The following is a 57671-nucleotide window of genomic DNA, read 5'->3' on the forward strand; positions in this document are numbered from 1 at the left end:
ATCTTCGCGCCGCTAATATTCAAGTCCGTAATCTGGTTCCGATTGTTGTACAGACCACTTACCGTCAGGTTCACGCTGCTTCCCGGTTGCTTCACCACATAGCCTGTTTTCTTGTTCAGATCGTTGCTGTTTGTAAGCTGGACACCATCTGGGTATTGAATCTCCGTCAAATAACCGGATTGCGGCTGATAGTTATAACTTGTCGTCCCCGTCTGGTCGATCATACTCAAGCGCTTGCCTTCCGTATCATACGTGTACTGCACAACCAGATCCGCTGTTGCAGAACGAAGCAGGTTGTTCATCGCATCAAATTGCTGCGTTGTCGCTGCGCCCGCTTTGTCCATATATTGAACGATGTTGCCATTGGCGTCGTACTGGTATTTCTCTACCTGACCTGTCCCGTTTGTCTCTGTGATCACTCTACCGAGTTCGTCGTAAGCTTTAGTCACCGTCTGACTGCCTGGGAATTGCAGCTTCGTCACGTTGCCAAGCAGATCATAGGTGTATAGGGTCGTCTCTAGGCTGGCATCTGTTACCCCCGTTAACTCTCCTAACAAGTTATACGCATAAGTCGTCCGGTTGCTGTTGCCATCTGTAAGAGCGGTTATTTTACCGATTGAATTATACTCATTACGCAGCTCGGACTTAAAGGTCTGCTCCTTCTTCACCCACACCTCTTCCGCCACAAGGCGCTGCAAGGGATCGTAACGCTTCAGCTTTTGGTTTGCTTCCGCATCTGTGTACAGTTCAGTAAGCTCTGCATCATCATACTGCACCGTCTCCGACGTCTGATCTGCATACGTGGTCTGCTTAAGGCGACCAAACGCATCATAGCTGTACCACGTCCGATTGCCATAGGCATCGTCCTGCCACAGCAGACGACTTGTACGCTCGTCATAGCCATACTTCACTTCGCCCAAGCCTTGGGTCTCTCTCACTTTGCGGCCAAGCGGATCAAACCAAACCTGTTGGACTTCACCTAACGTATTTTTAGCCATGATGTGGTTGGCGCTGTCATTGTACACATAGCTGGCCTGCGCTTGGTTTGGCATTGTGACAGCTGTTGTACGACCTAGGCGATCGTAGGTGTATGACGTGGTCTGATTGAGACCATCCGTGTACGCTAGCAATCGCCCAGTCAACGGATCGTACTGCGCTTTCTCCACTACTACGCTTTTCTGCCCATCAGCATTGGTGACTTCCACATCCTGCTGCGTAAGGAACGCATGCTGATACTCCGGCCCATACTGGTATCGGAATACGGTCGGATTGCCGTTGTTATTGGCAGTCACCTTCGTCACATTGCCAAAGCCATCATATTCAAAGTTCGTGTGCCGCAGCAGCGGTCCACCTTCAGCATTGGCATACGTCTTCGACTCGATCACTGAACCTTGCCCATTCCGTACATAACGGGTTACGGACTGCTGGTTCGCATCGAACTTGGTCGTTACCGTTTGTGGCAAAGCAAAGGTTGGGTCGTAAGTCGTGACGGTGCTGGCCCCCATGCTGTTGGTTTCACTCGTGATGTTGCCATTACGATCATACTGGCGATTGACTGTCAGGGTTGGACTTTCAGCGCCACCGCTCCGCTTCTTGGTCACGATCTGGATCGGGTAAGGATTGCCACTTGCTTCGTCATACGCTTGCTGTGAGATGTGTTGTGAAGCTCCTGCGTCTTGGATCGTTTCCAGGTTAAAGAACTTCGGATTGCCATTGTTCCATAACTTTTTATATCTAAAAGAAGTATTAAGCTCACCATTAGATATGATCATCGTATGTGCTGTGTCTTGGTAATAAGAATATGGATCTGATTCATACCGGAATGTATTGTTATTACTTTCTATCACTCGACCATCTGTATACTCCAATACATCTTTACGCTCTACGATTCTATATTGAATTTGTTTAGTTCCACTACTTAAACTCCGTATTTGTGAATCATATGTAAATTGCGTCTTCGCACCCGTCGGGTGGTGAATTTGGTTGATTAAAGCAAAATCATTACGTACATCAGGCTTTTTAGCGTTAAGAACAGTAAATTTAGACTCTGCAAACTTATATGAATAGTGTGTAGTTCTACCCATCATATCTTTAATAGAATGTAAATATTGCAAGTTTTCCGTACCTGGAACCCATCCTTTCTGATATGTCACCATATCAGTTCCATTTGATACCGTAATATTACTACCGTCACTACTGTAATTAAAATAAAGATAATGACCTGTGCCCGCTACTACTTTCTGTAGTACATATTCCCCTCCATTAAGCCTATAATAATAAAAATCGTAAGAATTACCATACGGGTCTTCTTGTCTTATGAGTCTACCATCAAATGAAAAATAATATTTTATTCCATTTTTGTATTTGAGGATATATTCAGAGTAGACTTCATTTACTACCTTGCTCGTATCCATAGAAAGACTAACATCATGCCAAGGATAATTTACGATCTGATTGTCACTACCCACTAGGTATACCGATCCACCAGGCATTGCAATATACTTGGAATTACCGCCCATGTGCATGTATGGAATATCCCATGTCCACCCTTTTCCTAACGGAATCCTTTTATCCATCACATGACTACTTGTCCAAGAATCATATGTAGTCCCTTGTCTCAACGTTTCAGATATAGAGTAGGATTGTTCTAGTGGAGCATCCATTGGATATACATCTAGTTCGTACTTGTTGCCATCTGCCCATACTTCATACGTATCGATTTTTTTCGTTTTATCTCCATACTCCTGCTCCATGATCTCATGAATTTGGTCATGCCGACCATTTATCCCATTAGCAAACTTTCTAGGGGCCTGTGCTACATACTTATTGCTAAAATAAATATCTTTTGAACTCACAGGATATTCAAATTGATATTTCCGTTCCGTTCCAGGTTGCGCTGCATATACTTTGACAGTTAAATTAGGTGAGAAATAAAAACCCAAAAGCCACGTTTGAGTAAAGTTTTTCTCATAATACTCTGCCGCATTGCTGTTATAGGATCGTGTTAGATTAAAGGAAAAACCGTTGCGACCAGGCAAACTAATATCCGTCACCTTCATATTAAGTGATCCATCTTGCGTCGAAACATGCTCTACACCTGTGCTTACACTATACGGGGCCTGATCCAGCCTCACGTGTTGGTTTTTCAAACCTAACTCGTCGTAACTGCTGCTTGTAAGGCTTCTCTTGGAACGCCCATACACCGAATTTGTTACGGTGTTTTTGCCATCTGTACCGTCATAAATACCATAGACATTTCCTGTTACGTTAGCTAGCATATCCAGGTCAAGCAATGGATTTAATCCTTCAAGTCCGTATGTCACATCCGTCACTGCTGGCGGCTGATAAAGCTTTCCTTTACCAGGGAACAATTTCTCAAGCGTATCGAATAATTTCGTTACGTCTGAATTCTTATCCATTCCTGCAGCTATATCCTTTAAGTTGTAACCAGCATTCAGCATCTCAATAATGCTAGACGGTGACACCTTGTACTTTGCTGCTACGCTGTCAATGGTCAGCAACTTACTTTGTTGCTGCTGTTCCAGTGCCGTGGCTGCTTGTTGAATGCTCAGAATCCCGGGTGATAGGATTTCCAAGCAGAGCGCCACCATAAGGAGCCATGATATCTTTTTCATTTTTAATTTTTCCCTTCGTATCTCGCATATAATTTTTAAAATACATAGTCTGGAATGATCCACTAAGTGGTTACTTTTCCTTGCGCAATAGATTCCCATTTAAATCATAGTAATAATAGATCATTTCCCCCGTTTTACTCTTTATTGTTATAACTTTGCCTTGTGCGTCATAGTTATATTTGATTTTATTATCATTATCTCTCTCCATACTTGGATACAAATTCGCTTGTGAGATTACACTCTTGGTTTCACTTGCACTAGACCATTTCAGAGCCGCCGTAGCATGTCCTGTATTCTCAAAATATTCTACACGGATCTCATAGCGTTGATTTGCCGTTAGACGGATCGGAACACTCGCTAACTCGTTAGCCTGATTCTCCCACTTATCCAATATAAGTTGATTGTTTACCCATATCCTTACTCCATCATCCGATAACATATAAAAGGTATATTCCTCTGTATACCTTGGTACAACATAGCCGCTCCAGCGAACTGAAAAGGTATCTGCTTCTATAGAAGGGTCTGGAGATTCTGCAGCCCACGCGAATTCTACCTGCGCATCTGTTCTCGTTAATTTTAAATTGGTCAAGTCAACATTGTCATAATACTCTCCCTTTAATCCTGTCCCGCTCACGCTGTCAGGTGGAAATAACGCACTTTGGGGGATAACCGTTTTGGTTTCACTTGCACTAGACCATTTCAGAATCGAAGTGGCATTCCCTAAGTTTTCAAAATATTCTACTCGAATCTCATACCGTTGACCTGCGGTAAGTTGAATTGGTATACTGGTCAGCTCGTTTGCCTGATCTTCCCACTTATCCAATATAAGCTGATTGTTCACCCATATCCTTACACCATCATCGGATGACATATAAAAGGTGTATTCCTCTGTATACTTTGGTACAACATACCCACTCCAGCGAACTGAAAAGGTATCTGCTTCTATAGCAGGGTCTGGAGATTCTGCAGCCCACGCGAATTCTACCTGCGCATCTGTTCTCGTTAATTTTAAATTGGTCAAGTCAACATTGTCATAATACTCTCCCTTTAATCCTGTTCCGTTAGCCTTGCTTGGAAGATATAATTGACTCTCTGGAACGACTTCTTTAATCTGACTTTTACTTGACCACTGTAGGGAAGCAACTGCTGCCCCTTGATTCTCATAATACTCCACTCGAATGTCATACTTGGTTCCTGCAGTTAATGCAATCTGTCGGCTAGTCAGTTCAGCAGCATGGTCCATCCAACTGTCTAAAATTAATTGATTGTTGATCCATAACCGAACTCCATCATCAGCCGCCATATAAAATTGATACGATTCGCTATATCTAGGAATGATAGAGCCTGTCCAGCGTACGGAGAACGTATCTGCATCGATTGATGCATCAGGTGAGGCTAGCCCCCAATTGAAATCTATTTGGGAATCATCACGACTCAATTTTAGGTTAGTTAAGTTCGAATTATCAAAATATTCTCCTCGCAGCCCATTCATAGACAGCGTTGAATCTGCATAGCTCTGTTTTTGGTCAATACCCACCAAGAAACAACCTATAAAAATAATTACGATCAGTCTTTTTCCCATGTCATCACCCTTCTACGGTATTACGCACTATAATCATTCCTTAGATTACATATTATTGGAAGTATTGTCCTTGAAAATTATGTAAATATAAGAACGATCTGAAGAATTATCTATTCTTCATTCCGTTCTCCCCTTTAACCATACAAAAAAGAGAGGGAATAACACTCCCTCTCTCCTATTTCTCATGCAAAAATATTTATTTAAGTCCCGCCGAGATAGCTTCCCAGAACTTGTAATCTTCCATCCCCATTGCATAAATCGATACACCAGCCAGCCAATACTTGTGTGTATATTGTGTCTTTTGAAGAATGCTAGTCTCATCTTCGTACCACACCACATGGCTAGACCCATCTGTATCTGTGTAGTTAAAATACATGGAACCAGTCTCTTCGTCTCTTATCGGCATTGCGCCTGTGTCAGCGATCAGATTCGGGATATCCTTCCACATGACTTGAGCGTTGCTTTTATTGGCTGGATCCGATAAATTCCAGTCGTTTCCGTAAGTAGGGATTCCCATCAACACTTTTTCAGAAGGCACATATGTAATCGCAAATTGGAGTGCAGACTCTATCCAAGGCTTGCTGGCAACGGAGCCAGGATTTCTCCATACCCCATGTTCATCGTAAGTCATGACTTGAATCATGTCTGCTGCTTCTCCCAATGCCTCGAAGTCAAACGCCCCCGTCCAATCATCCGCTGGATCGTCATCTGCTTTAGCGGGAACAGATACCATCGTTAGAAATCCTTTGGCTTTCATCTTGCTGGCCACTTCTTCGACGAACGAGGTTAATGCCTTACGATCTTCTGGCAGCACCGCTTCGAAATCAATATTAATACCTTTGTAATGGTTCGTTTCAACAAGTGCAAGCATATTTTTAATCAGCTTTTTCTTGGCTGTGGCATTTGTAAGTACTTGGTGAGCAGCGTTGCTGTCCCAATCTCGGGCTCCATAATTAGATACGAGTGCATAAGGTAATACTTCCACAGCGTTGGCATAAGCAATCGTTTCTTTTGGTACCTCTCCAACAAGGTTACCTTTGGCGTCCGTGTTAAATGTGTCGGTAGACATCTGATTCATGTAGTTGTGAAATTGAGTGAATGAATCGCCTGAGTCGACAGTGTAATAACCAAGGATAATTGGGGAGGGGGCTGCCTCGGTCTTAGCTGTGCTAACGCTGAACGAGGTCGCAATAATAGTTGTTAGCGTTAACATCTTGATCGCTTTTCTGAAGTTCATGTTTATGGTGCCTCCTAAGGATGTTGGATGTGAAATGTAGATAAAGAATATATGAACATATCTAACCTCGTCAATTCATATTTTTGTAAACTAGATTTCCAATAAATTGATCTCTACGAAGAATTAGTTCCGCAGTACTAGTTACATGCTTAATTATAGAAATTAGGCGCCCCAAAAGGGTGATTTGCAAATAATATAATCCCCCTAAATGTACAATATCCTCTCCCTACTTACTACTAATCGTAGGGCGGAATACTTATTTTGTAAGAAACATGATGAAGGAACGTCAGACAACGTGTTCACTTTTTAGAAATTTGACCTCAAAACCAAAGTTATAATTACTCGTTTTTTATATACTTGATATTAAAATGATTGGTATGCTCGAAAAAATATGGTAATATGTAGGTGGTAGATTGGCAAACCGTTTATGAATATAACAATAAGCGAGGTGTACCAGTTGACTGTTATCTCCAATCTAACGATGACACTAGGGGAGCTGATACGACATAAACGACAACAGAAACAAATGACGCTGGCACAAGTTTCAGATCTAACAGGCGTCTCTAAAGGTACAATATCCAAAATTGAAAATAAAGAAATAAAATTACGGGATTACAAAGTCGCCCTGGACCTTGCAACTGTGTTGGATATCCCCATTGAAGATGTAACTGAGCGGTATATAGAGGTAGAAAGGAACCCTGACTATTTGCTAGACGCGCTCGGACTAGCTATCTCTCAATCAGCCTCGACGTTGTTAACGGCTAAGATCGCTGCCCAATTCCTCACTACTAACCGAGAACCGACAGAAGACTCCTTGCAGAAATTATACGAGTTCACCACCTCTTTGCAAGATAATTCACAAAAACTAGCCTTGTATCAAGTCATTAGCAAGATTGCTGATGATCACAGCGTTCGGCCACTTCTAGCCAAATCATTACTCCAAACATACCTCATCCAGAGGGACAACTTTAAGAAGTTACGAGAATCATATACAAGAGGAACAGACCTTTTACACCACGCACGATTCCTTCAAACGGAAGATCAAATTCTCTATTATTATAAGCTTGGCGCCCACGCATACCACTTGGGAAAATACAGAGATTGTATTCGTTTTTTTAAAGAACTAGAATCGCTGGACACGTCTGAAAGTCCGTCTAAAGCACATGCAGTCTGTTGTATGGCCTTTTGTTATTGTTTAACAGGTCAGTATGAGCTGACAGAAGAATATATAAAAGCGGCAAATAAGTTCAACTTTCCCTTTGTCCAAGAACACGTGGCCTTTACGACAGCCAAGCTAAATGTTAAAAAGGGCAATATTGATCTTGCTATTATTCAATTTGAACACTGTTTGGATAGTTACCTCCCTAAAGTGGCTGTTATGGATGATCTACTCGATTTATACTTGCAGCAGCACAATTTAGCGGCAGCCGAACAATTATTTCACCATGAGCATGATTTTGAGGACATGACGCTAGTGGATAACCCCGCCCTTGTTGCTAAATACGCAAACTATTATGCCACTAAGAGCCGATATTATAAATTTATAATGGATCAGAATCAAACGATACACTACCTCCTAAAAAGCATCATGCTGTTTATTTCGGTTGATCGACGTTCTAATGTCTCTGAGGGCGCAGGGTTACTACTAAACGATCTATGTAAAAGTCCCAAAACACTTGATAATATTGAAATTATAGATAAAATTGAGTTGGTAGCATCGTATTTAAAAATACTTGATTACGAAGAAGGAGATGTATCATGAGAAACAAATTTAATGCCCTATTAATGGTCGTTGCTCTCACTCTTTCCATCGCTGCGCCAGTCGTTTCAAATGCATCCTCAAACCATGCTGCAGAACAAGTAATCATCTCTAACATCATTATTCCTTGGTAAACAACAAGACTAGACATAAATCTATAAAAACAGACACTAAAAAAGTGTCTGTTTTTGCTTTTGTCCCATTTTTTTTTGCATTCAAGAAATTTTTGAAACTCGTGATATACTTACCCCGAGGAGAGCAGTACTGACACATAGCTGGTGGGCGAATGGGGGTTCGCCCATCTCCATAAGGGGTGAATATAGTGAATGAGAAGATTGAGGACTTGCGGTCCCTAATGAACGGATCGTATAGAGAAGGCACTAGTTTGACCGATGGTAAAATGCTAAAGCTAAGTCAGCGCCTGGATAAGATTCTGACCAACTATCATCGATCAACACAGAAGCGTGTCCCTACCGGTTAACGATAAAAATGGAACAACAGCATATAGGATTAATAACATGTGAACACGTAATCATTCCAATACAGCGCAAGTTCATGTACCTCTATTAATGGGTAACGCCAATGTATTAAATCCGGTCTCTGAGGAGGCGGGCAAATAAAAAAGTCCTCCTGTGTAAGGAGGACTTTTATTGTAATCGTAAGGTGCCATAGGCTCTTGCGTAGGGAAAGGCGTTCGAATGGAGTGAGACGATACATTGTAGGCTTGAGGCGCCAGAAATTCAAATCGGAGTTTCTATCCAGCACTCGTGTAGAGTGCGACTCGACAAATACGAGAGTTGACAGAGTTGCGTGCGTCTCTGTTTCTATCCACGCACTCGTGTAGAGTGCGACCGTTCCACAGCACAGGAGGATGTCATGGCTGAACTAGTTTCTATCTACGCACTCGTGTAGAGTGCGACAGCGGGCCAAAAGCGCCCTACTCTCACAAGGCTTTTCAGCCCCAAAAGTGCGAATCATCGAAATAGGCGTCAAACTTCACTGACAAAAAGGGTCAAAAAGCCTGAAAATCGTAGCAAGGGGTGCGAATCCCCTAGGGATTTTATGTGCACCTGGGGTTCGCACCTCAATTTCATTTAACCTCAACTCGCATCTAGTATCTCCCATTACTTCCAGAGAAACAAGGCCCCATTTATCAATATCACCTTGCAAAGCTTGCAACCACTACATCAGTATCTCGCCTAAACAACCGTCATAACTATCCCCAACCCAGGTAATTCGTAAGACGCTACACATTTACTTAATTGCATTTAGCCTCGCAATAGCCGCTTCTGCAGCTTCCATAACAATCTCCCCTAGAGTAGGGTGTGCATGTATGGTAAGCGCAACGTCTTCCAAAGTTGCCCCCAGCTCAATAGCAAGCCCCAGTTCTGCAATCAAATTGGAAGCCTCTGTCCCCACGATTTGAGCCCCAATAATACACCTTGTTTCCTTATCAGCTACTATTTTCACGTATCCTTCACCTGCCTTCAACGCCAAAGCCCTTCCATTTATAGCAAAAGAAGATCTCCCCGTAACCACTTCTTTCGATCGTGCTTTCGCTTCGGACTCACTGGGCCCCACACTGGCAACCTCTGGATCAGAAAAGACAACAAGTGGTATGACCTTGTAATCCACCTTAGTACGCCGATTCATTATGGCTTCGACCACTACCTTAGCTTCATAGGACGCCTTGTGTGCTAGTGCGGGACCCGCTATCACATCGCCAATTGCATAAATATGTGGGATATTCGTACGACACTGCTCATCAACCTGAATCAAACCTCGATCCGCCAGTTCGATCCCTGCACGATCAAGTCCTAATTTTCCATCCGTATTTGGCCGCCGCCCCACCGTTACCAGCACGTATTGTGCGGTGACCTGCCGTAAGTTTTCTTGCTCCTTAAAATAAACAGTAATCTGCTCATGAGTCGGTTCCATTCGATCGGCTACTGCGCGCGTATAAATATCGACGTGTTTTTCTTGCAGCTTACGTACAACAGGACGAATCAACTCTGACTCGAACCCAGGAAGAATCTGCTCCGCACCTTCCAATATCGTTACCTTCGTGCCAAATTTAGCAAAGGTTTGACTCAATTCGACTCCGATATATCCCCCACCAATAACAATCAGGCTGTCGGGTACTTGATCCAATGCTAATGCATCTGTAGAAGACAAGATCCTATCCCCAAAAGGAAAAGCTCCTAGTTCAATGGGCCGAGAACCAGCAGCAATAATACAATGTTTAAACTCAATCCGGGCGTTTGATTCAACACCTTTAACCAGTACCTCATGCTCATTTATAAAGCTTGCATCTCCATGGAATGTTGATATTAATTTGTTGTTTAACAAGAAGGCCACGCCATTTGACTGTTTATCTACGATAGACTTCTTAAAAGATTGTACTTGTGAAAAATCAACCTTGGCTTCTGCTCTTATTTCAAATCGATGGGCTTCTGCAATTAAAACTTTGGAGGGAATACATCCCACATTGGTACAAACGCCCCCTATACGATCTCGTTCAACAATTGCTACATGCAGTCCATGGTCCGAAGCGCGTTTTGCAGCTGTATAGCCCCCCGGGCCAGAGCCAATAATCAATACGTCAACCTGTGTTGCTGCGTTTTCCACTGTCAAATCGTTCCCCTCGCTCTCGCTGAATGTTTGCTTTGTTTGTCAAGTCATGTACCAATCTCCGTCATAACCACGGCAAGGCCTCTGCTCCTTGTCGTTAAAACCCCAATTCTACAGATTAAGATTGACAGTAAGCCAGCTTATTCGTAAAATTGATAGAGACAGGTCTGTATCATTATGGATATGATCATACAGACAGATCTGTACCATGTCAATTGTTTTTGAAGGAGGATTCTTTTAAAGTGACTATCATAGATAAAAAAGAAACGGCTAAAACAAGGATTTTGCGAGTGGCATCCCATTTATTCTATCGCGAGGGTGTACGTGCTGTGGGGATTGATCGGATTATAGCTGAATCCGGCGTTGCCAAAGCAAGCTTTTACCGAAATTACGCAACTAAAGATGATCTGGTTGTGGCCTATTTGGAACAATTTTATGATGCTTTTATGAAACCGTTCGATGAAGCTAAGGCACACAATCCTGAAGATCCCATCAAACAGCTTTATGACTTGGTCGAGTGCCTTGGGGCCCGAATCGAGAAGCCTGGTTACCGCGGATGTCCGTTTGCCAATACGGCAGTTGAATTTCCTAATCCAGATCACCCAACCTGTGAAATAGTTAAAAGGTATCATAGAGATACACGGCATAACCTTGCGCTTGCTGCCAAGCGAGCCCATGCAACAGAGCCGGACATTCTATCTGACCAATTGTTGATGTTATTTAATGGCGCGCTGATAACGGCATACTTGGATCGGGCTTCCTACAACGCTGAACATTTTCTTCATGCGGCTAAACTGCTGATTCAGCAGCAGCTTTTATAGCTATATCTGTTGGCGCTGCCTGACCTCATTACATGTAGAAAGGGTTGTGTCTTATGAACAAGCGGCACGTACGTTATCAGCACGTGATATGAAATGAAATACAGGCATCGCGGCCTATTGAGCAAATGCTAGGAATATAGCAATATATCCTGTAGAAGTTACCCTGGGCATGTACGACTTGCAACAGAGACAGTCCTGACAGAAGGTAAGGTTATCAAAAAGGCGCAGCCATAAGCCACGCCTTCCTATCTGTATCTACTGGACACCTCTCTGACAGGGGCAGTGTGCAAACACCTCGTTTAACGTCCTCATTAGTTTTACGTACGCTGCCTTTTATTTTGTAATTGTTTTAAACAACACCGTCTGTTCTGTAATGCCCTTCTCAGCCGCAAATCGTTCAATACTGGATGCACCAAAGAATCCATCTATCCCTTCCGTTCTTGCCATGACGTACGCTGCATCTTCGGGCTCGGCAATCGGACCTCCATGACATATGACCATAATATCTGGATTAACGGCTTTCCCTGCTTTAATAATTGCTTCAATCTTCGCTACACAATCATCCAACGTAAGTGCTGTCTTGGCTCCAATCGTACCCTTGGTTGTTAACCCCATATGTGCGACTAGTATATCTGCACCTGCTGCTGCCATTGCTTTGGCTTGCTCCGGATCAAAGACATATGGCGTTGTGAGCATATCCAATTCATGTGCTGTTCGAATCATGTCTACTTCTAAATCGTAGCCCATACCTGTCTCTTCTAAATTTTGTCTAAATACTCCATCTATCAAACCTACAGTCGGGAAATTTTGCACGCCATTGAACCCTTGATCCTTTAGTTGTTTTAAATATACTTCCATCACTCTAAAAGGATCGGTTCCGCACACCCCTGCTAATACGGGTATATTCTTCACAACCGGTAATACTTCAGCCCCCATCTCAACTACGATCTGGTTGGCATCCCCATAAGATAAGAGCCCTGCCAGTGATCCGCGCCCCGCCATTCTATATCTTCCAGAGTTGTAAACGATAAGCATATCAGCTCCGCCAGCTTCACTGCTTTTCGCCGTAATCCCTGTTCCAGCTCCTACTCCCAACAGAATCTTTCCATTTTTAATCTCTTCTTTAAACTTGGCAATGATTTCTTCTCTCGTATTTTTATTCATGTGTAGGTCCTCCAGCAACATTGTAATGTATATCGTTTAATTATCCCTATTGACTGCTCACATTCCGATACATTCGCTTATTTGCTCATTAATTCGATTAGTTTCTGCGCAGCTGCTTCTGCAAACTCGACATCATTAATCGCACAATCCATTTCTATGAGTTCAACGACATTTCGGTTTATCCCCTGTTTTAACGTATCAAATAACATCTGATCTTCTTTTTGGCCGTAGAACACTTCACCCTCTACATCAATTCCTGATATGCCTTTGAGGGGCAGCATTAAGACGGTTTTTTCTTGCGCCATATTTAGTTTTTCCACCAGCTTTTTGCCGATGACTTCGTTTTCTTCTACAGTTGTTCTCATCAGAGTTACGGTAGGATTGTGCTTGTAGAACTTATGCCCAGCAAATTTCTCCGGTACCGTATCATAAGGGCCAAAGTTGCACATATCCAATGCGCCTACGGATACAACCTGAGGAATATGATTTCGACCTGCTGCCTCTAAACGATGAGGTCCCGCATTCAAAACGCCGCCAATAATCTCATCCGCCCACTCTGTTGTGGTCAGATCTAACACCCCTTCAATAAATCCAGCCTCCACAAGAGCTTCCATCGATTGTCCGCCTACACCAGTAGCATGAAATACAAGCACTTCATACCCTCTAGCTTCAAGATAGTTTCTGGCTGCCGTTACACATGGAGTGGTTACGCCAAACATCGTTGCTGCGATCAATGGCTTTTTTTCAAACTCTTTTGTATTTTCAAATTTAACCATACCTGCAATTGCGAATGCTGCATTCGTAAAAATCTTTGTAGAAATGGAATTAAGCCCTGCAACATCAACTACGGACGGCATCATCACAATATCACTTGTGCCTACGTATGGAGCCGTATTCCCTGATGCTACTGTTGACACCATCACTTTAGGCACACCAATCGGCAGGGCCCGCATCCCCGGTGTTACAAGCGCAGTCCCCCCCGTTCCCCCAAAGGAGATAATCCCATCAAATTTACCTTGTTTATATAGTTCGGGTATCAGTTTTTCCATGCCTTTTGACAATACTTCTGTTGCTAAAGCTCTGTCTTTCTTGGCAGCAAGCGTTTGCATATCTACACCTGCGGCTTCAGCTACTTCACGGTTTGATACATCGGGTGTAAATGTAGGCCCAAACACACCTGTGTGGATGGTAAACGTATGAAGTTCCAAACTTTCAAGCAAATGTTTGATATATAAATATTCATCACCCTTGGTGTCAAAGGTTCCAGCAATTGCGATTGTCTTCAATGGATTAACCTCCCTTTACATATAGATGGTCCAGCCTGTACAGGGCTAAATAATGATTTCGAGAACGTTCTCCATAAAAAAAGTATGATTAACTATGCATTAATCATACTGCTTTGATTTATTTATGAAAACGCTTTTATGTCTTGTGTTTTTGTGTTTATGTTAGATTTATATTGTTTCGGGGTGCAGCCTTTGTACTTTTTAAACATTTTGCTAAACTGTGCGTAGTCTTGATATCCAACTAATGGCGCCAGCTCTGATAATTGGATATTTTCTCTGTCCAATATTTCGGCCGCTTTATCAATGCGGAACTGCACGATGTACGTTTGAAAGCTGCAGCCTACTTTTTTAGTAAACAAACTACTTAAATAGCTTCTAGATACATGGGCCACCTTGGCTAGATCTATAAAAGATATCTCATTTCTATAATTCTGGGCTACATATTCCTTCACAAATTCAACGTAATCATAGTGCTTTGTAACGCCATCCAACATTTTAACCATTAGGTCATCTTCATCCAGCTTTCCTGATCCCTTAAAGGCTTTTGTAATATTGGTAATGGACTTCTCTGATGGAATCCTCTCAAAAGCTGATCCCCCGATGTAACCCATTAAATTGTCATTGTTGCTATACATATACTGTACATCAATTGGTGTTTTCACAGGACCGCCATACACCAGCTTAATCAGATCCGACTTTAACTCATTGCATGTCTGAAATATTTGGGCCGCTTTGACCTTGGCTGCTTCCAAGGATACTACCTTTTTGGCTCCCAACAATCCGCCTTCTGTTAGGCCTAAGTGGGCACAAATCACATCAGCTCCAGCCTCGACCATCTGAGCCGCTTGTTTGTCATCAAATACAAAGGCAACGGTAAACAGATCTTTTTGGTGGGCTATTCGGATCGCTTCTACTTCAAGTCGATAATCATTCCCATCTTCGCTGAGCGCTTCGCTAAATTGACCATCAATTAACCCAACAGTAGGGTAGTTGTTAATGCCGGAAAAACCCATGTCTTTGATTTCACTGATGTAAGCTTCCATATCCTTGGTCGGATCAGTCGCATTTAGACCAAACAGAATAGGCATATCCTTCACTAACGGGATAATCTCTCTAGAAGCAAAGTCCATGACCATATCATTGCTATTACAAAATGGCAAAAAACCAGCAAGTGAACTTCGCCCCATTTGGCGGAATTTCCCTGAGTTTAAGATCAGAATGAAATCTGCCCCACCCTGCTTCGCATACTTGGCCGTTATGCCTGCACCTGTTGCCACTCCAATAATATGATTGCCCATATTGATCTGGGAATGGAGATGTTCCAGAATTTCTGCTCTTTTCATACTTCCAAATCCCCTTATTCCGTTCCCCATTCAGATGATTGTAAAAAAATAGCTGCTAAAGTTTCGCGGTTAATTTACTTAGCAATTTTTCTCCATCCGTTACGGATATTTTGTTCTTTTCAAGAAAGGGATAAACTTCATTTAAGTTAGCTGGTCGGTAGCCCGAGCCATCACAGCCGCAAGAATGATATTTAAAACCATGTTGAAAGAGAATTTCAACCTTTCTCCACTGCTTGATATCGGATTGCTTCGGGGCTTTAAAATCATGTCCCATATCGTTCATAAACTTTCCACATTGCGGGCAGCAATGCTTCATTTGAATTCTTTCTTCTTCCGTCAACTCATACCGAGAGGTTTGCTTATATACTTTCCGGCATGCAAAGCATGCATAAATATCCTTGTACGGACCATAAAGTCCATATCTGCACATAATCGTCAACTTCTTTCTATAGCTGTATGATAGGTGAAATAAAAGGCCGATCGGATCTGTCATTTGTGAGAGGAGTGCCAGATGCGGATCATATTCCTTATCGTACATATTTCAATCCTTGACACATCATGACGGGAATACCCCTTACTTCACAATCTCGCGCCTCGTCTACTCGTTCTCGCACCCACAATTTAGCCGTTCTCGGCTGGATCTCTGTGCAACACAATAGTTAGCGTACGATTTTCGCGTTTTGCTGTCTCCACTCATTTTTAATACTATCTTCAATCGGATGGGAATGGTTCGTTTCCATCTTTTTTTGTAGCAGCGCTTGTTTATGTTACCGATACGAATACCGTCGGGATACCTACAATAGGGTCAGTCCGTTTTTTTGAAAATATTTTTAATTAAAGAAAATAATTTATCAAAGAAGTCACTTAGATATTTGTTGACTAGAAAACCTACCCGAGCAAAGAATAGCGAAATAACTATTAAAAGCACAAATAGTGTAAGTCCTAGTTCTATAGATTCCATTTAGATACAGCGTCTCCTGTTCATTTATGATTATATACATACCATGCCCTTCAAAAGAAAGTCTTGTTTTATAGAAAGAAAAATTTACACTTTCGTATTATTAGGTCTGCTAGAATTACGTCTATTTACATTTATCAAAAATATGTTGGGAAATAAAAAAAGGAGGAGGTTAATCCAATGGTAAGAAAATCTATTAGGATCTAATTTTGATTATTAGTAATCAGTGACTTATTTTGTTCTGTCGTCCTTCAGTTTAAATCAGTAAATTTTCAGATTCAATGCTGAACGTAGAACGCTTCCTATGCAAAGCTCGCGACGCCCGTTAAGGTTTCTATTCACGCACTCACGTAGAGTGCGACCTTTTATCAGTCCCGCTTCTGCCGTATAATCCAAACACCTTCATTGGAGCAGTCATACTCCTTACTAACTTGTCCGAGCAGACCAATATGATATCTAAATCCTCATCCAAGGAAAGTTATGCCTTATTTATGTGATCTATGCCTAACAGATCGCAAGAGGCATCCTCAAGATACCTTAAATTAGCATCTGAATACAACAAATTGCTTGTCTATCAAAAACGCTATTGTCCCCTCAACATCCACCATTGCGGATAAATGCATTTCTTTCTGTAACTTTTCGCTTAAATAGAATGAAAACTTCGTCCTGTATAGCTCATAGAAAAATGTAACATCCAGTAGCTCGTGGGAATTCCAATGTTTCTTGGTAATTGACTCCATCAAATGAATAATCCCATCTACTCTTCCTACCAGCTTTAGATGTCCTAACCCATTGGTTTCCACTTGCATTCCCATCGACCTCAGCATCCACATCAGTGTATTTGAGATCACGGTCCCTGCAAACAATTCAATGAGCGTTTCATCCTTACCAAGAGAAATAAATCTCTGCGCAGGAGTAACACCAAGATCAGTGTAAACTTCACGCATTCCTTTTAATTCTTTCGCTGCAGCGTCATTTAAATAAGAATAGGTATGGCTTGAACAAAGTACCTCTTGCATTTGCTCGCTGATTTTACGATGAATGCTTCCTCCAGATCCAAGGAAAACAGGTCTCTTCGCATCAACAGCAGGGGCCACATAAACTTTGTCCTTATTATGATCTACCGTTTCAATAGACCAAAGTTTTCCGGCAAGAATGAGGTTATTCCCCACTTCAACAGCGGGTGTTTTATCTACAGCACCGATTCTTCGATTCAGATGAAATACATTAAACTCTTCTTGAACGTAAAAAACACTATAGAATTCCCTGCTTCGTAAGATTCTTTCCCCTTCGAGCCCAACAATAAAATGCTGGGATCCTGGAACCAGTTCAATATATTCCCTTTTGACCATATGTTCTAATAATTCTATAAGATGGCCTCTTGGAATGGCTTTATAGACGGGGTTACGTAAAATCGAATCCATCAGATCATTTAGCATCAATCCATTTCGCTCACAGCACAAAGACAATATCTGATGGAAGAGTACATCATAAGGCTTAGCGTAAGCGAGCGGTGGCTCAACCCATTTCTCAAGAAACAACTCCGTTACTGCTATGGCATGAAGAAGATGACTTGCTTTTGTTGTATACATCTGCAAAATTTGCGGCATACCTTCTCTTCGACCAGTTCTGCCTATTCGCTGTTTTAGAGAAGCAACCGAAAAAGTTGAATCAATCTGGATCACCATATCCATACTGCCAATATCAATGCCTAGTTCAAGTGTCGCCGTGCAGACTACAGACTTCTGTTTGTTCTTCATCTTTAATATCTTTTCCACATACTCTCGCTCAGACTTATCAATAGATGAATGATGAACAAGATAGTCTCTGGAAGCTCCTTCACTCTCTGCTAAACGATTCAAGAAAACAGCTGTTTCCTCTACCAATCCTCTATCATTAGCAAAAATCATACTTGAGTACTCTTTCGTGAGATCCCTTATGTCCTGATATAACTCCAACGGTAATTTACCTTGCTCTTCATTCACATAATGGTGCAGGGCAAAGAAGATCTCTTTATCGCCTTCATCAGATTGTATAATCTTTACTCGCTCGGGGTTCTCAGGAGATAACCAATCAGCAACAAAACCATTTGGATCATTTACTGTTGCTGATAAGCCAATGATACGGACTTGATTTGTTGCATATTCCTGAACTCTAAATAGTAATGACCGCAATTGCGCCCCCCTCTCTGTAGCCAAGAAGACGTGAATCTCATCAATGACGATATATGAGACGTGCTCCCATAAATTCTTCAGATAACTGGTCCTATTAATGAATAAACTCTCCAGAGACTCGGGTGTTATTTGTAAAATACCAGTGGGTTTTTGTATAAATTTCTTTTTGTCATTTCCGCTTACATCACCATGCCATTTATGAACCGGAACATTAACATACTCACAAAGTCCTTCAATTCGCTCAAATTGATCGTTAATCAAAGCTTTTAGAGGAGCTATGTATAGAACTTTTAGGTGCTCCTGTCCAGACTGCTCAATCTTACTTAGGACCGGCAAAAAAGCCGCTTCAGTTTTTCCCGAAGCGGTTGCAGCTGACAGCACCAAATGTTTTGTAGTTTCCAATATGGCTGGGATCGCTGCTTCTTGGATTGGACGCAAGGCTGGCCACTTTAGATCCCATACTGCTTTTTTAATTTTAGGGGATAGCAATTCAAATGCGGACATCTTAAGTGCTCTCCTTACTGATTCGTCTTTTGAAATCTTTGAAATACATTCGTAGTACGTTCCGAAGATTGATACAGTGAATCAGAAACCTTTGAAAAAATCGTCGTCCGCTCCATAGATGGATTCTGATGTAATACATTCAGGGCTCCAATAAAATCTCTCACAACTTCCCCGGGAGTAATCAAGTTCTCTGCACCCGGCCGTGAATAGATGGCTACTAAAAAGCTCTTCAAATCTTGTTCCATAATACTTCCTTGGTAGCCATGGTGAACGGAGTGAATATTTGCTATTTTCTGAAGCAAAACAAATAATTCTTCTTTCCGAAGTGTTGATAAACGGATAACAGGTTGTGTCAAATCACGATATTCTGCCGTTTCAAACTTGTTGGTTACAAGACGCCTCTTTAATGCTTCGTAACTGAAGAGTCCTCTTCGTTCATCTTCGAGAAATTCAGAGGTACCTGCAAATGTCACATACATATGCCCGGCTTTCCCTTGCGTAATATCGTTAAAGAGACTTAATATAACTTCATAGTTCTTTTCTCTGGTTTGAGGATGGGTAATTTTATATAAATTAATTGCCTCATCGAAATTAATCACTAATCCTGAGTATCCTACATGCGTTACAAACATAGAAAATAGCTTCAAGTAATCATACCAATTCTGATCATCGATAATGTCCCTTACACCAAGGTCGTTCCTTGCTTCGGTTTTTGTTGTATATTCTCCCCGAAGCCAACGAAGTACACTTGTTTGAAGGTGACGATTATCCTGGATGTAAGCATCAAAATAACAAGTCAGTATTTTGGCAAAGTCAAACCCACCAACTAAGTTCTCAAGCTGAGACAAAACACTACTAATCCTCATCTTTACTGCCGCTACAAAGTTAGGATCTTCATAATTGATATCTGTTATGTTTTTCTCTTGTTGAACTGTAAATTGTACATTTGTAATCCATTGTTCGATAATGGTTTGTAGCGCTCCCCCATCCTGCCGAGTTGCAGTGGACAAGTTTTTCATAAATTCAGAGTAAGTCGCTACCGCTTTGCCTTCCCCACCATATAAACGTCTTTCAGGCGTAAAATCAACGTCGGCAACAACGAACTTCTCCTTGAACGCAATATGTCTTACAATCGATAACATGAAGCTCTTACCACTACCAAAATCGCCAATAAAAAATTTGATAACCGAGGCTCCATCTTTAACTTGTGATAGCTCATTCATTACTTGCTCCGTCTCTTGTCGGCGGCCCACAATAATGTGCTCCAGACCTGTTCGCGGCACCACTCCTCCTGCAAGTGATTGTAGAATAGCATTGCTATCTTTTTTCCTTATCACGCTCATCCACTCCTAGCTAATTACTTCATCAATAATATCAATAAAATCAACAACGACGATATAGTTATCCCTATCTTCCTCTAACAGAACATCACCGAGATACTCGACAGCTTTCTCATTAATTGTATGAATTAACGTATTAAGCATCATTCCTCGCTTTTTAGCGAAGGCCGTACAACTTTTAATAGGTTCAACTTCATCTGTAAACATCGTCAGGAATTCCCGTTCAAGGTCTGTCAACTGTGAAGCAAATAATGCAACCTCTTGCGAGGCACCACTTCCTAATGAAGCTAACGGATTTTCACTATCTGCTTCTTGTAGGGGCTTTTCCGCTTGGACCCTTTCAGTTGAAACTGCTGCTTCTTGTAGGACTAGAGTCTCCAAATCTTCAACTTGTAAAGCAGATTGAATAGCGTCACTTTCGAGCTTTAATCGCGATATTAACTCTGTATCTAATTCAAACGATTCCGTAAGATTCACAGTAAGTTCCGGCGGTATAGTCGATGTTTTAGTACCCGTTGCTGATTTTTGGACTAAGGAGAAGCGTTGTTCCAGTCTTTTCTTCAAAGCATCAGGGATCATATCTTCATCCACCTTTATCTTCCTGTTAATGCCCTGGTTTACCCGAACCAAATTCTCAACAAACCTAAGTAATGCATTCAATTCATGATGAGTTTGCGGCGTCGGCCCTCGGCGTATCACTTGTTTAGACACGGAAGATCTTTTTCTTGTCATAACAGCAGAGCGGAATAAATAAGTAGATTCTGACCGTTGCATAGGAAACCAATGATCGATTAGCGTTTTTCTATTAGCTTCAAGGTAGTATAGATTTGTCTCTTCTAATCCTTTTTTATAGGCTCTAGTAAGGAGCGCAGCATGCTCCTTATTAAATTGATTTGTCCTGTAATAAATAAACTGTTTTTTCCAAAGTCGAAATGGAATCTTTATGAATAATTCAGCTGAATTAAACCGATCAAACGCCTCATATTGTCCGACATGTGAAGCAGATCGAACGGATGAACGGGCGTACCAATCTGCAGCCAGATCCTCCCTCTCACCCTCATAAAACAAATCCCCTATCCATTCAGGTAAGTATGCATTTAACTTCGTGTACCTTTCCTGATACGCTTCATACATACGGATAAGTACTGCGACCGACTTGTTAGGGTTGGGCTCAAATGAATATGCCATTAATTCATAGGTAAATAAGAAAATATAGCTTAAATCAGTGTCCGGGTAGTTGCCGTTTACAACTTCTTCACGCCAATAAAAGTACCACTGCTGTTGAAACTTGGACATACTCCCAAAGGTGGGCCAGTACGTATGAAATGGTTCAAAAGCAGCACTTTTAACAATATGATTGCGGTTGTTATAGGATTGGTCATAAAATTCATCAAACTGATAGGACGGGGTAAATTCGATCTCATAATCGCTTCTGGAACGGACTTGCACTTTGTGTTTACCACTAAGAATATCTATTGATAAAACCTTTAAATTAAATCCCCCATCAGGCAGGTTTCTTTGTGCTACATCTTCTTTAATACGCGGTTGTTCTTTTACACTCAGACTCTGTGTAGTTGTTTTTATTTTAACTTCTTCCATGGAAGAAACATTGGTAAGATTAAACCGACGGACACGTGAGGGTATAAAAAGCAGTTCAATGAGTGAAATAATAAGCGGCACATACGTCCAACAGAACATAAGATAAAAAATACCAAGCTTGTTCCTTCTAAGATAAAAATGATGAGCCCCGAAAGAACCAAGAAAAAAACAAAGTAAAAGGGCTGTGGATGTACTTTTAGAAATTTGGTACATGGTTAGCACGATCAACTCCTATATAGAATTAGTACTATTATACTACTCACCAAATAGAAAGTCTTGGAAAAGAAAAAATGGAGATAGATTTTGCATTCTTCTCCACTATTGTCCTAATTTAAGTACATCATAACGGAGACTATGATACGTAAGCTTAGAATTGCATACATCCTCACACGAAGAATAACCCATAAAAATGAGAAATTCAGCTCTCACTCTTATAGGTTATTTCGCAACTTGCTTAACAATCTTCATCTAATGAGCATAAACAGAAATTTGTTTAATTCAAACGATTTAATATAATACCCATGACCTTACTTCGAGGTACTATTGGATCATGATGCACAATGTGCGCCTTAGAGAAACGATCAAGATAGGATTTCTGATATAGACTTGGGTGATAGAATCGTTAATTTGCGTTCTAAGCTAAAGGTGATATACTCATGCAATGTATTTAGCTGACCAAGTCGCTCGTTATGACTCAATGATTTTAGTTTTAGTAAAATTGATATTTCTTAAGTTTTTCCACAATCTCACCAATGCTCAAGGCGCTTCTTTCTCCGTAAATAGTTATTTTTTACCTCGTGTTTTACTTTATTTTTTCCTACAGACTTGCCGTCTTTGTTAAAGCGAATTTCTTTCAAAACCCATCCCTTCTGAAGCCAGTTAATATGCTCCCATTAGGTCATGATGTCACAACGCAAATAGCCTGCAATCATGAGAGGCTTATCTCTCACTCTTACAGGCTTTTCCCCTTGAATGGCAATCACCGCTTCACCTTATAAAATTCATGGTACAGCTTCATCAGCGCTCGCTTCTCAATCCGAGATACATAACTGCGGGAGATCCCCAGTTCCTTTGCTATCTCGCGCTGCGTCCGCTCCTCTCCGCCTCCATCCAATCCAAAGCGGCCGCGAATAACCTCTTGCTCTCGCTCATCTAATATGTCGAGATTCCGATAAATCTTGCTCTTCTCGATCTTCAACTGCACCTTCTCAACGACATCGTCGCCATCAGTACCGAGAATATCGATCAGTGTAATTTCATTTCCTTCCTTATCCGTTCCGATCGGGTCATGCAGGGACACATCCTTGCGGGTCTTCTTCAGACTCCGAAGATGCATAAGTATTTCGTTCTCGATACAACGTGCGGCAAAGGTCGCCAACTTCGTTCCTTTGTTCGGCTGAAAGCTTTCAATCGCTTTAATCAAGCCGATCGTTCCGATCGAGATCAGATCCTCCAGATCCTCGCCGGTATTGTCAAACTTTTTGACAATATGAGCCACCAGACGGAGGTTATGTTCAATAAGCATATTACGCGAGTGAGCGTTACCTTCGGCCATGAGCAGCAAATGCTTCATCTCTTCGTCCTCTGCTAACGGCTGCGGAAAAGCATTGTTTTTAACATAAGACACGAGCAATGACAACTGTTTAATAAAAATTGCAATCGCTGCAAATAATCCCGTCATGTCTAGTCACCTCCAGAGTCTGACGACGTTGTGTAGTACAGCTTTGCCCTGCACGATTAGGGATTTCAGCCCGATCACGCCAAGCACAGTTATACATTGTATGTAGGCGGTGGCCCAGAAGTGCATGTACGGGAGGAATGAGCGGCTGCAAAATTGTTGAGCACTATCGTACCAAGGCACAAAGCATTTGCCGGATACCATTGACTAAAGCAAGAAGAGGAGAGAGTCTACCGCGTCTGGCCTTTTTGGCGTGTGACCCTAGAAAAACAAGCATTTTATCCCTGTTTTTTGACTCTACTATTAAAGTCTGACAATCTGGAATCATAACTGAATTTCCCCCTCTCCCGAGCTTCCGCCATCCATGAATACATTAAACTGCCTTTATCTCCAACTAAAAAACAAGGCTGCCGTATGTAACCGGCAGCCTGTTCATAAAAATATCCTGTTGTTAGACTTGCTGCCACTCGCCTTCATAATCCGTGACAATTCCATTTGCATCCACGTATACTTTAGCCGTGTACCCGCTCTCTATTGACTTATAAATATAAGTATTAGCTCCCACTCGCTCATATTGCTGCTTCATCGGCTGAAGCGTTAATTCAGGAAACCGAATCCATGCCGCATCAAATTGGGCTGACTGCCCTACTTCCAGCTTCAAGCGATGGATAGGCAGCAAGTTGGTAGCAGGAGTAACACCGATATCGATATCTTTGATGCCATTTAACTCAGAGAGCTCAAGGCCATTTAAGGTCCAACGGTTAAGGTGATCTCTTTCCACGTTTAACGTTGTATGCCCCTGCTCTTGCTGCACGCGGACTTCAACTTGCCGCGTGCTGCCGTCCTGATCACAAAGCACTGTATATTGGACTGAGAACCTGCCATTATCATTGGCACAAATAAGATTGCCTTTGATCCTCATAGCCGCTCCAAAAGTTACCTCACAGTACTCTATCCCATGATCAGGGACCCGTTTCCATATGACATGATGTACCATGTATTATACCCTCTTAAAACAGACCGAATCTTTTTTTACATACATTTTTACGGTCCGCCTGTACAATCTCGTTTACCTCGATCTTGTTCAGCTTGTCAAACAAATCATCTACGCCGTGCTTAAGCTTGAAATCCATTTCTTCTTTATACAAAGGTATGAGGCCGAAGAAATGAACTTCCTTTTCCTCTGACAATGGCAAACTAAAGAAAGCTTCCAACTCTTCAATTGTGGTAGGAATAGTCAGCATCATCCCCGCCAGCTTGGTGTTGTCCGCAAAAGGCTCAGCTGGATCACCGTTCGGGATCGTATGTCCGGCATACAGCCAAGTATCATACTCATGCGGCATTCTTGCCAGCGTCTTCAACCAGCGGACAGGCCAATAGTTGGCCTCATCTTGAAACGCCTCCTCAGATACTTTCCATGAAGCCGGCAAGCAGATCATCAATTCCGCATATTTAAAGTTCTCTGCTCCCTCTGGAACAGTCATCGGGAGATTACTCATCCCACATGTCACCAACGTATAGTAGTTACGTTCCGGTGTGGGCGACACAATAAGAATATCTAAGTGAACAAGATCCGAGATAATCTCATGAAATACACCCTCAACTGGACCAATATAAGTTTCCACATGCTGCGTGATCTTTTCAATCGCTTCTTCATTCCCTGCTGCCAACTGGAATTCATGCTGTCTGGTTTCATGACGGTAAATCGGTTGTCCTGACGCGGATAGTTCTTGGCTACTCATAGGAGCCTCCTAGTAGATATGTATTATGTAAGGGCAATCAAATGTGTAGAATAGGCCCAACTACTAATGTACTATGATTTCCCCGTCATGGAAATGATTTCTTTTATTTTTGTGCATCAGCTGCCTCATTCAACCCACAACCACCTGCGGTCATGAGAGCTTAGTCCTGTACATTTTACCCTACACTTTGCCCATATAACTGCGTGTTAAGTTAGGCATTGTCAGTACACCGTCTTTGTTATACTTGTAAAATAGTTCGGTGATCGATTGAACAAACCGCTCATAATGCACATCTTCCTGATGAGGTGCGTAAGAAGCGGACAAATTACGACCGATAAAGCCATTCAGGTCAAAGGTCAAGTGATTCTCAAATTGCTTATATTCATACAAACCATTTTTAAAAAATTGTCCATATCGCTCAGGAGTTTCCTCAATCCCTCCACTAAAACCTCGAAAAGGCGGACAAAGCCGCTTGCAAATTGCTGCATTTTCTTGCACAAGATCACTTGCTGTATCTCTGCTGTTCCAGACCAAAGCAACGTTCGCGTCTTGTGTTAAGATGCGTTGGCATTCCTCTCGAAATAACCTCACAGCAAACCAATGGAATGCTTGCGCTACTGTAATCAGATCCACGGAGAGATCTGGAAGCGTCGTTTGCTCGGCTGTACCTGGTACGGAAGTATATTTTGTGTAAGCATGCAATTGCAGTTCGGCTGTCTTTCTCATCTCTGCATTGGGCTCAACAGCAATGACATGTACATCGCGCTCTAGGAGCTGCTGCGTAAGAATTCCTGTACCCGAACCTATATCAGCGATCGTATTATTACTTGTTAGCTCATTGATATCCATTAAATAATCAATATACGCCTTGGGATATCTCGATCGGTATTGGGCATAGATTGATGCTTTCCCAGTAAACTTATCAGCATTTTTCATGACTCACCCTCCTCTCTTCAACTCGCCCGACTCTTACGGTATGCTAACAAAATAAGCTGACCTGTTTACACAGCATCAGCTTATCGAATAACCCCTAGGAGACATATTAGAAAATATTTGCTACATTAGATGAACTATTGCCTACTTGCCAAGCAGCTTCAAGCAGACAGGCTTGTTTGGAATCTCTAAACGTACGCCAGTATATTCAGGTATACCCTCATTCAGCTTAAATAAGGTGACCGAATCTGAATTCTGATTAGCCGCGAGCAGGTAAGTGCCATCTGGTGCAAGTGCAAAGTTGCGCGGGTAAGCACCCTCTGTTCCCGTGTGAGCAGCAAGAGATACGGTCCCGTCTGCTTGTATGCGGAACACCGCGACACTGTCATGCCCACGATTCGAACCATATAGATACTGTCCTTCAGGATCAATATGAATGTCTGCGCAATACGATTCTCCGTCATATCCTTCAGGTAGTGTGGACACGGTCTGAAGCGCCGTCAATGACCCATCTTCTCGCGAGTACTGGTATGCAGCTATCTTGGAGTCTAATTCGCCAATCGCATACACCCATGGCTCAGTCGGATGGAATACAACGTGGCGAGGTCCCGCTCCACCTTCCATTGGTGTCGTCGATTGCAGCTCCAACGTGCCGTTTATCGGATCGAGCTTGTACACAAACAATGCATCGCAGCCTAGGTCAGGTACGATCCAGAATGGAGATTGCGGCATTGGGAAAATGGAATGCGGATGTGGCGCTTCTTGGCGGTCAAGACGAACACTGCTGCCCGCATGCTGCACGTGATGGCTCATCTTCTGGATGGCACCCTGTTCATCAATCGGATATACACATACATTCCCGCTTGAATAGTTTACCGCAAGCAGCCATCTGCCAGACTCATCTACACTTAAGTGACAGGGATGATCCCCTTGGGTCTTCTGTCTGCTAATCTCCTCTAGCAGTCCGGTTGACGGGTCCAACCGATACGAGACAACGCTGCCGTCCACCGTCTCGCTGGCGGCATATAAGAAATGTCGCTTCGCGTCAATGGTCAAAAATGAAGGACTATCAATACCTGCAAAGCCTTGCAGCAGATTCAAGCTGCCCTGCTCGGTGTCCAACGCCAATAGATGAATGCCATCCTGATCCTCAGGGGAATAAGTGCCAACATACGTATAATACATACTCATAACAGCTACCTCTCCTCTCTACTTCTCACTATGTACAACCAGTTCCAATACAGTCGTCCTCTTATATGTAGATTAGATAAGACGACAGGAATATGATCAATCCGTGGGACCTGTCTAATTGTCCCTGTTTCTCTATCATACTATAAAGTTAATGATTAGGAAGGATATTCATTCCATCACCGATATTGCCCCTTATGTATCCCACATAGCTACGTCAGCTGCTTAATGAAGTTGTTACCCTACAGGACAAAAAATAGAGAAGGTAGTCTGTAAAATTATTATGTATGAAATAAATGAATAGTCTTTTTTAATGGCCACTTCACGTCTGCTTTCTATCGTATTTAAATATGACATTCCTCTCATAGAAACACACGTTGTAAGCCGTTTGCTTACCTACAAGATTTATATGTTAAACTATTGATAGGACCTCATAACGTGGAGGTTTTTATTATGTCTGGAGGAGATTAGATGAACATGCTCATTTTCAAATGTAACCGCAATCATATAGGAGGTGAAGTCTACTATGAACCATAGCGCCACTTCCACCCAAATTAGGCAGCATGTCCAACGTCAGCTCATTGCGTTAGAGGAAGAGAAGCAGGCATTTCTAGATGCGGTCTTTCCCGCATTTGGAGACAAGCGCACACAAGCAGAACAGATTGTGACACGTTATTCTTCGTGTATTCGAGAGCTGCTCAACCTGCCTGATGATCAATTGTGCAAAGTGATACTGATTGGCAGCCAGGTTAGAATCACCTATCTAGAAGATCACGATATGGATTCCTTTACCATCGTCTACCCGCAGCATGCGGAGCCCAATGAGAATCGAATTTCATTCCTGTCTCCTATGGGGAGACAACTGCTTACTGCGACTATCGGAAGCATACTGACAATTGATACACCAGCCGGAACAATTGATATTCGAATTGACAAGGTCACCTTTACTGCAGAGGACATCGAGGGAGGATGTCAACATGAACGTTAAAGCAGCAGACCTGCCAGGTATCGGCCGGAAATATAGTCTGCATACCGCAGTTGGAGACACACTGGTTATCATTGTGCATTTGGATGGTCGACATGACCTCTTCCATATGAAAGCCGATGATCCTGATGAAATGCAATCCGTTGTTACGCTGGATGACAAAGAAGCAGGCACTGCAGCCGCCATTATTGCCGGCTTAATCGATTAGCTACAGAGGGGCCGCTGCGCTCGCCTTTTTTGGCAGAGCATAGTGGCTCTTTCCGTTATATTCTTCTAACGTCAGATATAAGTTGGATGAAGCAAGTTGAACAACCAGATCCAGCTTGTTCTCATTCCAAATGATCATTATGTTATAATGGACGAACGAATATTCATCTTGAAAGGGGCTAGCTGATGACCAAAGATACCGCCTTAGTGTTAGGTGCAACAGGGTTAGTAGGCAGCGAGCTTATGGCACGAATTCATACGTATTATAAACGTGTCATTGTGTTAAGTCGCCGACCTGTCATCGTTCCCTTTCCTAATGTTGAAGTACACACGATAGATTTCGACCGTATAGACCAGTATGCTGCATTATTTCAAGCAGAAGACGTGTTCTGCTGTTTAGGAACTACAATCAAGCAAGCCAAGTCAAAGGAAGCATTTCGTAAGGTAGATTACATTTATCCCTTGCAAGCTGGGAAGCTTTCAGCTGCGGCACAGGTTCGTTCTTTTACAATCATTACAGCGATGGGGTCCAGCCCGAAGTCAGCATTTTTCTACAGTCGTGTCAAAGGGGATTTGGAAACTGGACTGCAAGCACTTCCCTTACGTGCGCTTCATATTGTACGGCCCTCGCTAATTATAGGCGCGCGTCAGGAGTTCCGACTCGGAGAGCGAGCTGCAGCTGCCATCAGTCCCCTCTTGTCGCCTATCCTGCGCGGCCCACTATTAAAATATCGCCCGATTCAAGCTTCTATCATAGCAGAAGCAATGCTGTATGCAGCAAGCTCAGGTCTTGGCGGCACGCACATATATCCTTCTGACCAACTGTGCAGCATGGCTGCTCAACTAAATAAATAAGGATGATAAGCACTTCAGTATGCTGCTGTGAACAGGCGCAGCGGAAGTGCTTTTTGACGCGCGTACATCTCATCCAATTTCCCGGCAGTATGCCTTCGTCCATCTTTTTATTTCTCGTATGCCTTCGAGCAGCCTTCCGTCGCTGAACACGAAATATGCAACCTATCGATAGCTGCAGCAAGCACGGCGTAATTCGGATAAATATATTCAATCGTTGCTATAATCCATCCCCTATCGTTCAAAATCACCTTTAATTCGTCCTTATCGGTCTTTTATCGTTATACACCCCTGCTGCCACGCGCTATGATAGACAACATGAAGCATCGCTTCATTCTTTCAATCGCTGAGTGCTCTAGTTACAGAGCAGCGGGGGAACCATTCAGGGTCCACGATCCTACATTGGGGTGAATCCGGTAGTCTCTACTGGTAGGGCGACTCCATCGCCCGAATCCGTCAGCTAACCTCGTAAGCGTTACAGGAGAGACTTGCAGATTGCTGCTCTTGTTACAGACCACCTATTTGCATCATGACAAAGTCTGGAGGGATGAAGATGGACGAAATCCATACATCAGCACACACCATTAACCGCATTGAATTGTATCAATTAGCTAGTATGTCACGCTTGTCCGCAATTGAAACTGATACACAATGCAGGACCGCATTGCCGATCATGATTATTTTAAAAGTAGTAAGTGGGGAAGCTCAAGGCTGGGGAAAAGTTACCCTGATGCCTGATGATTCTCATTTTGATCTTCAGCGCTGGGCGCGACAATTAGAACGGTTAAAGGGCAAATCAGCAATAGGTGCTTTGCTGCTGTTGGAGCAAATGAGAACTTCATGGTGTGAGGAGAAGGTACAGTTAACCGAGCTAGCACTAGCGAATCTGTTGCAGCATTCATCCTATCGTTATTGTCCGCAGCAAAGCATGCTTATCACCCACTGCCAAGCCTATTACGGAACCATCTAAAGCAGCAAAAATGAATCTTTAAAATGTCTACTAGCAGATTCACGCATCAGCAGGACTGAAGCCCATAGCCGCAGTCCTGCAACTGTTATTTTAAATGACAGCGTCTTCCTATGGCTTATCCGGCTGCCCTGCATATTCCTCATACGCTACACTCGCCAGCAGTTCGTCCCACACCTCATCATTCAGCTGCTCTGTGTCTATAGAAACAACACACACATGTTCCAAGTTCCAATCTATCTCTACGATACCAAGATGATCCCCATGTAAAACAAGCAAAATATGAAATTGATGTCTGACATAACTACGCAGCTGCCTTTCAAGCTCGACAACTTCCTCATACGTCCCATCAATACGAATAAATAACAACCATGGTAATACCGCTGTTTTCTCCAAAAAGCGCTGTATTCGGCGATCGTACATCGCTTTAACCTCGGGATAGGATACCAGATGCTCAGGTGAATTGAAGTCTTTCGGGTAATCATGAACAGAATAAATATCGTATACACGATCCCGTAACATAAGACATCGATCACCTTGGTCATAACCTGTAAATTCAAGGTTGTCTAGTTCCATATATCCTGCGAATCGATTGCGCAGCAACAAGTTAACGTTCGATAGGTGTACGGAGCGATTCCAATCTAGCATGCCTCCGAACTTTCTTAATCCGAGTCGATGCAACTGAATAGCTACTAAACATTTTCTCCCCATACTATATATTGCATGATAAGATCGTGCTAATTGTTCCCTCTTCATCGTCGTCACCTCTTGTCTCAATCCGTATACTATACTGTATGACGGCTTGGCTAAAAGGTACGGACTTCCGTCTCATTTGCTTTATTAACGGTCTCGAAGCGTCTGTGTTAATCGTTCCATACACCGCTCGAAAGAACGAAGCTCACTGCTGGTAAACTCTCCTTTTAACTCCATATAAATAGCTTCATGTATCTTGGCCTGCGTTTCATAGGCGATTCGCCCCTTGTCTGTTAAAGACACAAGAACAATTCGAGCGTCTGACGGATGTGTATTACGGACGACAAGCTCCTTTCGTTCCAAACGAACCATCATTTGCGAGACGGCTCCCTTCGTAACGCACAGCCGGTCAGATAACTCACCCATTGCCACACCTTCATGTTCCCCAATTGCTTCAATAGTATGAACTTCGCTGAGGGATAAATCGTTTAGATCTCCGAAAGACTTCGGATATCGCTCCAATCGTCGCAGTTGTAATATCAGCCGTCCAATAGCAAGATGTTCAGTCATAGTAACCACCTTTCCAGCCAAATAAATAATATGATGTTCTCTGCTTAGAAAATGGGGGGGTGCCTCTTCCGCTTGGTTCATCCCTTTTACCTGCTGATGGGCATGATCTCACTATCTATGCTCAATTTGTAATGTGCGTAATCTCGTACCCTTACAAACTCGCATTTCTCATACAAAGAGAGAGCTCCCCTGTTAGAATGGGATACGCACAGTTGAATATCTTCTATTGAAGGATAATGAAATAAAAATGATAAGGCTTGACGCAGCAGCTTACTTCCGATCCCTTTGTGACGATAACGTTCATCAACCGCAATGTATTCAATTGTACCTTCACCGAACTCGGCATTGGCGCTCGCATAAATATAACCAGCCATCTCACTGTTCTCACGGCAAACAAATAAGGCATGTTGGTCATCTATACTCTTTATCAGGCTTTCAGCACTCATGTATGTACCCGGAAAACAACTCTCATGAAGAGACACAAAAGCAGCCTGATCTGTTGTCTTATATGGCGAGCTTGTCTGTTCTTCTTTAGCAGATAGCCACTGCGCCCGCTTCAATTGAAGAACGGAGTGAACCCCGGTACACTCTCCTCCAAGCCATTCAAAAATAGGAATACCAACCCTATTACGCGTATCATAGAACCCTTCTACCTGCGTAACTTTCTGCCCCTTTGCCCATATTAGCTTATTAATATCTTGCCATATTGCATGTAAGAGAGCCTGATTCGTTACATCGTCCTCTCTCACGAAGGGACCCCATAATTCTACTGCTCCATTGTCAGCTCCTATATCAAGCCCACAAATACCAATGATACTCCCTGCTTCCTCGTAAACGACAAAACGTTCATCAAGTGAACTATCAGCTGTAATTTCTACAATTGCTGCCGCTATTTCATCGCATTTGACACCACAATAACCGACATGCTGTTCCTGAATTTGGTTGCATGTCTCGATGAAGGCAGCCATTTCCTGAATGTCTTCCGCCTTGTACTTAGCAGTCTTCAGCAACAATATCACATCCTATTTTTATGTTGACGAACTCCACTCTTATTTACACAATTTGTATACCTATTCTTACATGGTCTACGTTACCTTGTTTGACTGCCAAAAGGGAACCCTCATTTCATAAACAATATGAACAAAATTGATGGAGGTCGATAAAACATATGAAAATCGTTAATTTGATGGGGATATCTCTTTAACGACACGTATTTCGGGAGATCTGGATTCTAACATGGACATGTAGTCTCAGATCCTTGTAATGGTAACTATGGTGAAAGGGATCACTATCATTGGGTGGATCTAAGGAGTCATTTTCAGTAGATAGAGCGTTGTTTATGGAAAAATACTATTAATTCGAGTCATATGGCTTTGGCCTTAGCTGTAAGGTTGCAATACTGTAAGGTTACAGTAAGGACAATCCCTCGACCTTGTCTGTCTTTTACATTAGGATGAGGAGTATAACAACATAAGAGACAACTTGGGAGTGTGACAAATGACAAGACTTACAGGCAAGAAACGATTACAAATGGTTCTGGCAGTGACAATGGCATTTAGCTTAATCGCTGGGACAATAACAAATGCAGGCATGACATACGCTGCCCCTGCTGCTGAATCTACTTCGACTATAAAGACCACGTTCCAGACACCAGAGCAAGTGCAATCGCACGTTAAATACGAGATTGATGCCAAGCTAGACACCGATAACATGACGATTACGGGCAAGCAGACGGTAACCTACCGCAATACCTCATCTGATAAATTAAACGACGTTGTGTTCCATCTATTCGCAGATGCGCATCGTTCCAAAGATACGCAAGCGCAAATGTTTGCCCGCACTAACGAAGAACTAGCCAAACAATTTCCAGACAAAAAACCAGCCGACTTTCTAGGCGGCATCGACATCACTGATGTCAAAGATTCCACTAGTGGCCGCACATTAACGTCAAAAAATGAACAGCAGGCCTTAACTGTACAACTGGAAAAACCCCTCCTGAAAGATGAAGAAGTGACGCTCGTTATAACCTACAAGACCAAAATCCCATTTGGTGCACAGCGCCTTTCTTACCAGAAAGATATTATTAACGGCGCCCACTGGTTCCCTGTGATGTCCGTATATAATGAGCAGGCACATAAATGGAACAAAGTACCGTACAGCACCACTTTTGAATCCGATTATTACGATGTTGCCGATTATAACGTTCATTTGAATGTTCCAGATAAGCTTCAGCTTGCCATGCCTGGACAAATGTCCGAGCAGCCTACAGAAGCTGGACGCAAAATAGTCTCCACCAAGTCAGACAAGACACGGGAATTTGTATTCTTCTCAAGCGAAAAGTATCATAAGGCCAGCAAGACAAAAAACGGACTTACGGTAGAATATGTATACTATAACGACAAGAATGATCCAGCCAAGACCGCCGTTATTAACCAATACATGGATCGCGCGTTTGCAGCAATCGAGTTTTTCAGCAGCAAATTCGGCAAATATGACTATCCCGATTTCCGTATTGTTGAATCTCATGTGGAGGGCGTAGCTGTTGAGTTCTCGCAGATGATTCAGATGGGTCTCGTATCCCCTAATGCCGTGCCTGCAAACGACACTGCATTTGTTCATGAGATTGCCCATCAGTGGTTCCACTCCATCATCGGTAACAATTCTGAGAAAGAGTCATTTCTGGATGAGGGATTCGCTGACTTCGCCATGACTTACTTCTATAATGAGCAGGGCAACAAGAGCAGCGGCTTTGATGGCGTTCGCTTTGATGACTACCCAATGGACGTTGCCATTAATTCCGACAACCATCATGTAGGTGATTCACCAGATGCCGTGTATTACAAGAAAGGCCGCCTTGCCATTTATGAGCTGTATCGTATGGCTGGACCCGAGAAATTTGACACCTTTATGAAGGAATACTTCAATCGATATGCCTATCGCAACGCAACGGTTAGTGGATTGCTGCAGACGATAGAAGATCAATTGGGCAAGTCAATTCGCGATCGCATGGACGATAACCTGAACAAGCCTAACTTCGAGTTGAAGCCGGAATATCAGATGTCAGAGGCTGAAAAGCAAGCCTTTATGAAATCTTCCATTAAGCAAATGTACGACGGTGTGGATGAATCGAATCCGCAGCTGCCAAAAGAGACGATGTACAAGCTGATGAGCAAGACGCTTCGTGACGAGCCGCTTACGATCATCGTGGGTGATCCCGCCAGTAAGGAAGCTAAAGCGCAGCAGGACATGCTGGCTACTCAGCTGCAATCGATGTTCCAATCATTTGGCATGAAAGCAAATATAATCAACAATCGCCAGACGATTAAGAAGCAGTTGGAGACTACACTTGCCAAGAGCAACATTATTGTAATTGGTAATCCCAAGCACAATGCCTTTACCCAAGCCCTGCAAGCTGGTATTATCACTAATTCTGCACACACTGGCTTCACTTGGAAAGAAACGATGAGCAAACCAGGTCTTCAAGGTGCCTATGGCATACTGCACCCTTATAACAAAGAACGAATGGTCGTCCATTACTTCTGGACAGATGACCATATCTCCAAGGATTGGGAACAGCCTTTTATTATGGGCATCGGACATAAGACCCTAATGGTAACCAACCATTTCTATCAGTTTATTGTCCAAAAGTCAGATGGATCGATCTGGAAAGAGAAAAAGATTGAGAATCCTATCGCCAAACTATTTGAAAATACAGATGATTCGAATTAACACTTCCTTCATTTGCAGGACGGTCTACACTCCGATACAATAGAACCATAACGAGTTGTAACGGTGCCCTGTTGGTTGCACAGCAGGGCATACCGTCTGAAGAAGGAGTGATCCAAGTTGGCTAACACCCATACCTATTCCAGGGGGGAAGAGATTGCAAATGCCATCACGCATGGTATTGGCGTGGTAATGAGCATCGCGGCACTCACATTGCTCATCGTATTTGCAGCCCTGTATGGCGGACCGATTCATGTCGTCAGCTTTACGATATACGGCGTCACGATGCTGCTGCTTTATACAGCCTCAACGCTGGTACACAGTTTTCCCGAGGGGAAAGTCAAGGATTTGTTTGAGACGTTTGACCACTCGTCTATTTACCTCTTCATTGCCGGCACTTACACACCGTTAGTGCTCATAGCACTTCCGCCCAAGCTTGGGTGGACATTGTTTGGCATTGTCTGGGGGATTGCGGTCGGAGGTGTCATTTTTAAAGCCTTTTTTACGAAGAAATTCCTATTTGCCTCGACTGCTTTATATATTGTAATGGGCTGGATTATCGTTCTTGCTTGGGGACCGCTAGTAGCTACCATGCCTGCCCTCGGATTAAAGATGCTAATTACTGGAGGAATTCTGTATACGGTTGGTACGATCTTTTATGTATGGCGCGGATTCCCATTCCACCATATGATATGGCATTTGTTCGTATTGGCAGGATCTCTGGCACATTTCTTCTCCGTACTCACACTTGTACAAATTCCATAATGTATCAGTTCTGTCCTGCTTTCCTTACACGGTGCAGGGCTTTTTTGTGCCTTTTAATTGAATAAATCCATACAATTGACGCTTATTGCACACCATTCGCCTATATCTGTGCATAGCCTGTAGCGAGGGGATTGGTTATAATGGATATGCCAAAAAGATACGTAAGGATGGAAAAGCATGCATAACCTACTAGAACGTTATCGCCAGTTGCGTGAATTAATTTCGGAATCTTCCGTGAAGTTTGATGAAATGTTAAAGCAGCATACTTATACCCGTATGGGCGGCAGAGCCGATTTATATGTCACACCTGCTCACTACGAAGAACTGCAGCTTGTACTGTCGTTTGCCCAAACACATCAATTGCCACTAACGATACTCGGCTTTGGCTCTAACCTGATCGTTAAGGATGGCGGGATTCGTGGCATTGTCGTAAACTTGAACCACTTTAATGCCATTACCCGTGAAGCGGATACCATCACGGCCCAAAGCGGCGCAGCTATCATTGACGTGTCTCGCTCTGCCCTGACACATCACCTGTCCGGCTTGGAGTTTGCCTGCGGCATCCCTGGTTCCGTAGGCGGAGCCCTTTACATGAACGCCGGTGCTTACGGAGGCGAGATCGCTGATGTACTCGTTAGCGCGCTCGTACTCACTACGGAAGGCGAACTGCTGCGCTTGACAAAAGATGAGCTGGAATTAAGCTATCGACACAGCAACATCGGTACGAACGGCTACATCGTGCTGGAGGCAACGTTCCAGCTCGTTCCCGCCGCACACGATACAATTAAAGTCAAGATGGATGAATTGACAGAGCAGCGTGAATCCAAGCAACCATTGGAATACCCTTCTTGCGGGAGCGTATTTAAGCGCCCGCCAGGATACTTCGCAGGTAAGCTTATTCAGGATTGTGCGCTGCAAGGAGTACAGATCGGCGGAGCGCAAGTCTCGACGAAACACGCCGGCTTTATCGTGAACGTACAAGAAGCCACGGCAAGCGAATATATTGCGCTGATCCGTCATGTACAGCAAACCGTTAACGAACGGTTCGGTGTACAGCTTGAGACGGAAGTTCGAATTATCGGGGAAGACGAATAGATGGCGATTAGATAACATTAGAGGCAAGCCGCACAGTGATGTGATCATGGTGCGGCTTTCTTTTGCTTGTTAAAGCAGCAGCCAAACTATCTGCTCCCTACATTCCGATGGAACAAAATGAATCGTTAACAAGTGAAAAACTTATTTGATCATTGAAGAAAACTATTCGGAGACTACTGAATTTTTAAATCAAGTATCTAGTTTAACGCCTATTGTTATATGCCTTATCCATATTTCATTTAGGAGGTCAATCGGATGATTGTTGTGGTAACTGAGTACAATAATAACTGGAAACAGAAGTTCAGTGAAGAATCTCAAATAATCAAGGATATTCTAGGAGACGAGTTAATAGGCATTCATCATATAGGCAGCACTTCAGTCCCAGGATTAATATCCAAACCAATCATTGATATTATGCCAGTAGTAAAAGATATTACTAGAATAGATGCGATTAATAAACAGATGAAAGAAGCAAGATACGAATGTATGGGCGAATTCGGTATAAAAGGAAGACGATATTTCCGGAAAGGTGGAAATAATCGCACGCATCAAGTGCATATGTTTCAAGGGGATAACAAGGAAGATATTAACCGCCATTTGGCAGTAAGAGATTACCTCCAGACACATCCCGATGAAGCAAATCGTTATGGAGCTTTAAAAGAAAGCCTCGCTCAACAGTTTCCAAACGATATTCAAGCTTATATGGACGGGAAAGATGCATTTGTTAAAATTTAGAAAAAAGCGCTAGCAGGGTACAAAACGGAAAATTAAGGTTTAGCAAATTTATACAATCGTAGAGGAGCCCGCTGTGCAGCAGCTTCTCTTTTCTATTCAATCAGCGGGAAGTATTATGGAGTATCGATTGATCATAACATAAACCGTACATGATAATTTCAAAATATAGCTACGATACAATACGAATCGTAAGAAGAATAAAGAAGGCGCAGAACGATTTATTTTCCTGTAATATCAAGTGCAGTGTGCTTTCTAGGGGTGTAAATTCCCCTTATTGTAACTCCCCAGCATTGCGTACACGTGTTGCCATCTACTATACTTAATAATATTTAGTACATCTTTAGCACAAGCCTACCGAAATAAGTCAACTAAGGAGCTTTACATGTTTAGAAATCGCAGAACGTTATATTACTTAGGTCTCTTTACCATTGCAGTGCTGTTATATAAATTTATCGATAACATAGATAGCGTGCTGCACGCTATAGGGTCGCTCTTCTCCATGATGACGCCATTTATTATCGCCTGCTTTATTGCATACTTGCTGCGTCCGCTCGTAAATGTACTGGAAGCCAGATTGCTGAAGAAACAAAAGCGAAAACGACTATACAGCATTTTGATCGTCTACGCCTTGTTTATCTGCTTTATTATTCTCTTGATAACCGTGGTTACGCCTCGCGTTATTGAAAGTGTCAGCACACTGCTCGCCGGCCTGCCGACCTACATATCAGGCACGGAAGTATGGCTTCGTTCACACGTCATTGAACAAGAATGGTTTATCAAAACCGGTATCGATGTGCAGAACGGGACTTATTTAAGTTCACTGCCTAGCCAGATCAGTGAGTTCCTAAAAATTATTTTAGACAACTTAATGTCGAGCCTCTATACGTTAACAACGGCCGTGCTTAATCTAGTCATCGGCTTTATCGTGTCTATCTATTTGCTTAAAGATAAAGAAAAGCTGGCAGAGGGGTCAAGTAAGTTGATCTACGCCTTGTTCCGCAAAGAATGGGCTGACAAATTTCTTTATTTGGTAAGACGTATAGACAACGTATTTTCGCAATACTTTGTAGGCGTTATTCTAGATGCGATTGTTGTAGGCACGATCGTATGTATCGGACTGCTTCTCATCGGGTCTCCGTATACCCTGCTGTCCAGCTTGATTGTAGCCATTACTAACGTTATCCCTTACTTCGGTCCCTTCATTGGCATGATTTTTGTCGGGTTGATCACGTTATTTGTCGCACCAGTCAAGGCATTGTGGATTACATTATTTATTTTATTAGTAAAACAGTTGGACGGATATATTATCGGTCCTCGGATTGTAGGTAACAAGGTGGGAATGGGACCGATCTGGATCATCTTTGCGATTATTATTGGCGGCGGATTCTTCGGCGTGATCGGCATGTTTATTGCTGTTCCTATTGTAGCCGTAATCAAGACGGCTATTGATTCCCTTATCGATACCAAGCTGGCGACACGTTAGCTGCCTGCATAAATCGACATCCAGCTGTATATCAACCGTACGCAGCCAGCATGCGATCAGGCACACGCAAATGAAAACGATCAAAAGCTAGTTATGCAAATAACCTCCAGACCGCACAGAAGCGGTTGCTGGAGGTTATTTGTTGTATACAGCAGGTATTGGCTTGGCACCATTCTTCCACTAGTAGCAGCCTATCACCAGCCAGTTAACGCATGTAGCCTCGCAGCGTTAGGAGCTCCCCTACGATCCGTAATTTAGCACACTGGAAAATCTGGGCTGCGTCATAGGCGATACTCCAATCACACGGCAGCGGCGGGACATATGTTAAACATGTCAATCCCCCCACCGTTCTTCCTCCCCCGTTAGAACATCCTTCCCTCCCGCATCGCTTGCAGGCGTCCTTATGCTGTTTCTTCATCCACGCATACAGGGCTCCTGCCTCCTTAACGTTACGAAGGCTCTTAGGAGGAAGGCAGCAGTTTCGACGGTTCTTTCAGCGCAATCAAGCTAAGCTCATGCAGCGCCCGCGTGCATACTGTATACAGCAGCTTGCGGTCAGACTCTTTGCCATAAGAAGCCTGATCCGCATCATAGATAATGACCCCATCAAACTCCAGCCCTTTGGCCAAATACGAGGGCATGACCCAATAACCCGCCGCGAATTGCCGCGTAAACTTCGTCACCTGACGCATATCCGGGAATTGCTCACGCAGCAGTTCATATAAATAGGCGCTTGTCGACTCATCTTTCGTAATCAGCGCGGCAGATCCTGCACCGGCTCGTTCCAACTCCCGCAGCAACCTAACTGCTGCAGCAAGCCGCTCTTCTTCTGTCTCCACTAGATATAAGCGTGGAGCTGATCCGGAGCGATTAAAGGCTTGCGCAGGTTCTCCATCCGGTATAATACGCTGCGCATATTCCGTAATGTTCCGTGTTGAACGATAACTTTTGGCAAGACGGACAATGTCGGTCTTTCGTTCTTTGAACATTTGCTGCACCATTTCAACTGAATTAACCCGATTAGCTTCATAAATGGCCTGATTCCAATCCCCCAGTATCGTAAATCGACTGCGAGGAAATAATCGATTCAGCAGCTCATACTGAAATGGAGAATAATCCTGTGCTTCATCAATGACGACATGGCGAATATGATTAAATGTATGGAATCCTTGTGTTCTTTCAATCAGATAGAGGAATGGAGACGTATCCTCGAATGGCAGTATCCCATGCTCAGATAATCGCTTGGCCGTGTAGTGGCCGATCTGAGTAGCAAGCTTCGCATCAGGCAAAGAATTATTACCAACAACCCTTGTATGCTCAACCTCCGCTACCCAATGACCAAGCTGCTGCATACAGCTTACGTACATGCCCTCCCAATCAACAAAACCAAATACTCGGGTTTGCCGACGCATACGCTGCACCCATTTGCGCACCTGCTTACGACTTATATCCCGTAGCTCCTGCTCCGTACCTATATATTGATTTTTCTGCAGCAGTTTGTTGTATACACGTTTTTCCTCGGCTTTGGCCCAACTGTTCACATATTGTTTCACCCATTCCTGAAGCTTGTGCAACCGGCCCGTAAGCGACCAATCTGCCAACACAACGTAGAACTGTTCCGCCATCATTTCCTGTGTCACAATGGTCCGTTTTGGTGTTCCTAACGCTACAAACTGCATGCCCTCTTGCGTAAGATGATCGATATAACGATCCATAACTTGCATAAAGTCAAATGACGCTTTCCACCGAGCCGAAGCAAGCTCCAGTAGTGTTGAATCCCTAACTCCCGCTGTCTCATTTACAGCTGCCGTCTCATCTGTCTGCTTGGTAGATGTTTGGACCGATTGAGCAGCCGTTCCTATTGCCTCTTCACCTGTAGGCTTTCTCATTAAGCGCTCTGCTTGATCATACAGATCCTCAAGCTGCCAGCGTGTATGCAGTCGATGTTCCAGGTAATTCTGGAACGTGGTCTGTGACATATTTGCTTCCCCTAGCTCAGGCAAAATGTTGGACACATAATCGTTAAATAAGTCATTAGGGGAAAATAACACAACTTGTTCCGACCGAATGCTATTTCGATACTTATACAGCAAATAGGCGATTCGCTGCATCGCTGCTGATGTCTTGCCGCTGCCTGCTGCTCCTTGTACGATCAACACATCGTGACTATCATCTCGAATGATTGCATTTTGCTCCCGCTGGATCGTACTGACGATACTTCTCATCTTCGTATCACTACTCTTTGCCAGCATCTCCTGCAGCATGTCGTCCCCGATTTGGATGCCTGTATCAAATACTGCCTCCAGCCGACCTCGTCGTATAACGAATTGACGCTTCATCGGCATTTCGCCTGTGATCAAGCCAACTGGGGTCCGATACTGTACAGGACCTGCTGCATAATCATAAAACAAGCTGGCAATAGGCGTGCGCCAGTCGTACACTAAATGTGCATCTGCCTGATCGTCCGTTAACGACATCAGCCCGATGTAGATATCCAAAGTCTCGTCATCGCCGTCCTCACGAAACTGAATGCGACCAAAATACGGGCTGCCCTTATGCTGATTCAGCTTCTGAAGCAGCTTTCCTGCGTGGGCCTGCACCCGTTCATGATTCGCCAGGTCTTGCGTCTGCTGCATCACGCTAACATACGATTCGAACATATCGTCTTGATCGAGCGTTACTTGATCCCAGAAATTCCGCTTCATCTCCACAATTTCGTTCTGCTGCTCTTCGCTTGTCTGCTGCAACTGATCAATATGACGTTCAATTACATCAAGCACATACCGCAGCTTACTTAACTCCTGTATTCGATCCGACTCTAACATGTCATTACTCACTGCTGTAATCCTCTCCTGTTCTTATTGCTCATGATGTAACGTTCCAGCACTCACCTGAACGATTTCTTCACTGTCTACAGCAGCAATTGCAGCGCGCAATCCACGTACCATATCGTCCAAAGACATACTTGCTTTACCCGCATGTTCGACCGCTTGCTCAGGCAGAAACGGAATATGTATAAATCCGCCGCGGCAGTTCTGGCCAAATTGCTCAATAGTATGCATCAATGCGTAAAAAGTAGAATTGCACACATAAGTTCCCGCTGTATACGAAATGGAACACGGCACGCCTACCCCTTGAATAGCGGAACGCATTGCTTTAATAGGTAGATTCGTCCAATAGGCTGCAGGACTGTCTGCTTCAACGGGAACATCAATCGGCGACTCCCCGTCATTATCAGGGATACGAGCATCTATCAAGTTAATGGCAATTCGCTCCAATGTGATATCCGGTCTTCCTCCAGCTTGACCGATACAAATAACCACTTCTGGGCTCAGCTCGTGAAAATATGATTTAATTTGGGATTTAGCTGGGTAAAATGCGGTTGGCAAACATCTTGCCATCACCTCATAATTTCCAATAATTTGACCATCCAACTGTTTGACCGCTTCCCATGAAGGGTTGATACTCTCCTGTTGAAAGGGCTCGAATCCTGTAAGAAGTATACGTTTCATATGTAATTACACAATCCTTTCTCTAATTATAAATGAACACTAAACGATTGGGTGCACGGCGTGTTGTTGTTCATTTTGCAACGTCTGTCAATTGTGATATGGTTAATCGGATGGAAAGGAGCATAAAAAGATCATGACACAAGTAGATACCCCCTCCCTCATCCTGTTAGGATTAGCCGGGCTTGGGTTGCTTAGCGGCAACTCCACCGTAACCATTGCAATGGTCGTACTATTGCTAATGCGTGTAACTAACTTACAAAGTGTATTCCCATGGATTGAGAAATATGGGCTCACGATTGGCATAATTATATTGACGATTGGTGTAATGGCACCGATTGCAAGCGGTAAGTATACATTAGAAACATTAGCTGGTTCTTTTCTAAACTGGAAGTCCCTTCTAGCCATTGCTATCGGCATTTTTGTCTCTTATCTGGGCGGCCGGGGCGTCAATCTGATGAGCCAGTCTCCGACGATTGTTGCCGGGTTGCTGGTTGGCACAGTAATTGGCGTAGCTTTGTTTAAGGGTGTTCCTGTTGGTCCACTAATTGCCGCTGGCATCTTATCTTTGCTGCTCGGAAAGTCTTAATTCCGCAGCTCATCACTCATCATACGACGAATAAACTACGCAGGCAAATCATACAATAGGCTATGGATGAAAGACGCTGCAACCTTATTCTGCATAAAAAATGTACAAAAATGGATTGACAATAATTAAAAGGCAGTGCTAGAATCAACAAAGCAGGTACGACAACGTACATACATACTTTACAAGAGAGGCAGGTGAGTTCCATGTTGTTCATCAATACAAGTAAGCATCGCGATGACGCGATGATCATCACACAACAGCATATATGGAGCCCTGCTGATCGATTGCAGCACTAGGAAGAACAAGAACTTCAGATGTTATTCAAGGTAATGATTAATGACCTGCCTTGACTCTCTGTACATTCTGTCTTTCTCTACACCAATCAATCATAATGTGCGGGCTCACACGCTCGTACGTCTATATAACCTGTTGCCCACAAGGTATATCGTATACGACGATATACCTTTTTTTATTCCATATTACCTGAATTTGTCAAAAGAAAAGGAAGTGAGAATCAATGTTAGGCGTATTACAAAAACTCGGATGGTTCTTCCGTGAGCACCGTGCCCGTTACATGGTAGGCATCACTCTACTGGTAGCCATAGGCGCACTTGAGCTCGTTCCCCCTCGGCTGCTGGGTCAGGCGATCGATGAGATCGTTTACGGAACGATTACTTGGGAATTACTTACTCGTTATCTGATATATATTTTAGTCTCGATGGTTATCATTTACGTAGTTACGTATGTATGGATGTATTTGCTTTTTGGCGGGGCCTTTCTCGTTGAACGAAAGCTCCGCTCTAAATTTATGCGTCAGCTCCTGAAGATGACGCCGCCGTTTTTTGAGAAATATCGTACGGGTGATCTGATGGCCCGTGCAACGAATGACCTGCGTTCGGTATCCCAAACTGCTGGATTCGGGATGCTGCTGCTGACGGATTCAACCGCATTCCTGCTTGTTGTTCTGTTTGCAATGGTGTTCTTAATCCATTGGAAACTGACTTTGATGGCGCTGCTGCCGCTCCCGATTATTGCGATCGCAATGAGAGTGTTCGGCAAGAAAATTCATGAGCGTTACACCATTGCGCAGGATGCATTCGGTGGCATGAACGACCAAGTGCTTGAATCCGTTGGAGGTGTTCGTGTAATTCGTGCTTACGTACAGGAACGCAACGACGAGAATCATTTCCGAAACATTACGCAGGACGTTTATCAGAAAAATGTAAATGTCGCCAAGGTAGATGCCTTGTTTGATCCGACGATCCGATTCTGCATCGGTCTTAGCTATATGATTGGTTTAGGGTATGGCGCGTATTTGATCATTCATCAAGAAATATCAATTGGCGATTTACTCGCCTTTAATATGTATCTCGGCATGCTCATCTGGCCGATGTTTGCTATCGGTGAGCTGATCAATATTATGCAGCGAGGCAACGCCTCTCTTGATCGTGTCAACGAAACGCTGCATTACAAGCCTGACGTTGAGGACGCTGCTGAGACAGAAGCTGTTACTGTGCCAGACATTATAGAATGGCGAAATTATCGCTTCCAGTATCCTTCCTCCAAGTTCAGCAATCTTAACGATGTGACGCTGTCACTGCGTAAAGGGCAAACGCTCGGCATCGTCGGACGCACAGGAAGCGGCAAGTCCACATTCGTGAAGCAATTGCTGCGTGAATATCCGATCGGCGATGGACAACTGCTCGTTAATGGAACGGCACTTGAACGTGTGCCGCTAGACCAGATTCGGAGCTGGATCGGCTATGTACCGCAAGAGCAAATCTTATTTTCTAAGACTGTCAGGGAAAATATCAAGTATGGCAATCCAAACGGCAGCGAGCAGGATGTGTATGATGCTATTGAGTTCGCCTCCTTTACACATGATATACCTACACTTGTTGATGGTATCGAGACCTTGGTCGGAGAGAAAGGGGTCGCTTTATCTGGTGGACAGAAACAGCGTGTTTCGCTTGCTCGTGCCTTTATTTCCAATTCGGAAGTACTCATATTGGACGATGCCTTGTCAGCCGTTGACGCACGTACAGAAGCCAATATTATTCAAAATATTCGTGAGCAGCGGGCAGGCAAAACCACTTTAATTACGACGCATCGTTTATCTGCTATTGAACATGCAGATAACATTATCGTGCTGGATGATGGACAGATCGTCGAGCAGGGTACTCACGAGCAATTAATGGCACAAGATGGCTGGTATAAGGAACAATACATGCGCCAGCAATTGGAATCATCACTATAATTCAAATTCACATTTTCAAAATAGACTGGAGGAACTACCTCTTATGCATATCGAACAGCAAGAAGAAGCCGTGAAGAAGCGCCCTGTCGGGAAACGGTTGTGGCAATACGCGCTGCACTTCAAAGGCAGCTTTATCCTTGCGCTGCTCATGCTGACTTTGGCGGTGGCAGCCGATTTGTCAGGACCATTCATCGCCAAAGCCATTATAGATCGTCATATCATTGGTATTGAGCAGCCCTATTACGTCACACAAACAGCATCCAAGGACAATGTATCCTTTAATGATGCTACTTATAAACGCGCCGACAGATTCGAGCCTGGAGAGACAAAGGGCAACGCAATCCAGATCTTGCAGGTTGGCAAGTCATTCTATCTGATATCTGGCGAAGCGCCTACTACTACAGGCGTTCGTGAGTATCAAGACGGCACCCTTAAGATCACCGCCAAGGGCCAAGTATGGGAGGCTGCTGCGCAGCCGCTGCCTTTATCCCAACTGCTTGTATTTTATGAGCCTGAGATTAGAGGCATCCTCTACTGGCTAGGAATTTATATACTCTTGCTAGCTGTCAGCATCGTGATGAGCTTCGGTAAGATTCTCGGCCTGCAGACAGCGGCCAACAAAGTCATTCGCAAGCTTCGTGGTGATGTGTACGCCCATGTACAGCGATTACCTATTCCTTACTTTGACAACTTACCAGCAGGTAAAGTCGTATCTCGAATTACCAACGATACGGAAGCAGTCAAAGACTTGTTTGTTGCTGTACTATCTAACTTTACTTCCGGCATTATTACCATCGCCGGTATATATGTTGCATTATTTATTCTAGATACAAAGCTTGCCCTGTTCTGTATGGTGCTTGTGCCACTCATTCTAGTGTGGATCGTATTGTACCGCCGTATTGCAACAAAGTACAACATCGTGATTAGGTCCCGTCTCAGTTCAATTAATGCCATCATTAACGAATCGATTCAAGGTATGCCAGTCATTCGCGCATTTCGTCGTGAGAAAGAAACGATGGATGAATTCGAGAAATTAAATGAGGACTATCTGACCTACTCCAACAAAATGTTATCTCTTAATGCCTACACCTCGCACAATCTTGTTAATGTGCTGCGCAATGTCGCCTTCGCCTTTGTGCTCTGGTATTTCGGAGGTGCATCTTTAAGTGCTTCTGGCATCGTTACACTTGGAGTGCTGTATGCCTTTACAGATTTGCTCAGTCGCTTGTTCCAACCCCTTACTGGTATGGTGAACCAGTTGGCTACGTTGGACCAATCCATCGTATCGGCTGGACGTGTGTTTGAGCTGATGGATGAACAAGGGGAAGAACGACATGACGGTTCAATGCCTCGCTATAAGGGACATGTGGAATTTGATCAAGTTTCCTTTGCGTATAAAGAAGATTTTGTGCTCAAAAACATTAATTTTGAAGCGAAACCAGGTCAGACCGTTGCTTTAGTCGGCCACACCGGATCAGGAAAGAGCTCCATTATGAACTTATTATTCCGTTTCTATGATCCGCAGCAAGGTGAAATTCGTATTGACGGCAACGTCATCCGTGACATTCCAAAACAATGGCTGCGGCAGCACATGGGCATTGTTTTGCAGGACCCGTACTTGTTTACAGGAACCATTGAATCCAACGTAAGCTTGGGCGATCCTCGTATTTCCCGGGAAAAAGTCGAAGCTTCGCTGAATGCTGTCGGGGCAGATCGTGTCTTAAAAACATTAACTAAAGGCCTTGATGAGCCCGTTGTCGAAAAAGGCAGCACCTTATCAGCAGGTCAACGGCAATTGATTTCATTTGCTCGTGCCCTTGCCTTTGAGCCTTCCATACTCATTCTAGATGAAGCAACGGCGAATATCGATACGGAAACAGAGGCCATTATCCAAGAAGCGCTGGAGGTATTGAAGCGCGGCCGCACTACGTTTATTATTGCCCATCGACTGTCGACGATAAGAAGTGCTGATCTTATTCTTGTACTCCATCGCGGAGAAATCGTAGAGCGTGGCTCACATGAAGAGCTCATGGCTATGGAAGGCCGATACTTCCGGATGTATCAGCTGCAATTTGGTGCTCAGGTGGAAAACCAAGCTCAAAGTGGTCAGATTGGAGAGCCCTCGTTTGCTCCCTTGGAAGATGCGAAATTAGAGGGCGATGAATTCGAGCACAACACTGATGCGTCAAATGAAGAACATACCAAAAAGAAGCGTGCAGCTATAGCTCAAGCGAAACCTGCTTCAGCTGCATATAAATGAACAGTTGTTCGTTAATGGAATGAAATACAACACGAAACCCAAACGTAATTCTGTTTGATGAAGTATCGTATAGGAGGCAGAATTATCCTCCTCCATAAAAGTACCGCGAAAATAATCTTTACAGGTTACATGATTAAAGGAGTGAAATGCTATCATGCATTTGAATTGGTATACTGCGGAAACACTGCAAAAAATGAATCAGACCCAGATCGAGAACTCAGCTCGAAGATACTGGATGTACGCTAGAATCAAGCCGATAAAGCAACCGGAAATGGCTTACTACCAAGATAACGACAGTTATTTATACGGAAAGGCCGTCCATGTGCTGGAAGAAATGATGGAATCAGAAAATGCCGAACTACGATTGAGAGCTGCTGAGATTGTGATGAGTCACGGCCTGAAACGCTCGCGCGGAGTACGCATTTCAAGTTAAAAACCAACTTATTCGTCCATATTAATAACAAAGCCGTCATTCTGCTGCTAGTAGCAGAATGACGGCTTTTGATCATGAGAAGGCTGGCTTATTGCATCTGCTTTGCTTAGCACCTATTTACTTTACCGGTGCTTCCCTTTAGCATTATTGGCGTCAGAAGTACGTGTACTTTTGGTCTGGTTGGCATGTCCTTGCTGTTTGTGCGCCATGTCAGCTTGCCCCTTTCATTTAGAAAGAAAATAATAAATAAGTGCTACGATTCCTGCTTCGGAATGTTATTCAGACTTGGAGCACGTTGAGCCGCCTTATGTGGTTTTAAGGTTATGCTCGACTCGGCAAATCTGGACTTGTTCTGCAGCTGGTGAATACGGTCAGCTCTGTTGTAAGGCATTATGAACACCCCCTATCTCATATCCTGTCCATCCGCAAGAGCAATATGTAATGTGCCAGCATTTCACGAACCATGCCTATTTCTACGTATATCTACACCAATTACTTTCCATAACATCCGCTCAAATGCTTTCCAAGGAAGAAGCATTCGACTGAGCAATACAGTACGAGCTCCCTTGCCAATTGGATATCGAAGCTTCCGTTTGCCGCCTGCTGTATGGGCAATTCTTACTATTAGGTTCACAACGGGATCAGGCAGAGGCGCTGTAGCCCCATTATGCTGAATGCTGGCAAGTACCTTATCCACATAATAGTGGTTAGGGGAATCATCAGGTGTATGCAATTGTGCCAGACTGCTATCCCATATATTTGTGCGATAGCTCGCCGGCTCTACCAGTACAACATCTACACCATACGGCGCCATTTCCAGCCGCAAAGCTTCACTGAAGCCTTCCAATGCAAATTTGGAGGCCACATAAGGTCCGAGGCCCGGAAAACCCATCCGTCCACTGATACTGCTGATCTGGATAATACAGCCACTCCGAGCCTTGCGCATATAGGGTATGGCAGCCTTAGTAACTTGCACAGCTCCAAATACGTTCGTATCAAACTGGTCGCGCCAAACTTGCATCGGCACATCCTCTGCATATCCACCTGCGGCATAACCAGCATTATTAATAACAATGTCGATCTTCCCGTAAAGATCTATAATTTGTTGGGCTATAAGTTGAGCTTGCTCCTCGTGCCGAACATCCAGCTCCCACACGTGTACCGTTGCTTCTTGTGTATAGTGGCTTATGAATTGTATAATCTGTTCCCGCCGTGCATCTGCCTGCCTCGTCGTTGCAACAATAACATAACCGGATTGTGCCAGCTTGGCTGCTGTCAATAGGCCAAATCCACTGGCTGCTCCGGTAATCCATGCCGTCTTGGCTTGAGCCACTATACGTTCACTCCATTCCTATTTCTCGCCTTCCTTTTCAACTGCTTGTTCAGCCTCACTACTTTGATCATCAACTTTAAAGTGCGTCAAATGACGCTCCAACTGCTCGCTTAGTTGTTGTAGATTCGTCACGGAGGAACGCATCTGCTCAGTCATAGCAGATTGTTGCTCCGCTGCCGCGGCCACACGTTCAGTATAGGAATTGCTCTGCACGGCAATATCCGTCAGCTGCTCAAGTGATGCTGTAATTTCTTCACAGGCTGCCGACATCTGGGTAGCTACGACGCTGCCCTCTTTTACTTGTTCTGATATATGTTCGACGGCTGTCACAATATGCATAAATGCTTTATCCGCATCCCGTACGACATTTAAGCCGGCTTCAACTGCTCCCTGCTGTGATTGAGCCGCATGATCTGTTTTCAGTTTACGTGCATGAATCTGCTCAATAAGCTGCATAATATGGTTAAGTGAATGTTTTGAATGCTCTGCCAACTTTCGAACTTCAACAGCAACGACTTGGAACCCTTTACCATGCTCACCAGCACGTGCTGCTTCAATTGAAGCGTTAAGTGCCAACAGTTCTGTCTGCTTGACTACCCCTTGAATAAACTGCACAGCGTCTCCGATTTCCAGAACTTCTTTTGACAATTCATTAAGTGCTTGATAGGTATCCTGTGAAGCGTCTTGAATACGCTCCATCTGTTCCACTGTACGCGTAATGACTTGGCGCCCCGCCTGCGCTTGCTCTGCTGAAGCATTCATGTGCTCAAATACAACGGTTGAGGTTTCCGATAAGTTCTGTACGCCTAGCGTAATCTCAAGCATGGCTTGCTTCGTCTCGGCCGTGCTTTGCAGTTGGACTTGTACACCGGATGCAACCTGCTGCATGGAGGCACTCACCTCTATCGCAGACGCTGCGGTTTCTTGGGCTCCGCTGTTTAATTCAGAAGTGGATACCGCCACACCTTCAGAAGCTCGCTGCACATCTTTTAGCAAAGCGCTTAGACGCTCTATCATTTGATTAAAGACATGGGCAACTTTGCTGATCTCATCGTCACCCTTTACATCCAACCGAACGGTAAGATCTCCTTCAGCTGCACGTTCAGCCAATTGATGCACACGACGAAGTGGATTCAATTGGAATCGGATATACCAGACAAGCACAGCTAGCCCCACGAATATAATGATCAATCCAATCCATAACGTCTCCATTAAAGTGCTCATTAGATTGGCTCTCACCTGCGTGTAATCAAAATCAATAGCAAATATAGCTAAAGTCTGACCTTGCTCGTTCTTGATTGGTGCAACGGCTGTAATGATCCAATTATCCCCTATTTTAAAGTCGCTCGTAATCGCAGTACCTTTTTTTAACATAGCTGCATAAGCATCATTTAATTCATCTGATAACGTAATCATCTTGCCAGGTGGATAGCCTCTTGATTCAAACTGCTTGCTCGCTTGAACCAGCTTCAGCTTTTTGTTGCTTAAGTCTTCTTTAGACGGTGGCATTACAATAAACGTATTATGTATATCTTCTTTAACCAGACTGTTCAATTTCTCTCGAATGAGACGAAAGGTAGGATTGGAAGCATAATCTTTGCTGGTATTGGCATCAGAGAAAGAATAAGAGACTTGTCTAACAGATGATTGAAGTTCCTGAATTTGCAGCGTCATCATCACTTTTAACCGCTGTTCAAGAAAGTCCATATACATCTCCTGCTGCTGCGAGTACTGCCTTACAAATAATACAGAGCAAAGCAGCAATACAATCACGATTATAACAGCGATCATCTTGGCAATAATGCTTCGTCTAATTATACCCATCCATCTCAGACCCCTTTTTATCTTCATAAAAATTCCATATTTTTGACTTGAAATCTGTCATATAATGAAAATCATTGTACCATAATGAGACGATTGTTTACCATATTTTAATCCGAATCCGTTGTAAATTTATCGGTTTTTGTCGAATTAACAAAAACGTGCCCATAGTGAATCTCATTTATATAAAAATAAATTTAATATCTCCAGAAAAATAAAGAAAGAGACTGGAAAAACCAGCCTCTTTGTTCATCTCTTGTATGTGTATTTCCTATTAGATATCGTTAGTTCGTGAATGCAAATTGTTCTAGCTATTACCCACATGGCAAGTCTTACAGCAGCTTCATCGATCGAATAAGCGGACGTCCTTGCTCCTCCTCCAATTCTACAGTTGCTTCTACTCGAAATACATCACGGAGCATCTGGGCGTTAATCACTTCACCTGGCATTCCACTCGCATAAACGGAACCTCTGTTCATCACCGTAATTCGATCCGAGTACGCCGATGCATGGTTCAGATCATGTAATACCATCACAACGGTCATTTGTTTATCTCGATTAAGCAGGACGACAAGCTCCATAATCTCAAGCTGATGACAAATGTCCAGATATGTTGTCGGTTCATCCAACAATAATACGCGAGGCTGCTGGGCTACTGCCATTGCAATCCGCGCCCGCTGTCGCTCGCCGCCTGACAACTCTTGTACGCTGCTGGTTGCTAGTGCTGACATTCCCGTAATATAGAGCGCCCATTGGATCACTTCTTGATCTTGCTCATCAAGCCGCTGCATCCATCCTTTATGTGGAAATCTGCCATATGACACTAGATCATACACACTTATGTCCGTCGGACGCTCTTGAGCTTGCGCCAGCATAGCCAGATGGCGTGCAAACGGTTTTGCAGCCCACTGCCCAATGTCTTTGCCATTCAGGTAAACAACTCCGCTCTCGCTTTGCAATTGGCGAGAAAGCACTTTCAACAGTGTACTCTTCCCACAACCGTTAGGTCCAAGAATGCTATGCACAAGACCCTCTTCGAATTGAACGTTAACCCGATCAATAACGGTATGATTACGATATTTTACAACCAGCTGCTCTCCACGAATCACTCCTGCATCCCTCTTTTCCTGAGCAGATAAAGAAATAATGGGGCGCCGATTGCCCCCATCATGATTCCAACAGGCAATTCAACAGGAGCAAACAGAATACGGCCAAGTGTATCAAATATCGTTAGCACAGCTATCGCGAGCAACACCGTTGCGGGCAGCAGCACCCGGTAATCATTGCCGATCAACATTCTAGCTGCATGTGGAACAATCATACCAACAAACCCGAGCAGTCCAACTACACTAACTGCACTAGCAGCGAGCAGTGCCGCAATTGCTGTGATCAGCAGTCTCATCTTCTCCACTTGCAAGCCTAAGCCTCTTGCATCCGAATCACCAAGCATCATAATGTTCATGCGCTGTGCTGACAACAGCGCGACAAGGGTTCCAACAATCGTATAAGGAAGCAGCAGATACAGGTGCGGCCAGCTTTTAGCAGAAAGTCCGCCTACCAAAAACAATAATGCTCCATCTACTCGATCACTGTAAAACGTCAGTAAGCCAGATATACCTGAACTGAAGAAGGCTGACACTGCTACTCCTGCCAAAATAATGCGGCCAGGTCGTACTCCGTTCTGCCAGGCAAGCGCGTAAATAAGCATTGCCGCCCCTAATGCTCCGACAAAAGCAATCGGCGTCATCAGATACGCATACGATGGAAATATAACCAGTGTAGCGATGCCAAACAATCCAGCTCCCGAAGATACGCCGATAATATGGGGGTCGGCAAGAGGATTGCGCATAACACCTTGCAGCAGTGCGCCTGCGAGCGCAAGACTAATTCCTACGATTCCGGCAATTAAAGTGCGAGGCAGCCTGACATTCCAAATAATGTCCTTTATCATCCCTTGTTCATTACCTGTAAATACCCGGTAAATGGCTGTCGGACTAATGTTTACCGCTCCACTCACAAGACTAAATAAAATCCCTACCGCTGCAAGCAGTATTAAAGCAGCAAAAACGACGATACGCCAGGTTGCTGATCTGCGGATATCCATACGCTGCTTAGTTCCCATATATTTCGGGATAGATCAGAATAGCCAAACGCATTAAGGTTTGATCAATCTTTAATCCAGGTGAATTTACAAAGTCAGCCGGCAAAATAAACAGTTTGTTCTCTTTTACCGCTCGTAATGAAGCCCACGCCGGATTATTTCCCAAATCTTCTTTGAGCTTTGCCTTGCCATATTCCTCTGTGCCATACGCAATCACAAACAAGTAATCAGGATCAGCTTCAATCAGCTTTTCGATACTGTACGGGACTGCGCTTGGCATCGCTCCCGCTTGCATGCCGGCAGCTACGTTAGTTAATTTCAGTTGATTGGCGATGTCTAGCGCGATACTGTCACTTTTCTGGAGAGAGACCCCCCTAGACATAATCGTAATTAATGCAAATTTCGGCGATTGATTCGGCAGTTTATTTGTAATAGCTTGAATACGCTGCTTCGTGTCTTGTAGTGCAAGTTCGGTTTCTTGCTGTTTCTCCAGCATATGTCCAAGAAGCTTCGCGGTCTGTAAAATGTCTTCGTAGCTGTCCATCTTGATTAAGGCTAGCGGGGTGTTGGTTGTGGTTAGTGCCTCTTTTAAACTGGTGTGGAAAATAGGATGCCCAATAACCAGATCTGGTTCTAAGCTCGTTATTTTTTCGATGCTGACTTGATTAATGGGTCCAACGTCTGTCGATGACTGAGCCTGTTCCGGTACCGAAGTACCTGGGGCAGTAGCACGCCCAACCGTTTTACCTCCAAGCTGATAAAATAATTCCAGTACCTCTGTATTCAAAATAACGATGCGGGCAGGTTTATGAGGCAGGGAAACTTGCTGACCTGTTGAATCATGAAATGACATAAATAAGTCCTTGTCTGTTGTCGAAACGGGGTTGTCAGCAGATAGATTGCCAGTTGATAATGGGGACTCCTTCGTTGTTGCTGAATGAGCACTGCATCCGATCATGGATAGCATAACTATGATTCCAATCAACATGATTAGCCTCTTCTTTATCATGTTCATTCCTGCCTTTCTATTTTTCTACTCTTCGAACCCCCACTCTATATTTTCAGCGCTGCACCAAAGAGAACAGCTTCATCGGATTGCATTTTCAGCAACACCACCTAACTACTGTGTTCATTATTGGTCAAACGGTCCTTCCTCAATTTTATAACTCAATGTCATACTCCATGTGGTGTGCAGTATCCCGAGCAACTTCTCTGCCAAGCAGCCGAGAAACCATATGCAGTGCCATATGAATGCCTGCTGATATACCAGCAGAAGTGACAATCCGATCCATATCGACATATTTGACGTGTTCAACTACATTCACCTCTGGGTAGTCAGTTCGCAGCCTTTCAATGCTGGCCCAATGTGTCGTAGCTTGCAAACCATTTAACAAGCCAGCCTGGGCTAATAGCAATGCGCCTGTACATACAGATGTCAACCATTGTACAGACTCATATTGGTTACGAATCCATTCCACCAGTAGCGGATTATCAAGCTCAAGTCGAACCCCCTTCCCCCCTGGAATCACTAATAGATCATACCGTGGGGCCGTATCCAAACTGTAATCAGGCGTCACCTTTAATCCATTACGCGCGGTAATGCACTCACCAGTCTGCGAAATAGTCGTAACCTTAAACGGTTCGTGATGATCTGGCTGCCAGCGGTTCAATGCCGTTACGGCAAATACCTCAAATGGCCCAGCAAAATCAAGTACCTCTACATCATCAAACAATAATATGCCAACTTTCCATGTCTGCATCATATACCCTCCTCCAGTATAAATAGCTTACAAGTTCATTATACGAACTGGTATAAAGAGGTTAAATGACTAAAAGGAGCTATTTTTTTATGCACGACACTTATTACAAATTTGTTGTGCGTTCCCAATCAGATGGACATAAAGCAAAAAGGCCCACACAATGTGTGGACACTAAAACCTACGTATCTTAACTTCGATTCACCTATCCACCTAGCATTACCCTATCATCTACAAACTTCTCTCCACGCAGCCGCTCAAACTCCCGCAACAATTTTTCTACCGTCAGCTGCTTTTTTTGCTCCACTCCTATATCTAATATAATTCTACCCTTATCCATCATGATCAACCGATTGCCGAGTCTTATCGCCTGCTCCATGTTGTGTGTCACCATTAACGTGGTCAATGACGTCTCTCTTACGATCTTATCGGTCAGTCTTGTAATCATTTCCGCCCGAGCGGGGTCCAAGGCAGCGGTATGCTCGTCCAGCAGCAGCAGGCTCGGCTGCGTAAATGTTGCCATCAGCAGGCTAAGTGCCTGTCTTTCGCCTCCAGACAGTAGGCCAACCTTCGCCGTCAGGCGATGTTCCAACCCAAGGCCTAGTATTTCCAGTTGTTCGCTAAACCAACTTTTTCGTTGGCGGCTCACACCGGCTCTTAGCCCCCTACGTCGTCCCCGCGCATATGCCAGCGCCAAATTCTCCTCAATGGTCATCGAGGGTGCTGTACCTGCCAGTGGATCTTGGAATACCCGGCCAATCCAACGGCTGCGCGCATGCTCTTGCTTAGAGCTCACGTCCTGTCCTTCAATATGGACACAACCGATATCCGGCAGCATCACACCTGATATCACGTTCATCAGTGTCGATTTACCTGCTCCATTACTACCGATCACCGTCACAAAGTCGCCCTGCTTCAAGTGAAGGTTAATGTGAACAAGCGCCAACTTCTCATCTGCTGTTCCTGGATTAAACAATTTACATACCTGCTGAATATGAAGCATTATACATCACCTCCAGACTGTATTAATTCTACAGCCCGTCTGCGGCTGTCAGCGCGCTGTCTCACTGCCCTTCGAATCATGGGCAGCGTAAGCGCAATAATGACGATAACGGCTGTCAACAGTTTTAAATCTGTGGAATTAAGCTCCATCTGGAGAGCAACTGCCACTATCAGGCGATACAATATCGCACCCAGCAATACAGCAAATGTCGCACGTACAATCGTTCGATGGCCAAAAACCGCCTCGCCAATAATAACCGATGCCAGACCAATAACGATCATACCGACACCCAACTGGATATCTGCGAACCCCTGATATTGGGCAATCAGCGCACCTGCCAGCGCCACCATTGCATTGGACAGGCCTACCCCAATAATAATCGTCGAATCCGTCCGAACGCCTAAGCTTCTGATCATGCGGGCATTATCACCAGTAGCTCGCAGCGCAAGTCCAATTTCTGTCTTCAAGAATAAATCCAGAAGCAGCTTAATAACTATAGCTGCAACACCCATGACAAGAACAAACTCATACTTAAATCCTTCTGATAGTGGCGACAATAGCGTCTCTGTATTTACTAATGTTATATTTGACCTGCCCATAATCCTCAAATTAATGGAGTGTAACGCAATCATCATTAATATACCGGACAACAACGCATTCACTTTACCTTTCGTATGGATCAGACCCGTCAATATCCCTGCTAGACCTCCCCCGATACAAGCCAGCATTGTAGCCACAAAGGGGTTCATGCCCGAAGAGATACCTAAAGCCGCAATACCCGCACCTGTCGTAAAGCTGCCATCCACAGTCAAATCAGGAAAATCCAAAATTCGAAATGTCAAATATACACCAAATGCCATAATCGCATACAACAGACCAATTTCGACAGACTTCAGCATGGCTTCCCAAAATCCTGCGTGAAACATGTTGCTTTACCTCCTCTACAGCTGTCTTAT

50 protein-coding genes and 1 riboswitch (1 of these 51 running past the window's edge) are annotated in these 57671 nt (G+C 43.8%); of the genes, 17 read left to right on the forward strand and 33 right to left on the reverse strand.

From position 1 onward, the window contains the following. From MH117_RS22700 to MH117_RS22710, 3 genes are all read right to left on the reverse strand, one after another. Positions 1-3635 (reverse strand): RHS repeat domain-containing protein (locus MH117_RS22700; protein ID WP_481857293.1); only part of this gene is annotated, 3635 nt, incomplete at its 3' end. A 70-nt stretch (positions 3636-3705) separates the two neighbouring features. Then, positions 3706-5217 carry a PA14 domain-containing protein gene (locus MH117_RS22705; protein ID WP_239332778.1) on the reverse strand — a complete coding sequence of 504 codons (1512 nt, stop codon included), beginning with the start codon at positions 5215-5217 and terminating at the stop codon, positions 3706-3708. 196 nt (positions 5218-5413) lie between these two features. Continuing rightward, positions 5414-6454 carry a glycosyl hydrolase family 18 protein gene (locus MH117_RS22710; RefSeq protein WP_239332780.1) on the reverse strand — a complete coding sequence of 347 codons (1041 nt, stop codon included), beginning with the start codon at positions 6452-6454 and terminating at the stop codon, positions 5414-5416. 481 nt (positions 6455-6935) lie between these two features. Here MH117_RS22710 and MH117_RS22715 point away from each other — a divergent pair, with 481 nt between their 5' ends. The 3 genes from MH117_RS22715 to MH117_RS22720 all read left to right on the forward strand — a co-directional run bounded on the left by MH117_RS22715 (position 6936) and on the right by MH117_RS22720 (position 8694). Beyond that, positions 6936-8216 carry a helix-turn-helix domain-containing protein gene (locus MH117_RS22715; RefSeq protein ID WP_275444798.1) on the forward strand — a complete coding sequence of 427 codons (1281 nt, stop codon included), beginning with the start codon at positions 6936-6938 and terminating at the stop codon, positions 8214-8216. Continuing rightward, on the forward strand, positions 8213-8347 hold the full coding sequence (locus tag MH117_RS26610) for a hypothetical protein (protein WP_275444794.1): 135 nt from the start codon (positions 8213-8215) through the stop codon (positions 8345-8347). Before MH117_RS22715 ends, MH117_RS26610 begins: the two co-directional genes overlap by 4 nt. A 188-nt stretch (positions 8348-8535) precedes the next feature. After that, positions 8536-8694: an aspartyl-phosphate phosphatase Spo0E family protein gene (locus MH117_RS22720; RefSeq protein ID WP_239332784.1), complete on the forward strand. Its 159-nt coding sequence runs from the start codon at positions 8536-8538 to the stop codon at positions 8692-8694. A 773-nt stretch (positions 8695-9467) separates the two neighbouring features. Here MH117_RS22720 and lpdA read toward each other — a convergent pair. Beyond that, complete coding sequence (lpdA, locus tag MH117_RS22725; protein ID WP_239332786.1) at positions 9468-10847, reverse strand: dihydrolipoyl dehydrogenase; 1380 nt, start codon at positions 10845-10847, stop codon at positions 9468-9470. 239 nt (positions 10848-11086) lie between these two features. Here lpdA and MH117_RS22730 point away from each other — a divergent pair, with 239 nt between their 5' ends. Continuing rightward, on the forward strand, positions 11087-11665 hold the full coding sequence (locus tag MH117_RS22730) for a TetR/AcrR family transcriptional regulator (RefSeq protein ID WP_239332788.1): 579 nt from the start codon (positions 11087-11089) through the stop codon (positions 11663-11665). 333 nt (positions 11666-11998) lie between these two features. On the opposite strand, the gene MH117_RS22735 is transcribed toward MH117_RS22730, so the two are convergent. From MH117_RS22735 to MH117_RS22790, 12 genes are all read right to left on the reverse strand, one after another. Beyond that, entirely contained in the window at positions 11999-12829 is an 831-nt protein-coding gene (locus tag MH117_RS22735; protein WP_239332790.1) for a phosphoenolpyruvate hydrolase family protein, read from the reverse strand. 77 nt (positions 12830-12906) lie between these two features. Further along, positions 12907-14115, reverse strand: a complete 1209-nt coding sequence (locus MH117_RS22740) for a Tm-1-like ATP-binding domain-containing protein (protein ID WP_239332792.1) — start codon at positions 14113-14115, stop codon at positions 12907-12909. A gap of 122 nt (positions 14116-14237) precedes the next feature. Further along, the gene (locus MH117_RS22745; RefSeq protein ID WP_239332794.1) at positions 14238-15458 is read right to left on the reverse strand and encodes a phosphoenolpyruvate hydrolase family protein; all 1221 of its coding nucleotides are present in this window, start codon (positions 15456-15458) and stop codon (positions 14238-14240) included. Positions 15459-15513: 55 nt separating this feature from the next. Beyond that, positions 15514-15996, reverse strand: a complete 483-nt coding sequence (locus MH117_RS22750) for a hypothetical protein (RefSeq protein WP_343224483.1) — start codon at positions 15994-15996, stop codon at positions 15514-15516. A gap of 962 nt (positions 15997-16958) precedes the next feature. Beyond that, positions 16959-19094, reverse strand: a complete 2136-nt coding sequence (locus MH117_RS22755; protein ID WP_239332796.1) for a DEAD/DEAH box helicase — start codon at positions 19092-19094, stop codon at positions 16959-16961. 14 nt (positions 19095-19108) lie between these two features. Further along, on the reverse strand, positions 19109-20431 hold the full coding sequence (locus MH117_RS22760; RefSeq protein ID WP_239332798.1) for an ATP-binding protein: 1323 nt from the start codon (positions 20429-20431) through the stop codon (positions 19109-19111). A 12-nt stretch (positions 20432-20443) separates the two neighbouring features. Beyond that, entirely contained in the window at positions 20444-22246 is a 1803-nt protein-coding gene (locus tag MH117_RS22765) for a TerB N-terminal domain-containing protein (protein ID WP_239332800.1), read from the reverse strand. A 766-nt stretch (positions 22247-23012) separates the two neighbouring features. After that, the gene (gene sigK / locus MH117_RS22770) at positions 23013-23714 is read right to left on the reverse strand and encodes an RNA polymerase sporulation sigma factor SigK (RefSeq protein WP_028544861.1); all 702 of its coding nucleotides are present in this window, start codon (positions 23712-23714) and stop codon (positions 23013-23015) included. Positions 23715-24162: 448 nt separating this feature from the next. Further along, on the reverse strand, positions 24163-24708 hold the full coding sequence (locus MH117_RS22775) for a putative glycolipid-binding domain-containing protein (protein WP_239332802.1): 546 nt from the start codon (positions 24706-24708) through the stop codon (positions 24163-24165). A gap of 13 nt (positions 24709-24721) precedes the next feature. Next, positions 24722-25453, reverse strand: a complete 732-nt coding sequence (locus MH117_RS22780) for a suppressor of fused domain protein (protein ID WP_239332804.1) — start codon at positions 25451-25453, stop codon at positions 24722-24724. Between the two features lie 180 nt (positions 25454-25633). Further along, positions 25634-26389 (reverse strand): class I SAM-dependent methyltransferase, encoded by a 756-nt coding sequence (locus tag MH117_RS22785; protein ID WP_239332806.1) that lies wholly within the window; start codon positions 26387-26389, stop codon positions 25634-25636. A gap of 141 nt (positions 26390-26530) precedes the next feature. Continuing rightward, entirely contained in the window at positions 26531-27577 is a 1047-nt protein-coding gene (locus MH117_RS22790; RefSeq protein WP_239332808.1) for a lactonase family protein, read from the reverse strand. 523 nt (positions 27578-28100) lie between these two features. On the opposite strand from MH117_RS22790, the gene MH117_RS22795 reads away from it, so the two are divergent. Then, a complete protein-coding gene (locus MH117_RS22795; RefSeq protein WP_239332810.1) occupies positions 28101-28562 on the forward strand; it encodes a GreA/GreB family elongation factor in 462 nt (153 codons plus the stop codon). Beyond that, positions 28552-28767, forward strand: a complete 216-nt coding sequence (locus MH117_RS22800; protein WP_239332812.1) for a cation:proton antiporter regulatory subunit — start codon at positions 28552-28554, stop codon at positions 28765-28767. Before MH117_RS22795 ends, MH117_RS22800 begins: the two co-directional genes overlap by 11 nt. Here the strand turns inward: MH117_RS22800 and MH117_RS22805 are convergent, their stop codons facing one another. After that, positions 28768-28905: a hypothetical protein gene (locus MH117_RS22805; RefSeq protein WP_239332814.1), complete on the reverse strand. Its 138-nt coding sequence runs from the start codon at positions 28903-28905 to the stop codon at positions 28768-28770. It abuts the gene before it with no gap. 47 nt (positions 28906-28952) lie between these two features. Here MH117_RS22805 and MH117_RS22810 point away from each other — a divergent pair, with 47 nt between their 5' ends. Further along, positions 28953-29621 carry an NAD-dependent epimerase/dehydratase family protein gene (locus MH117_RS22810; protein WP_239332816.1) on the forward strand — a complete coding sequence of 223 codons (669 nt, stop codon included), beginning with the start codon at positions 28953-28955 and terminating at the stop codon, positions 29619-29621. Between the two features lie 331 nt (positions 29622-29952). Next, positions 29953-30108: riboswitch (cyclic di-AMP (ydaO/yuaA leader) on the forward strand. A 63-nt stretch (positions 30109-30171) separates the two neighbouring features. Beyond that, entirely contained in the window at positions 30172-30588 is a 417-nt protein-coding gene (locus MH117_RS22815; protein ID WP_239332818.1) for a hypothetical protein, read from the forward strand. A 108-nt stretch (positions 30589-30696) separates the two neighbouring features. Here the strand turns inward: MH117_RS22815 and MH117_RS22820 are convergent, their stop codons facing one another. From MH117_RS22820 to MH117_RS22830, 3 genes are all read right to left on the reverse strand, one after another. Further along, positions 30697-31341: a DUF1796 family putative cysteine peptidase gene (locus MH117_RS22820; RefSeq protein ID WP_239332820.1), complete on the reverse strand. Its 645-nt coding sequence runs from the start codon at positions 31339-31341 to the stop codon at positions 30697-30699. A gap of 84 nt (positions 31342-31425) precedes the next feature. Beyond that, positions 31426-31929 (reverse strand): MarR family winged helix-turn-helix transcriptional regulator, encoded by a 504-nt coding sequence (locus tag MH117_RS22825; protein ID WP_239332822.1) that lies wholly within the window; start codon positions 31927-31929, stop codon positions 31426-31428. A 5-nt stretch (positions 31930-31934) separates the two neighbouring features. Then, positions 31935-32858 (reverse strand): GNAT family N-acetyltransferase, encoded by a 924-nt coding sequence (locus MH117_RS22830; protein ID WP_239332824.1) that lies wholly within the window; start codon positions 32856-32858, stop codon positions 31935-31937. Positions 32859-33345: 487 nt separating this feature from the next. On the opposite strand from MH117_RS22830, the gene MH117_RS22835 reads away from it, so the two are divergent. From MH117_RS22835 to MH117_RS22855, 5 genes are all read left to right on the forward strand, one after another. Next, the gene (locus MH117_RS22835) at positions 33346-35577 is read left to right on the forward strand and encodes a M1 family metallopeptidase (protein WP_239332826.1); all 2232 of its coding nucleotides are present in this window, start codon (positions 33346-33348) and stop codon (positions 35575-35577) included. Positions 35578-35694: 117 nt separating this feature from the next. Continuing rightward, positions 35695-36339, forward strand: coding sequence for a PAQR family membrane homeostasis protein TrhA (gene trhA / locus MH117_RS22840; RefSeq protein WP_239332828.1), 645 nt, complete (start codon positions 35695-35697; stop codon positions 36337-36339). 177 nt (positions 36340-36516) lie between these two features. After that, a complete protein-coding gene (murB, locus tag MH117_RS22845) occupies positions 36517-37434 on the forward strand; it encodes a UDP-N-acetylmuramate dehydrogenase (protein ID WP_239332830.1) in 918 nt (305 codons plus the stop codon). 255 nt (positions 37435-37689) lie between these two features. Continuing rightward, positions 37690-38169 carry a GrpB family protein gene (locus MH117_RS22850; protein ID WP_239332832.1) on the forward strand — a complete coding sequence of 160 codons (480 nt, stop codon included), beginning with the start codon at positions 37690-37692 and terminating at the stop codon, positions 38167-38169. Positions 38170-38551: 382 nt separating this feature from the next. Continuing rightward, positions 38552-39652, forward strand: coding sequence for an AI-2E family transporter (locus MH117_RS22855; protein WP_239332834.1), 1101 nt, complete (start codon positions 38552-38554; stop codon positions 39650-39652). A gap of 205 nt (positions 39653-39857) precedes the next feature. Here the strand turns inward: MH117_RS22855 and MH117_RS22860 are convergent, their stop codons facing one another. The 3 genes from MH117_RS22860 to pcp form a co-directional block, all read right to left on the reverse strand. Continuing rightward, the gene (locus MH117_RS22860) at positions 39858-39998 is read right to left on the reverse strand and encodes a hypothetical protein (protein WP_239332836.1); all 141 of its coding nucleotides are present in this window, start codon (positions 39996-39998) and stop codon (positions 39858-39860) included. Positions 39999-40113: 115 nt separating this feature from the next. Then, positions 40114-42489 (reverse strand): RNA polymerase recycling motor HelD, encoded by a 2376-nt coding sequence (helD, locus tag MH117_RS22865; protein ID WP_239332838.1) that lies wholly within the window; start codon positions 42487-42489, stop codon positions 40114-40116. Positions 42490-42510: 21 nt separating this feature from the next. After that, on the reverse strand, positions 42511-43164 hold the full coding sequence (pcp, locus tag MH117_RS22870; protein ID WP_239332850.1) for a pyroglutamyl-peptidase I: 654 nt from the start codon (positions 43162-43164) through the stop codon (positions 42511-42513). Positions 43165-43297: 133 nt separating this feature from the next. Here pcp and MH117_RS22875 point away from each other — a divergent pair, with 133 nt between their 5' ends. The 4 genes from MH117_RS22875 (at position 43298) to MH117_RS22890 (ending at position 48700) form a co-directional block, all read left to right on the forward strand. Next, positions 43298-43750, forward strand: a complete 453-nt coding sequence (locus MH117_RS22875; protein ID WP_239332852.1) for a DUF441 domain-containing protein — start codon at positions 43298-43300, stop codon at positions 43748-43750. A gap of 517 nt (positions 43751-44267) precedes the next feature. Next, positions 44268-46007, forward strand: coding sequence for an ABC transporter ATP-binding protein (locus MH117_RS22880; RefSeq protein WP_239332854.1), 1740 nt, complete (start codon positions 44268-44270; stop codon positions 46005-46007). Positions 46008-46050: 43 nt separating this feature from the next. Beyond that, a complete protein-coding gene (locus tag MH117_RS22885; RefSeq protein ID WP_239332856.1) occupies positions 46051-48267 on the forward strand; it encodes an ABC transporter ATP-binding protein in 2217 nt (738 codons plus the stop codon). A 154-nt stretch (positions 48268-48421) separates the two neighbouring features. Beyond that, the gene (locus MH117_RS22890) at positions 48422-48700 is read left to right on the forward strand and encodes a hypothetical protein (protein ID WP_239332858.1); all 279 of its coding nucleotides are present in this window, start codon (positions 48422-48424) and stop codon (positions 48698-48700) included. A gap of 253 nt (positions 48701-48953) precedes the next feature. Here MH117_RS22890 and MH117_RS22895 read toward each other — a convergent pair whose 3' ends face one another. The 10 genes from MH117_RS22895 to MH117_RS22940 form a co-directional block, all read right to left on the reverse strand. After that, positions 48954-49091 carry a hypothetical protein gene (locus tag MH117_RS22895; protein WP_239332860.1) on the reverse strand — a complete coding sequence of 46 codons (138 nt, stop codon included), beginning with the start codon at positions 49089-49091 and terminating at the stop codon, positions 48954-48956. Positions 49092-49154: 63 nt separating this feature from the next. Next, entirely contained in the window at positions 49155-50033 is an 879-nt protein-coding gene (locus MH117_RS22900; protein ID WP_239332862.1) for an SDR family oxidoreductase, read from the reverse strand. A gap of 18 nt (positions 50034-50051) precedes the next feature. Then, positions 50052-51857, reverse strand: a complete 1806-nt coding sequence (locus tag MH117_RS22905) for a methyl-accepting chemotaxis protein (RefSeq protein ID WP_239332864.1) — start codon at positions 51855-51857, stop codon at positions 50052-50054. A gap of 329 nt (positions 51858-52186) precedes the next feature. Beyond that, the gene (locus tag MH117_RS22910) at positions 52187-52963 is read right to left on the reverse strand and encodes an ABC transporter ATP-binding protein (protein ID WP_239332866.1); all 777 of its coding nucleotides are present in this window, start codon (positions 52961-52963) and stop codon (positions 52187-52189) included. Beyond that, complete coding sequence (locus MH117_RS22915; RefSeq protein ID WP_239332868.1) at positions 52960-53976, reverse strand: FecCD family ABC transporter permease; 1017 nt, start codon at positions 53974-53976, stop codon at positions 52960-52962. The genes MH117_RS22910 and MH117_RS22915 overlap by 4 nt, the downstream gene beginning before the upstream one ends. Continuing rightward, positions 53966-54943: an ABC transporter substrate-binding protein gene (locus MH117_RS22920; RefSeq protein WP_239332870.1), complete on the reverse strand. Its 978-nt coding sequence runs from the start codon at positions 54941-54943 to the stop codon at positions 53966-53968. The genes MH117_RS22915 and MH117_RS22920 overlap by 11 nt, the downstream gene beginning before the upstream one ends. Before the next feature lie 172 nt (positions 54944-55115). Further along, entirely contained in the window at positions 55116-55718 is a 603-nt protein-coding gene (locus MH117_RS22925) for a DJ-1/PfpI family protein (RefSeq protein ID WP_239332872.1), read from the reverse strand. 199 nt (positions 55719-55917) lie between these two features. Continuing rightward, the gene (locus MH117_RS22930) at positions 55918-56715 is read right to left on the reverse strand and encodes an ABC transporter ATP-binding protein (protein ID WP_239332874.1); all 798 of its coding nucleotides are present in this window, start codon (positions 56713-56715) and stop codon (positions 55918-55920) included. Beyond that, positions 56715-57641, reverse strand: a complete 927-nt coding sequence (locus MH117_RS22935; RefSeq protein WP_239332876.1) for an ABC transporter permease — start codon at positions 57639-57641, stop codon at positions 56715-56717. The genes MH117_RS22930 and MH117_RS22935 overlap by 1 nt, the downstream gene beginning before the upstream one ends. Positions 57642-57667: 26 nt before the next feature. Next, a protein-coding gene (locus tag MH117_RS22940) for an ABC transporter substrate-binding protein (RefSeq protein ID WP_239332878.1) crosses the window boundary here: on the reverse strand, positions 57668-57671 show its final stretch. It continues 1031 nt past the right edge of the window; the window shows 4 of its 1035 coding nt (coding positions 1032-1035); the start codon falls outside the window, past its right edge — the gene reads right to left on this strand; the stop codon is at positions 57668-57670.

Origin of the sequence: Paenibacillus sp. ACRRX, assembly GCF_022346885.1 — a bacterium.
Classification (GTDB): Bacteria; Bacillota; Bacilli; order Paenibacillales; family Paenibacillaceae; genus Paenibacillus_B.

What these genes read in the sequence shown, in the direction of transcription:
- MH117_RS22915 (WP_239332868.1), bottom strand. Translation starts at nt 53,976, where the DNA reads ATGGGAACTAAGCAGCGTATGGATATCCGCAGATCAGCAACCTGGCGT.
- MH117_RS22815 (WP_239332818.1), top strand. Translation starts at nt 30,172, where the DNA reads ATGGACGAAATCCATACATCAGCACACACCATTAACCGCATTGAATTG.
- MH117_RS22880 (WP_239332854.1), top strand. Translation starts at nt 44,268, where the DNA reads ATGTTAGGCGTATTACAAAAACTCGGATGGTTCTTCCGTGAGCACCGT.
- MH117_RS22750 (WP_343224483.1), bottom strand. Translation starts at nt 15,996, where the DNA reads ATGTACGATAAGGAATATGATCCGCATCTGGCACTCCTCTCACAAATG.
- MH117_RS22735 (WP_239332790.1), bottom strand. Translation starts at nt 12,829, where the DNA reads ATGAATAAAAATACGAGAGAAGAAATCATTGCCAAGTTTAAAGAAGAG.
- MH117_RS22745 (WP_239332794.1), bottom strand. Translation starts at nt 15,458, where the DNA reads ATGAAAAGAGCAGAAATTCTGGAACATCTCCATTCCCAGATCAATATG.
- MH117_RS22820 (WP_239332820.1), bottom strand. Translation starts at nt 31,341, where the DNA reads ATGAAGAGGGAACAATTAGCACGATCTTATCATGCAATATATAGTATG.
- MH117_RS22895 (WP_239332860.1), bottom strand. Translation starts at nt 49,091, where the DNA reads ATGCCTTACAACAGAGCTGACCGTATTCACCAGCTGCAGAACAAGTCC.
- murB (WP_239332830.1), top strand. Translation starts at nt 36,517, where the DNA reads ATGCATAACCTACTAGAACGTTATCGCCAGTTGCGTGAATTAATTTCG.
- MH117_RS22710 (WP_239332780.1), bottom strand. Translation starts at nt 6,454, where the DNA reads ATGAACTTCAGAAAAGCGATCAAGATGTTAACGCTAACAACTATTATT.
- MH117_RS22855 (WP_239332834.1), top strand. Translation starts at nt 38,552, where the DNA reads ATGTTTAGAAATCGCAGAACGTTATATTACTTAGGTCTCTTTACCATT.
- MH117_RS22810 (WP_239332816.1), top strand. Translation starts at nt 28,953, where the DNA reads ATGACCAAAGATACCGCCTTAGTGTTAGGTGCAACAGGGTTAGTAGGC.
- MH117_RS22890 (WP_239332858.1), top strand. Translation starts at nt 48,422, where the DNA reads ATGCATTTGAATTGGTATACTGCGGAAACACTGCAAAAAATGAATCAG.
- MH117_RS22755 (WP_239332796.1), bottom strand. Translation starts at nt 19,094, where the DNA reads ATGTCCGCATTTGAATTGCTATCCCCTAAAATTAAAAAAGCAGTATGG.
- MH117_RS26610 (WP_275444794.1), top strand. Translation starts at nt 8,213, where the DNA reads ATGAGAAACAAATTTAATGCCCTATTAATGGTCGTTGCTCTCACTCTT.
- MH117_RS22925 (WP_239332872.1), bottom strand. Translation starts at nt 55,718, where the DNA reads ATGATGCAGACATGGAAAGTTGGCATATTATTGTTTGATGATGTAGAG.
- MH117_RS22935 (WP_239332876.1), bottom strand. Translation starts at nt 57,641, where the DNA reads ATGTTTCACGCAGGATTTTGGGAAGCCATGCTGAAGTCTGTCGAAATT.
- MH117_RS22825 (WP_239332822.1), bottom strand. Translation starts at nt 31,929, where the DNA reads ATGAACCAAGCGGAAGAGGCACCCCCCCATTTTCTAAGCAGAGAACAT.
- MH117_RS22780 (WP_239332804.1), bottom strand. Translation starts at nt 25,453, where the DNA reads ATGAGTAGCCAAGAACTATCCGCGTCAGGACAACCGATTTACCGTCAT.
- MH117_RS22800 (WP_239332812.1), top strand. Translation starts at nt 28,552, where the DNA reads ATGAACGTTAAAGCAGCAGACCTGCCAGGTATCGGCCGGAAATATAGT.
- MH117_RS22790 (WP_239332808.1), bottom strand. Translation starts at nt 27,577, where the DNA reads ATGAGTATGTATTATACGTATGTTGGCACTTATTCCCCTGAGGATCAG.
- MH117_RS22920 (WP_239332870.1), bottom strand. Translation starts at nt 54,943, where the DNA reads ATGTTGATTGGAATCATAGTTATGCTATCCATGATCGGATGCAGTGCT.
- MH117_RS22715 (WP_275444798.1), top strand. Translation starts at nt 6,936, where the DNA reads ATGACACTAGGGGAGCTGATACGACATAAACGACAACAGAAACAAATG.
- MH117_RS22885 (WP_239332856.1), top strand. Translation starts at nt 46,051, where the DNA reads ATGCATATCGAACAGCAAGAAGAAGCCGTGAAGAAGCGCCCTGTCGGG.
- pcp (WP_239332850.1), bottom strand. Translation starts at nt 43,164, where the DNA reads ATGAAACGTATACTTCTTACAGGATTCGAGCCCTTTCAACAGGAGAGT.
- MH117_RS22930 (WP_239332874.1), bottom strand. Translation starts at nt 56,715, where the DNA reads ATGCTTCATATTCAGCAGGTATGTAAATTGTTTAATCCAGGAACAGCA.
- MH117_RS22795 (WP_239332810.1), top strand. Translation starts at nt 28,101, where the DNA reads ATGAACCATAGCGCCACTTCCACCCAAATTAGGCAGCATGTCCAACGT.
- MH117_RS22705 (WP_239332778.1), bottom strand. Translation starts at nt 5,217, where the DNA reads ATGGGAAAAAGACTGATCGTAATTATTTTTATAGGTTGTTTCTTGGTG.
- MH117_RS22765 (WP_239332800.1), bottom strand. Translation starts at nt 22,246, where the DNA reads ATGTACCAAATTTCTAAAAGTACATCCACAGCCCTTTTACTTTGTTTT.
- MH117_RS22835 (WP_239332826.1), top strand. Translation starts at nt 33,346, where the DNA reads ATGACAAGACTTACAGGCAAGAAACGATTACAAATGGTTCTGGCAGTG.
- sigK (WP_028544861.1), bottom strand. Translation starts at nt 23,714, where the DNA reads ATGACGGGATTATTTGCAGCGATTGCAATTTTTATTAAACAGTTGTCA.
- MH117_RS22785 (WP_239332806.1), bottom strand. Translation starts at nt 26,389, where the DNA reads ATGAAAAATGCTGATAAGTTTACTGGGAAAGCATCAATCTATGCCCAA.
- MH117_RS22850 (WP_239332832.1), top strand. Translation starts at nt 37,690, where the DNA reads ATGATTGTTGTGGTAACTGAGTACAATAATAACTGGAAACAGAAGTTC.
- MH117_RS22805 (WP_239332814.1), bottom strand. Translation starts at nt 28,905, where the DNA reads ATGATCATTTGGAATGAGAACAAGCTGGATCTGGTTGTTCAACTTGCT.
- MH117_RS22775 (WP_239332802.1), bottom strand. Translation starts at nt 24,708, where the DNA reads ATGGTACATCATGTCATATGGAAACGGGTCCCTGATCATGGGATAGAG.
- MH117_RS22905 (WP_239332864.1), bottom strand. Translation starts at nt 51,857, where the DNA reads ATGGGTATAATTAGACGAAGCATTATTGCCAAGATGATCGCTGTTATA.
- MH117_RS22875 (WP_239332852.1), top strand. Translation starts at nt 43,298, where the DNA reads ATGACACAAGTAGATACCCCCTCCCTCATCCTGTTAGGATTAGCCGGG.